Source organism: Streptosporangium sp. CA-135522 (genome assembly GCF_050949235.1).
Taxonomy (GTDB): Bacteria; Actinomycetota; Actinomycetes; order Streptosporangiales; family Streptosporangiaceae; genus Streptosporangium.
The window spans coordinates 1,460,634-1,518,304 of record NZ_CP192026.1 but is presented as its reverse complement, the minus strand read 5'-3'; the positions used below and the strand labels follow the sequence as shown (position 1 = coordinate 1,518,304).

Sequence of the window (57,671 nt, the reverse complement as noted above, 5' to 3'; positions counted from 1 at the left end):
GCGTTGGCGGCGAGCAGGACCGGGACGCGGCCGGCGGCGCGGGTGCGGCCGATCAGGCGCTCGACGTCGGACCGGGCGGGGAGGTCGGCGCCCCTGTGGAAGGCGACCCGGGCGGTGGGAGCGCCGCAGGTGCCCCGGACGAGCTGGGTGAACCGGTCGCCGGTGACCCGTTCCACGATCAGCACCGAGGCTCGGGCCGGCAGGGCCGCGCACAGCGCCTCGACCGCCGCGCGCTCGCCGCGTTCGATGGGGGTGAAGGCCGTCCCGGCGGAGGTGATCGCCGGGGGGAGGAGCAGGAGCACCGCGCCGACGGCGGCCAGGCCGTTCTGGACGGCCGGGCCGTAGCCCATCCTGCGCGCCTTGTCCCGCACCCAGCGCAGCCCCCAGACGGCGAGCAGGACGAGACCGGGGATGATGACGGGCACCAACCGCCGGGCGGCCCACGGGTGGTCGGGGGTGATGCCCGGACGGTAGAGGGTGGTGACCGTGGTCCAGCCGACGACGGCCAGCGGCAGCAGCCAGCCGAAGCCCCGCCCGCGGACCATCCTGCGCGTGAGCACCGCCCCGGCCAGCGTGGCCAGCACCACCACGGGGACGCCGACGTACCAGATCACCCAGTACAGCGACTCCTCGTAGTAGAGGCGGGTGCCGTTGAGAGGCAGCCCGTTCGCCTGCTGGGTCCGCTCGATGAACTCGTAGTTCAGCCGGTCGTCCGGCGTGCCCGGCCACCGGATCACGGTCTCCAGCCACGGCCGGACCGCGAAGGCCACCATGACCAGCGCCACCAGGCCGCCGGCGACCTCGGGCAGCCATCGCGTTCGCACGACCCGCCGCGTGGGGGGCGCGAGCCGGGGGGCCAGGAGCGCGACGACCAGGGCGAGGGCCAGGACCGCGCCGCTGATGGCCAGCAGCGGCTGGAGGGAGTCGGCGAGATAGTTCAGGTAGGGCCTGGACAGGATGTATCCGGCCGCGACCCCCGTCCCGGCTCCGGCCGCCAGCCCCAGGAGCAGCGGGACGCCGAGCCGCCCCTCGTCGCGGGTGCCGGCCCGGCGCAGCGCGATCAGCAGCCCGGCGTAGACGAGCGCCGGAAGCACGTCGCGCAGGCCGTCGATCCTGACCAGGACGGCCAGCCCGAGCACCAGGCCGGCCAGCTCCGCCCCGATCACGGCGCCGTCCGACTGGGCCCGGCGGATCCGTCCAGGCTGCTCGGCGGAGGGAAGGGACGGCAGGTAGCCCAGGCCCGTGGTGCCGGAGCGGAGCCTGACCCGGGCGTCGTGGAGCAGGGCGAGGCCGCCGAAGACCAGGATCAGGGAGGGGATCTCGCTGAAGGTGGTACGCGAGGTGTAGAGGATCGGCAGGCTGACCGCGAACACCAGCGCGGCGAGCGGAGCCCAGCGGGCGCCGACCAGCCGGGCGACGACCCCGGACAGAACGAGCACCGCCGCGGCCCCCAGCAGCGGCGGCACCAGCAGCAGCCCGGACAGGCCGCCCACCCAGTGGCCCGACGCGTCGATCAGCGGCGCCCCCGGCATGAACTGGGGAACGACCGCGCCACCGGAGCTGTAGAAGCCCGCGCTGTCGAAGCGCAGCGCCGGATCGGCTCCGCCGAAGGCCGCCTGCTGGTACGGGATCGGCAGGGAGCCGTGACCGGCCAGCCAGACGGCGTACTGCGCGTAGGTGGCGGGGTCGCGGCGCACGACGAGCTGCTCGCTGTGGAGCAGGCCGTTGAAGATCCCCGAGGCCAGGGCCGCGGCGACGACCCCGGTCGTCTGCCAGGCGGTCGCCTCGACGGTCTCCGGCAGGCGGCGCAGGCCGTAGCGGCACAGGACCGCGGCGAGCGCCAGGCCCAGCGGCACCGCGGCGAGCGGCCGGAACCAGCCGAGCAACAGCAGCGACAGCCCGGCCAGCAACCAGCCCGCCAGCACGAGCGCGGGCGCGGCCGACAGCACGGCGAGCACCCTGCCCGCCGACGGCCTTCGTATCCGGTCCGACCACATGATCCTCATAGTTCGTCCCGAGCGTAGTGGCAGCCTCCGGCGACGGCGATGAGCTCGCGCGCCGGCGTCGCGAAAACCGGTAGCGTACGCGCAGCGCGCGAAGGGGGCGGGAAGTGGTCGGCTGGGCTCGGGGGCACCGGTGGTTCCTGGTGGTGCTGGGTCTGGGGGTCGTCCTGCGGGCGGTCACCATGCTCGGCTACCGGCCCGCGATCTGGTTCCCCGACTCCTACACCTATGTCGTCACCGCGCTCAAGCTCCGCCCCGACCTGGTCCGGCCGGCCGGATATTCGGTGTTCCTGCGCCTGCTCGAACCGTTTCACGGCTTCGCCCTCGTCGCGGCGGTCCAGCACCTGCTGGGCCTGCTGGTCGGCGTGCTCGTCTACCTCACCGCCAGACGGCTGCGCGCCCCCGGCTGGGCCGCGGTGCTCGCCTCCGTCCCCTCCCTTCTGGACGCCTACCAGATCGAGCTGGAGCACCTGCTCGTCTCCGACACCCTGTTCGGCGCGCTGGTGATGTCGGCGGTCTGCCTCGCCCTGTCCCGGAGCGTCGGATGGCGTACGGCGAGCGGGATCGGGCTGCTGCTCGCCGCGGCGACGCTGACCAGGACCGTGGGGCTGCCGCTGGTGGTGGTCTTCGCGGGCTGGCTGATCTACCGGGCGCGGGGCCGGGTGCTCGCCGCCGGGGTGATGCTGGCCGCGGCGGCGCTGCCGATCCTGGGATACGGGATCTGGTTCCACGCGACCTCCGGCCGGATCGGCATCGTGGGCGCCAACGGCGTCTTCCTCTACGCCAAGACGATGACCTTCGCCGACTGCGCGGTGATGAGGCCGCCCGCCGACCTGGCCGTGCTCTGCGACCCCCGCCCGCCCGGGTTGCGGCCCCCCGCGCAGGAGTACGTCTGGAGCCCGGACTCACCGCTGGTCAAGCTGCCCGGCATCACCTTCACCGAGGAGAACGACACGCTGGCCGGGCGGTTCGCGTCGCTGGCCGTCCGCAGCCAGCCCCTCGGCTATCTGGGGTCGGTGCTGTCGGAGCTGGCCCGCTCGTTCACCCTGGGCCGCCCGGTCTATCCGGACCGGGAGGTCTACGGCTACTACGAGTTCCCCGCGACGCCGCCGGCGCCGCCGGGCCGCTATCCGGCGATGGCGGGCGCCGAGCGCGCCGAGCGCGACTACGAGCAGGGGCCGATCGTCACCCGGATCGTCGAACCCTACGCGGGCTGGATGCGGGCCTACCAGCGCGTCGCACGGCTTCCCGGCGCCGCGGTGCTGGTGATCTTGCTCACTCCCCTCGGAGCGGTGGCCGTCCGGCGCCTGCGCCCGGACTCGGCGATGTGGGTGCTGCCCTGGACGACCGCGGTGATTTTGCTGGTCATGCCCCCGGCGGTGGCGGAGTTCGACTACCGCTACGTCCTGCCCGTGGTACCGGCCGCCTGCCTTGCAGCGGCGTTTGCGGTAAGTAAACCTTCTCTCCATAACATTCCAAGAAATGTCCGTATTTGAGTATGCTGGGCGACCGGATCATCACGGGAGCTGCAAGGGACGGTCATGACCAAGTTCACGTCATCATGGCTTCCCGCACTCACTTCGTGACTTACTCTTTGGGCGCAATGAGCGAGCTGAAGCAGCACCGGACGTTGCCGCCAGGCGAGGAGATCGCATGAGCGACCATCGGCAAGTCGCCGTGAAGGACCGCCGAGCCGAACCGGCCAGTCCCGGCCGCCGGGCCTCCCGGCGCGCGGGCAAGGACGGCGCGCCGCCCCCCGTCGACCCCGGCGAGTACGGCACGCCGCCCCGCGAGCCGCGGCGCAAGACCGGGCGGTTGGGCGTGGGCGGCTGGATCAGCGTCGCGTTGACCGGCGTCCTGGTGGCCGGCACCCTCGGGGCCTACAAGGTCTACTACGACCTCACCGGCAACATCAAGCGCGAGGACGTCGAGAACCAGCTCGGCGCCAACCGCCCCCCGGAGACCGGGGCGCTCAACGTGCTCGTCGTGGGCTCCGACAGCCGCGAGGGCGCCGCGAACAAGAAGTACGGCCAGCACCTGCAGGGCACGGGCGAGCGGACCGACACGATCATGCTGCTGCACGTCTCTCCCAACCGCGACAGGGCGACTCTGCTGAGCTTCCCCCGCGACTCGATGATCCAGGCGCCCACCTGCCGCAACCCCAAGACGAAGGCGGTCGTCCCGAGCGGCCCCAAGATGATCAACGCGACCTTCAACGACGGAGGCATCGCCTGTACCTGGGCGACGATCGAGTCGCTGACCCAGATCCACATCAACCACTTCATCAAGGTCGACTTCGCCGGATTCAAGGGCATCATCGACGCGCTGGGCGGCATCGAGATCTGCCTGCCCAAGGACGTGGCGGACAAAGACGCCAAGCTCACCCTGAGCAAGGGCAAGCATCTCGTGAAGGGCGAGACCGCCCTGGCCTACGTCCGCGCCCGCCACTCGCTCGGTGACGGCAGCGACATCGACCGGATCAAGCGCCAGCAGGTCTTCCTCCAGCAGGTGATGAAGAAGGCCACCAGCTCCGAGCTGCTGACCGACTTCGGCAAGCTGACCGCCTTCCTCAAGGCCGCCACCTCCTCGATGACGATGGACAGCAAGCTCGACACCACGCGCATGCTGGAGATCGCCAAGAGCGCGCCGTCCCTCACCGCCAAGGGCCTGCAGGCCGTCACCGTGCCGTGGATGCCGGACCCCGCCGACAAGAACCGGGTCGTCTGGCGGGAGCCCGCCGCCGGCGAGCTGTTCGAGTCGATCCGCAGCGACATCGAGGTGACCAAGAGCCCGGCCCCCAACGCCTCCGCCGCGCCGGCGATCAAGCACGAGCAGGTCCAGGTCCAGGTCTTCAACGGCACCGGCACGCCCGGAAGGGCCAAGGAGGTGGCCGACAAGCTGGTCGCCCAGGGCTTCCGGGTGACCCAGGTCGGCAACGCCAAGCCGGCGATCGGCGACGTGCCCGTCACCGCGCTGCGCTACGGCAAGAAGGACGCCGAGGGCGCCGCCTACGCCGACGCGGTGGCCGCCAGGCTCTCCGGCGACAAGCTCGCCCCCGTCGCGGGCAAGATACGGCCCGCCAGCACCGAGAACTACGCGTCGTCCATCCCGGTCACCCCGCTTCCCACCGGACCGGTCGTGCAGCTGGTCATCGGCGCCGACTGGAAGGGCGTCCGGGTGCCCACCAAGATCCCCGACGCCCTCAAGGACTCCATCATCGACAGCAAGACCAACCCTTGCCAGTAGCCCGCGCCGCCGGTCACGGCCGGCGGCGGTCGAGGGGCGAAGGACGTCACGGGCCGTCGCGGGTTTCCAATGATCACGATTCGCCGCGAACCCTCCCCCGCCCCCGGCGCTCGTGCGACAGAGGCCGAGTGATCGGTCTAGTGTGGTCGGGTCGGCGAGGCGAACCCACTCGGCCGCACTCCCCCGGCGGTCCCTGGGCGTCTTCACTAGCGTGTCCGACCACCTCCCCGTCTCCGACAGATAGCTGAGCGTTCTCCCCGTGAGCGACACCCGATCCCCCTTCCACGTACCGACTCCCCGGGACGACGGCGCCCCCGACGCCGGATCCGGCGGGTCCGTCGACGGACAGGGCCGGACACCCGCCCCGTGGCCGATGCCCGAGCACGCACAACCGTCCCGGTCCTCCTGGCCGGAGCCGCCGGACTACGGCGCCGCCTCCGCCCGGGGCGACCACCGCGACGGGCGGGGCGCCGAGGAGGATCCCGGCGAGGTCACCGCCTGGGGCTACCCGGCCTACCAGGAGCCGGCGCCCGCGACCGGCCGGGCGGAGGACGACGCCTGGGCGCACTGGGACACCCAGACGCCTCCCGGACAGCAGGAGGGGACACCGTACCGGGACTCCCAGCCGCCCGCGGGGCGCCGGGAACGGACCTCGCACCGGGACACCCGGCCGCCCGCCGAGCCGCAGCCGTGGAGCTCCGGGGACGTCCCGCCGCCCGCCGCGCCACAGACCTGGGGAAGTCCCGCCGACGTCCCACCCACCGCGCCACAGACCTGGGGAAGCTCCGCCGACGTCCCACCCACCGCGCCACAGACCTGGGGAAGCTCCGCCGACGTCCCGCCCGGCACCTCGCAGGGCCGGGGAGCCCACGCGCCCTTCCCCCGGGGTCCCCTGGACATGACGCCCTCCCGGCCGCCCGCCGGAAACCTCCTGGACCCGCTGGACCCCGCGTGGGCGTCGGAGCCCGGCGTCGCGCAGGCCGGGAACGCGGCGTGGGCGCCCGCGGCTCCCCAGAGCGCGCCGCGGCAGCAGGCCCCGGCCACCGCCGAACGGCCGTTCTCCTACTGGGAGAACTCCAGCCGGCAGCCCGCCCCCTCCCCCCAGGAGCACTTCCCGCAACCGGAGCGAGGAGCGCGGCCGGAGCAGGAGCCGCGCCCGGAGGAGGAGCCCGCGGCCCCGCCCGTCAGGAAGAAGCGCGACCCCTATCTCGACAACGTCAAGTTCGTCCTGATCGCCCTGGTCGTGACCGGGCACTCGCTGGTGCCCACGCTGGCCGCGCACTCGGCCAAGGCGGCCTACCTGTTCATCTACACCTTCCACATGCCGGCGTTCGTACTGATCAGCGGTTATCTCGGCCGGAACTTCTGGAACTCCAACGCCAAGATCAACAAGCTGGTCGACACCATGCTGGTGCCGTACGCGGTCGTGGAGATCGGCTACGCGCTGCTCCGCTTCGGGCTGGGCCAGAAGTGGACTCTGACCATCATCGACCCGGCCTGGCTGAACTGGTACCTGCTCGCCCTGGTGCTCTGGCGGATCTCCACGCCCATCTGGACCCGGATGCGGCAGCCGCTGCTGGTCGCGGTGGTCATCTACATGGTCGCGGGATTCTCCGAGATCTCCGGCGACTTCAGCATCGACCGCTTCTTCGGGCTGCTCCCCTTCTACGTCCTCGGCCTGATACTCAAGCCAGAGCACTTCGACCTGCTCAAGCCGCTCTGGGTCAGGATCGCGGGCGGGATCATCATCCTGGCGGGCGCCGGGGCGGCCGTCTTCATCGCCCCCCGCGTCGGGCTCGACCCGGTCTACTTCCGCTACAGCTTCAAGTCCATGGACATGACCTGGCTGCTGGGGTTCGGCGTGCGCGGCGCGATGCTGGTCGCGGCACTGGTCATGTCGGTCGCGCTGCTGGCGGTGGTGCCCCGGCGCGAGACCTGGTTCTCCGACCTCGGCACCCGCACGCTCTACGCCTACCTGCTGCACGGCGTCATCGTCCTCATCGCCAAGGACCAGGGATGGCTGAACTTCCCCTGGCTGTACGGCCCGCTGGGCGTGCTGGCGATCGCGTCGAGCGGGCTGGTGCTGGCCATCGTCCTGTGCCTGCCGGTGACCCGCACCCTCTTCAAGTGGCTGCTGGAGCCCCGTCTGGTCTGGCTCTACCGCCGTCCCTCGACCGACCCGTCCGGCACGCCGGCCGCCGCCACCGGAGGACCGGCGGCCTCCGCCGGCAGGGAGAGTTCAGCGGCAGTTACCCGGTAATTAACTCAACACATCCGGTGATGACGGAAGCGGCACTCAGCATCGGGATATGCGGGTATGTGTCGGGACGATTGTCCATCACCCCGAAGACGCCCGGATCATGCATCGGCAGATCCGGGCGCTCCTCGACGCCGGGCACGAGATCACCTATGTCGCGCCCTTCACCGACTGCAACGTCACGCCCGATCCACGGATCCGCGCGATCGACGTGCCCCGCGCGCTGGGCCGTCGCCGCAGACGCGCCCTGAAGGCCGCCCGCGGAGCCCTGAAACGCGGGGTCGAGGGCGCCGACCTGCTGATCGTCCATGACATCGAGCTGCTGTTCCGGCTGCCCCGGCGGCGCCCCGCCACCGTCTGGGACGTCCACGAGGACACGGCCGCCGCCCTGGAGGACAAGCCCTACCTCCCGGAACAGCTGCGCCGGACCCTGCCCTCGCTGATCCGCCGGGTCGAGGCGCGGGCGGAGAACCGCCTGCACCTGATCCTGGCAGAGGAGGCCTACCAGGAGAGGTTCTCCCGCCCCCATCCGGTCGTGCCCAACACCACCTACGTGCCCTCTCGCCCACCCGCGCCGCCCGGCCACAACCGGGTGGTCTACGTGGGTCACCTGTCCCGGGCCAGGGGCGCGGCCGAGCTGATCGAGCTGGCCCGGCGGCTGCTGCCGCACGGCGTCAGGATGGACCTGGTGGGCGCCGCCGACGCCGAGATCAGGCCCCTGCTGCGGGACGCGCAACGGGAGGGCCTGCTCGACTGGTACGGCTACGTGCCCAACCAGCACGCGCTGCGCATGGCCGAGGGGGCGATCGCCGGGCTGTCGCTCCTGCACGACGTGCCCAACTACCGGCAGTCGATGCCGACCAAGGTCGTCGAGTACATGTCCCGCGGGCTCCCGGTGATCACCACGCCGCTTCCCTCCGCCGCCTCGCTGGTCGAGCGGGCCGGCTGCGGCGTCGTCACCCCCTTCGGGGACGTGGACGCGGCGCTGCAGGCCGTACTGGCGCTGCGGGAGGACGCCCAAGGGTCGGCGGCGATGGGCGCGCGCGGCCACGCGGAGGCGCTGCACCACTACCACTGGCCCGACCACGCGCAGGAGTTCGTCGGACGGCTGGAGGAGTGGGCGACGGCGAGCGCCGCCCCCGCGCGCGCCCACCGCCGTCCCCTCGTGGTCTGACCCTTCGCACGGTCACCTGGGCCGCTCCAGGTCGAAGGCGATGTCGGCCATCCGCACCGTCGCGACCTGGGGGTCCTCGATCAGCTTGCGCAGCGACGAGATCGTGGCCAGGGAGTCCACGTAGGCGTAAGCCCTGCCCTCACCGGCCGCCTTCCGCAGCCGGGCCAGGTCGAGCCCGAACCGCCGGAGATTGGGCTCGTCGTGCTCGCGCAGCACGCCCACCCAGCCCCGCAGGCCCTCCAGCGTCTCCGGCGGCGAGTCACTGCACGTCACGCTCTGGGGCAGGTCCATGCGGCTGGGCCCCATGGTCAGCTCCCACGTGATCGGGGTGGCCCTCGGCCGTTCCTCGTAGACCACTCTCTCCGGACACCCGTTGTGCCGCCGGGCGAAGGAGACGAGCATCGAAGTAGACGAGAGTGAGCAGCCTGCGTTGCCGCTCGGGCAACCGGCCGAGCACGTCGCGGACCGCGACGGCGTCGGTGACCGCCTCACCCAGGCCCAGTTCGTCCGGATCGGGCAGGGGCAGTTCGGTACGGCTGCGCCGCAGATGGTCGACGAGCACGTTGCGGGCGATGCTGAGCAGCCACGCGACGGGCGACTCCCCACGCCAGCCGAGCAGCGCCCTGGTGGCCTTGACGAAGGTCTCCTGGGCGAGGTCCTCGGCGAGATGGGGGTCGCGTGTGCGTCGCAGGAGGTAACCGCAGACCAGTGGCCAGTGCTCCCGGTAGAGCTGCTCAATGCGGGTGCCGATGGCCGCCTCCGCGTCGGGGGTTGATTCATCACGAACTAGAAGACGGGTTCCAAGGAGGATTGGTCACATACCGGTGACGTGAGAGCCGGAGATTGGTGTACTGGAGACATGGCACGCCATCTGATCCAGGGACGCGAGATCGCCATGCCGGTGCGGATCCGGGACGCCACCGTCTGCGGCGCCTCCTACCTCGTCCGCGCCGACGCGGCGCGGGCCGTGATCGCCTACTCGGGCCTGGACGTGGCCGAGGTGCTGCCCGGCAAAGCCCTGTGCACGCTGGTGTTCGTCGACTACGCCGACGGCGACCTCGACGCCTACCGGGAGTTCGGCGTGACCTTTCTGGTCCGGCCCCCCGGCGGGAGCCCGCCGCCCCGCCGAGGCGTGCGCGCGGGCCTGACCGAGCTGCGCAGGGCCGGAGCCGGGGCGTTCGTCCACTGGCTCCCCGTCGACCAGGGCTTCACCATGGAGGCGGGCCGTTCGATCTGGGGCTTCCCCAAGGAGTTGGCCGACATCGATCTGCGCCTGGCCTCCCCCTACAAGCGGTGCATCCTGCGCAAGGACGGCCGCATGGTGCTGGACCTGCTGGTCAAGTCCGGCGCGCCGGTGCCCGCGGGCGGCACGATGGCCCCCGTCGACGCCTACAGCCACCTGGACGGCGTCACCCGCCGCATTCCCTGGTCGATGTCCCCCCGCGGGGTCAGGGTGCGCCCCGGCGGCGCACTGATCCGTCTGGGCAACCACCCCGTCGCCAAGGAGTTGAGCGAGCTCGGCCTGCCCAAGCGCGCCCTGATGACCAGCACGGTCTCCCACATCGCCATGACCTTCGAAGAGGCGAAGGAGCTCTAGCGACACCGCTCGGGGCCCGGCCTCTCCAGGGTCCGGTCCGGCGCCGGATTCTCAGGCACCGGATTTTCGGGCACCGGGCGTTCGGGTGCCGGGCGTTCGGGTGCCGGGCGTTCGGGTGCCGGGCGTTCGGACGTTCGGGCGTTCGGGCGCCGGATGTTCAGGCGTCGGACGCCAGCAGGGGAAGCTCGGCCCTGGTGGGCAGGCCCTGCCACTCGCTGGTGCTGGACACCGCGAAGGCCGTCAGCAGGGCGCCGCGGCGCAGCCGGTCGGCCGGATGCAACCGGTCCAGCAGCGCGCTGAGATAACCGGCGACGAAGGCGTCCGCCGAGCCGGTGGGATCGACCACGGGCGAGGCGAGACTCGGGGCGTCGTGGCGGACGCCGTCCACCCGGACGCTCGCGCCCCGGGTGCCCCGGATCACGATGACCTCGCGGTCCCCGGTGAGCGCCGGCTTGACCAGGTCCAGCTCGCTCTGCCGGACGAACAGCACGTCGGCCGAGCAGGCCAGCGCGCCGAGGGTCTCCTCGGCCTCCTTCAGGTCCGGCCAGAGCTGGTCGCGGTAGTTGACGGCCACCGAGACGGTGACCCCCGCCATCCGCGCGGCCCGCACCGCGGCGTGCACGGCGTCGCGGGCGTTCAACGCGGCGGCGATCCCGCTGACGTGCAGGATGCGTGAGGCCGCGATCCGGTCGATGGGAACGTTGCCCTGCGTGAGCCGGGTGCCCGTGCGGTAGTAGGTGACCCTGGCCGCCTGTCCGAGCCTGGACTCCTTCAACAGCATCGCGGTCGGGGACGCGTCGTCCACCCGCGCGTCCGAGACGTCCACGCCCTCCCCGCGCAGCGCCGTCAGGATGCGCGCCCCCAGCTCGTCGCCCCCCACCTTGCCCAGCCAGGCGGCCGTGTGCCCGAGCCTGGCCAGCCCGACCGCGACGGTGAACTCGGCCCCGGCCACGTCCAGCCTGGCCTCGTGCTCGTGACGGATCCGGCCGCTGGTGACGAGGGCGAAGGCCTCGCCGAGGGTGTAGACGTCCACGGGGGAATCAGACGATCGGCGGACGGCCCAGGCGGAGCATGCGCCAGGCCGTCTTCCAGCCCATGGGGCGGCGTTCTCCCGCGGGCTCGCGCAGTCCCTCGGTGAACCCCTTGAACCAGGCGCGCAGGGCGGTGCCGGAGCGCTCGCGGATCAGGGTGAGGGCGACCCAGTTGAGGAGGTAGAGCGCGGCCAGGGGCCAGGGGAGGTTGCGGCGGGCCAGCCAGACGCGGTTGCGGGCGTTGAGGCGGTAGAAGTCCGCGTGGCGGGTCGGCGGGACCTGCGGGTGGTACATGACGGTCTGGGCGTCGTATTCGATGCGGTAACCCTCGCCGAGCAGCCGCCAGGCCAGGTCGGTCTCCTCGTGGGCGTAGAAGAAACGCTCGGGGAGGCCGCCGACCTGGAGGAAGGCCGAGCGGCGGATGGCACAGGCACCGCCCAGGAAGGTGGTGACCGGAGAGGACCGCTCGGGGTCGCCCGCACGCAGACGGGGGACGTGGCGGCGCTGGCCGGTGCCGCCGTCGGGGTCCATCACCCGGAAGGAGACGACGGCGAGGTCGTGCTCGGTGGAGAAGCGCTCACGCAGGTGGGAGACGACGTCCACCGCGCCGTACCAGCCGTCGTCGTCCAGGAAGAGCACCACGTCGCCCGAGCACTCCTCGACGCCGCGGTTGCGGCCCGCCGGAATGCCCGTGTTGTGACTGAGGCGCACGACCTTGATCGAGGCGGACGAGCCGGATGGCACGCTGACCGGCAGCTCGGGAACGTCCGCGCCGTTGCCGACGATGACCACCTCGACGTCGCCGTCGGTCTGGTTCAGCGCGGACTCGACGGCCCGGCCCAGCTCGGGGACACGGTTCCCCATGGTGAGGATGACGCACGAGATCTTCAACGGGTCATCGTCCTGACGCGTCGAGAGCACGTGCGGAGCATACTTTCATGATCACCGAGTCTGCTGTGTCGGGCGCTTTTGGCGTGGCTGAGCATTTTTGATTTACCGGAGAGCAAGCGTATCGGAACCGCCGGCGAACACCCACCAAACAGCGGGGTGTTCGCACCTACGACGCACCGCGACGCCATCCGGTTCCTCATGAAAGCCGCCGGGAGGCCAGGATGCTGATCAGGTGCAGAGCCATCTGCAGCACCGCGACCACGACACAGGCGACCATGAGCACCCGCGTGGCGGCCAGGCCGCCGCTGACCAGGTCCCACACCGCGGCGATCACCACGATGATCGACAGCTCGACGGCCTGGACGAGCCGGTGGAACTTCAGGGCGGCGGCGGCCTTGCGCGCCATGCCCAGGCCACGGGAGCTGAAGTGCTCGGCCGAGCTCTCGGTGGCCGCGACCAGACCCGACCGGGCGCGCGCCACATCGACCAGGTCGGTCTCCGCCTTGATCAGGATGGCGCCGAGCGCGGCGGCGAACCCCATCACGGTGTACCAGTCCGGAAGGACCGCCGACGCCCGGAAGCCCAGCCCGATGAGCAGGGCGGCCTCGGCGAAGTAGTGGCCGACCCGATCCAGGTAGACGCCGGTGATGGAGGTCCGCTTGGTCCAGCGCGCCAGCTCCCCGTCGGAGCAGTCGAGCAGCAGGTAGAGCTGGATCAGCAGGGCGGCGCCGACGGCGGCCCAGAGGCCGGGCAGCGCGAGGACCACGCCCGCCAGCAATCCGGACAGGATCATCAGCCAGGTGGTCTGGTTGGGCGTGATCGGCGTCTTGGCGAGGAACCAGGTGACGTAGATCGACAGTTTCCGCATGTAGAGCGCGCCGGCCCAGTGTTCGCCGCTGTTGCGGTCCATGGTCGAGTGCGGCTGGGCCACCGCACGGAACTCAGCGACCGACGGCCCGGACATAGTCCTCCACTCGATCGCGAATCTCCGGCTCCGACAGGCGCAGGTGCTCCAGGATGGTGTAACGCCCCGGGCGGGTCGACGGCGCCAGCATGACCGCCTCGGTGAACTGGTCGGCGGTCAGCCCCACGTCGCCAGGGGTGACCGGTAGCTCGTGCGCGCGCAGGCACTCGACGACCTGGTCGAGCCTTCGCGCGTCCTCGCGGAGGAAGAAACAGAAGGCGGCACCGATCCCGGCGAGCTCGCCGTGGTTGGAGGTGCCGGGAAAAAGCTGATCCACGGCATGCAGGATCTCATGATCTCCGCCGCTGGATGGACGGGAGGACCCGGCGATCACCATCGACATCCCCGAAAGGATGAGCGCCTCGGCCAGCACGGTCAGGAACGCGTCGGACTCGATCGAGTCGCCCCTGCCGATCACCGCCTCCGCCGCGGTGCGGGCCATCGCGCAGGCCACGCCGTCGATCGGCTCGCCCCGCTCGGCGTTGCCGAGCTGCCAGTCCTCGATCGCCGACAGGTTGCTCACCACGTCGCCGACCCCGGAGCGGACCAGCGACGGCGGCGCGTCGTGGACGAAGTCGAGATCCACCATGATGGCCAGCGGCATGGGCACGCCGAAGGAGCCCTTGCCGCCGTCGTGCGTCAGCGACGCCACCGGCGAGCAGATCCCGTCGTGCGACAGGTTGGTGGCCACCGCCACCATCGGGATCCCGGCCAGCGACGCGGCGTACTTGGTCGCGTCGATGGTCTTGCCGCCGCCGATCCCGACGAGCGCCTCGTAGGCGCCTTTACGCAGATCCGCGCCGAGCGAGACCGCCGCGTCCACCGAGCCGTCGGGCACCCGGAAGACCTGTGCCTCGCCGAGCGAGGGGGCGATCACCGAGGCGATCCTGTCGCCCTGGCCCGCCCCCACCGCCACCGCCACCCGCCCGGAGGTCGCCACCCGGCTGTCGGCCAGCAGCGAGCCGAGCTGCGCGATGGCGCCCCGCCGTACCTCCATGGTCAGCGGGGCGGGCAGCATCCTGGCTAGTATCGGCACGCGATCTCCCGCGCCTTCGCCAGGTCGTCGTGGTTGTCGACCTCGACCCACGAGACCTCGCCGATCGGGGCGACCGCGATCTTCTCGCCGCGGGCGACCAGCTCCTGGTAGCCGTCCTCGTAGTAGAGCTGCGGGTCGCGCTCGAAGGTGGCCTGAAGGGCGTCGGCGAGGCGCCCGCCGATACCGGGGCGGATCAGCGTCGCGCCGATGTACTCACCCGCGGCGTCGGCCGGGTCCATCAGCTTGGTGATCAGCGCCAGGTGGCCGTCGCCGTCGAGGGTGACCTTCATCTCCTCGTCGGCGAGCTTCTTGACGTCGTCCACCGCCAGCAGGATGTCGCTGGTCGCCGGGGCCGACAGCAGCGTGTGCTCGACGGAGACCGGGTGCACGGTGTCGCCGTTGACCAGCAGCACACCCTGGTCGAAGTAGTCGCGCGCGCACCACAGGGAGTAGGCGTTGTTCCACTCCTCGGCCTTGTCGTTGTGCACGAGGGTGAGCTTCACACCGTGCCGCCGCTCCAGCTCGGCCTTCCGCTCGTGTACGGCCTGCGCCTGGTAGCCGACGATGACCACGACGTCACGAAGGTCCGCCGCCGCGAGATTCCGCAGCGAGATGTCCATGATCGTGGTCTCGCCATCGACCGGCACCAGCGCCTTGGGCAGCGTGTCCGTGTACGGCCGCAGGCGTCGTCCGGCCCCGGCGGCCAGCACCATTCCCAGCAACGTGCGCTCCTCATCCAAGTGAGCCCCTCGGCGGGCACTCTGGCCCCAAAGGTTAGTTGGCTTTAAGCCCTGATGGTGTAATCCAGGGTTTGCCAGGCGTTCTCAATCGTGAGCGCCCAGGTCGGCCGCGTCCACCCCCGAACGCGGCGCGGCCAGCCAGCAGGTGACGCTCTCCCACCCGAAAAGGCCCCACAGGTAGAGCGAGAGCAGCGCGAAGACCAGCGTGACCTGCCCGGCGAGGCCGCCCAGGGCGACCAGCAGCATGCGGCCGTCCCAGCCCAGACCGGACGTGGCCAGCCAGTGCGGCGGGTAGACGCGCTGGCGCAGCCGGTAGACGACGTCGTAGTGGTGGAAGGCCATCGCGCCGAGCAGCAGGAAGATCAGCCAGGGGGGCACGTCGTGCGCGAACCCGACCGAGGCCACGAACCCGTATTCGGTCAGGCGCAGGATGGGCGGGACCAGCCAGTCGAACCGGCCGTCGTGCGGGTGGGAGCTGCCGGGGCCGGCCAGCAACAGCGCCACCGCCGGGGCGAACACCGCCAGCCCGTCGGTGCCGGCCACGCCCACCATCAGCAGCACCCCGGTCACGAACGTGCCGACGATCGCGGGCGGCAGCGGCGGGAGCTGCCCGGCCACCAGCGCGCCCATCGCCCGGGACAGGGCCCCGTCGTCCCGATAGGCCGTCACGGTGCTGTGCGGCACCGGAGCCATGTGCACGGATACCATGATCGCGGTCGTCTCCTCACTCGCTTCGCGGAACGCCGGCCGGGTCTCGCCTCTCGCTCCGCCGGCCGCGGAGCCGACGTCTCCGGTCACCGGCCGGGTGGCCTGTGGATTCTCATCGGCCCAGGGACCTGCCCATCCGGCCGGCGACCGTGTAGAGGGCGGCGACGCCGCCCCAGACCAGCAGCGCGACGAAGGTGACCCGCGCGTTGAACACCGCGGCGGTCAGGGCGATCAGGGCCATCCGCTCCCCGATGGGGAGCACGATGATCTTCTTGAGCCAGCGGGTGAACGAGCTCCGCTCCAGGCGGCGCGACAGCTTCACGACCGCGTTGCCCGACCCGTCCGCCGGCCCCCGCCGTTCCCGCAGGTAACGCTCGGCGGCGGCGATCCCGTCCGCGACCTCGGCCTGCCGTTCCAGCGGTGCCCGCGGGGACACCGCCCACGTGGCCGCCTCGGCCGGGACGGTCAGCGAGGCGGCCGTCCCGGCGCGGGCCGCCTTCAGCCGGCCGGCGTCGGCGCGGGCCCCCGTGTAGGAGAAATCGATCATGTGGCGGAGCATCTGCAGGACCATCGCCGAGACCGCCAGCACCCAGATGCCGTACGGACCGCCGTGGGAGTCGTCCAGCCCGGCGGTGTAGCCGATGGCCAGGCCCACGTAGACGGCGTACTCCTTGACCCGGTCGAAGGTGGCGTCCAACCAGGCGCCGAGCGGGGAGAACGCCCGGGTGTAGCGGGCCAGCTGACCGTCCACGCAGTCGAGCACGAACGACAGGTAGAGGAAGATCGCCCCGGCGATCTGCCCCTCGCGGGTGCCCGTGGTGAACCAGACCGCGGCGAGCACGGCCATGCCGACGGAGATCCCGGTGACCGCGTTCGGCGTCAGGCGCAGATCGGCCGCCAGCTTGACCAGGTGAGGGGACCAGGAGCTCACGAAATGGGTGGCGAAGAAGCCGTCGTCGGACTTGACCGTGGCCTCCAGCCGGGCGAACTCCTCGTCCACCTCCCCCAACCGCAGCACCGCCGAGTCGGCGCCCGCCTGTCCGGCCACCCGGTCGCAGCACAGCCGCCCGATCCGGCAGGCGCGCACGCAGACGCCGGAGCGGACCAGGCCGACCAGCAGCAGGTCGCCGACCTCGGCGGCCGCCATCGGGCCGAACCCCCCGGTCTCGGCCAGCCCGGCCAGCGTCTCGGCGACCTCGGCGAGGCCCTCCAGATCGGCCGCGCCGACCTGGAAGGCGCCCCGGAAGACGCCGTTGGCATCGGCGACGCCGTGGAAGGAGGTGCCCGCGGCGACCATCCGGTCCCCCTCGACCCGGACCGGCGGGCGCAACGGCCCGCGATCCCCACCGCCCATGGTCACCAGCGCGCTCGTACCGCGCGAGGGATGCTCCAGGAGCATGGCCAGCGCCTCGGTGTGAGCCACCAGGTCTCCGGCGACCACGGCCACCGGGCCGGCGGCCGAGCGGGCCACCCCGGCGACCCTGCGCAGATCGTCGGCGAGCCCCCGCGACCCCTCCGCGCCGATCATGTAGGCGCCGCCGGTGGCGTGGATGATGTCGCTGGAACGGGCGACCACGTGCACGTCTCCGACGGGGAGCCCGGCGAGCTGGCCGGTCAGCCGGTCGAGCAGCGTGCCGTCGGCGCAGCGCAGGCTCGCCGCCTCGGTGGTGGCGAGCACGACGGCGACCGTCTGGGAGGTGCCAGACGACGCGGGAGCGTGAGAATCATGCAAACCGGGCTCCTTCCGGGCTCCTTCGTATCCGACGGGATCACCGTACGAATCGGGGAGTGCGCACTTAGCGTAGCGAGATCTTGACTGGATAGCACGGGAGCGCGACCCGCGATCGGGTACGCACCCATTACGCTCGCCGTATCCGGACCGTTGAAGGAAGCAGATCTTGGCCGCTCTCGAACCACGCCTTCGCACCGTCGGGGTCGTCCTTGCCGGCGGGGTCGGCCAGCGTGTCGGCCTGAACACCCCCAAGCAGCTCGTCAAGATCGCCGGGAAGACGATCCTCGAACACACCCTCGCCCTGTTCAACGGCGCGCCGGAGATCGACGAGATCATCGTGATGATGACCCCGGGTTTCACCGACGAGGTGGAGCGGATCGTCGCCCGCAACGGCTTCAGGAAGGTCGGCAAGATCCTGGAGGGGGGCGCGAGCCGTACCGACACGACCTGGCGGGCGCTGAAGGCGCTGGGCGCGCAGGAGTGCGACGTGCTCCTGCACGACGCCGTACGGCCGCTGCTGGAGCCCCGGATCCTCACCGAGTGCGTGGAGGCCCTGAAGGTCTATTCGGCCGTCGACGTGGCGATTCCGAGCTCCGACACGGTCGTGGTGGCCGCTCCCGGCCCGCGCGGAGAGATCATCCGCGACATCCCCGAACGGTCCAGGTTGCGGCGCGGCCAGACGCCGCAGTGCTTCCGGCTCTCGGTGATCCGCGAGGCCTACGAACGGGCCTTCGCCGATCCCGACTTCGACAAGCAGCCGCCCACCGACGACTGCGGCGTGGTGTTGCGCTACCTGCCCGACGTGCCGATCTACATCGTTCCGGGCAGCGAGCACAACATGAAGGTCACCCATCCGGTGGACGTGTTCATCGCCGACAAGCTCTTCCAGCTCGCCGCGAGCAGCGCGCCGGAGCACTCCCCCTTCGCCTATCGGGAGGCGATGGAGGGCAGGACCATGGTGGTGTTCGGGGGCAGTTACGGCATCGGCGCCGACATCGTCGACCTGGCCGAACGCCACGGCGCCGAGGTGTTCTCCTTCTCCCGTTCGCTGAACGGGGTGCGCGTCGAGGACGCCCAGGCGGTGAGCGACGCGCTCGCCCACGCGGCCAAGGAGACCGGCAGGATCGACTACGTGGTCAACACCGCCGGCGTGCTGCACATGGGCAAGCTCGGCGAGGTGGACGACGCCACGATCGCCGAGACCGTGGGCGTGAACTACCTCGGTCCCGTCAACATCGCCAGAGCCGCCATCGGCCACCTCCGCGAGACCCAGGGCCACCTGCTGCTCTACACCTCCTCCTCCTACACGCGGGGCCGGGCCGACTACAGCCTCTACTCCTCGACCAAGGCCGCCGTGGTGAACCTGACCCAGGCCCTCGCCGACGAGTGGGCCGAGTACGGCGTGCGGGTCAACTGCGTCAACCCGGAGCGGACCAGCACCCCGATGCGGACCCGCGCCTTCGGGGAGGAACCGGCGCACACCCTGCTCTCACCGCGCGCCGTAGCCCAGACCTCCATGGACGTTCTCATCTCCGATCTGACCGGACATGTGATCGACGTCCGCCTCGGCGGAACCTGACACAGCGCGCCTACCAGGGCAAACACCGCACTCGGGTTAGCGTCGGAGGATGAAGCGTGACCCTCGTGCCCTGATGGCGTGCGCGGCGGCGCTCGGCTCCTATCCGCCGCTCGTCATCGCCGCCCTGTGGCCCCAGCCGTGGTCGTTCCTGGTGCTGTGCGTGCTGTCCTACGCGGCGGAGATCGTCGCCAGGCGGCACGCCCGCCGGCTGGTCGACACGCTGAGCAAGGTGCACCTGGGCGTCACGCTGCGGTTCACGATCCGCGAGACGGCCGCGATCATCCTGGTCGCGCGTACGGCGGGCACCGACTCACCCTGGTTCATGATCATGGTCCTGGGGATGCTCGCGCTTCACGGCGTGCGGGCCCTGCAGACGGGGCTGGCGATCGCCTACGCCGGCGTCCTCAAGCAGCTTCCGGTGCTGGCCCGCAACGTCGACGGCGTGGTGAGGCTCCCCGCGCCTCCCCCGGACATCCTGATCAACCACCGGAGCATGCGGGCGCTCTACCTCGACGTGTTCCCGATCGGCGGCGCGGCTCTGGGCGCGGTGCTCGGCACCGGTTACCAGGGGGCGGTCGGGGCGCTGATCGCGCTCGGCGCCGGAGCCGCGGGTGTGGTCGCCCTGCTGCCCCATCTGCGCCGGATCCGGCCACTCAGGAACCGTGACCGCGTGCTGAAGACGGCCGGAAAACGCCTGGCCAAGTACAGGCCGGAGGTGATCCTCTATTTCTCCGGGCCGGACGACTCGGCCTACCAGGCCACCATGTGGCTGCGCCCGCTGGAGCGGATCGACCGGCGGGTCGTGGTCGTCCTGCGGGAGCGGAGCATGCTCCGCCTGCTGGGGGAGACCTCACTGCCGGTGGTCTGCATCCCGGCGGCGGCCGACCTGATGAGCTTCGAGGCACTGGGGTCCGCCCGGGTGTGCCTGTACCCGTCCAACGTCGGCAAGAACATCCACATGCTCCGCATCCGGGGGCTGCGCAGCGTCTTCGTGGGTCACGGGGACAGCGACAAAGAAGCGTCGTTCAACCCGTTCACCAAGGTCTACGACGAGGTCTGGGTGGCCGGGCAGGCCGGTCGCGACCGCTACCTCCGCGCCCGGGTGGGCGTGGGCGACGAGGACGTCCACGAGGTCGGCCGCCCACAGCTCACCGGTGTCCGCACCACCGGGCCCGGCCTGCCCTTCCTCACCGTGCTCTACGCCCCCACCTGGGAGGGATGGACCGACGACCTGTTCCACACCTCGATCATCACGATGGGGCCCGCGATCGTCCGCACCCTGCTCGCCCGCTCCCCCGCACTCCGGGTGATCTACAAGCCGCATCCGTTGACCGGCTACCGTAACCCGGCCGCGCGCCGGGCCCACCAGGAGATCCTCGCGATGCTGGAGCGGGCCGAACTGTCCCGGTCGATCGCCCGCCACCCCGCCGGCACGGCCCGCGCCGAGCCGATCAGGCACCTTGCGGTCATCGGGCCCGAGCCGCCCCTCTACGAGTGCTTCAACCAGGCCGACCTGATGATCACCGACATCTCCAGCCTGGTGGCGGACTTCATCGCCAGCGGCAAGCCGTACGTGGTGACCAACGTGGCGGGGCTGCCCGAGCGGGCCTTCCGCGAGAGGTATCCGAGCACCGAGGCCGGTTACCTGCTCACCGAGGACCTGGACGAGCTGCCCGTCGTCCTGGCGGCCCTGGAGAGCGGCGGGGAGGACGTCCTGGCGGCGGCCAGACGCAAGCTGAGGTCCTACCTGCTCGGCCCCGACCATCCGGACGCCATGACCCGCTTCAACGACGCGGTGAACGGCGCCTGGCGCCGCGCCGCCGGTGAGGGCGTGGGCACCGGCGGAAGCGGGAGCGGAGGCGCCGGCGGCTGAGGCCGTACCGCCCCCGCGCACGCATGCCGCCCGCGCACGCATGCCGCCCGTGTGCACGTGCCGCCTGTGTGCACGTGCCGCCGAGGCCGCGACACGCGCGGGTCAACCCCGCGTCTTGACGGGCTTTCCGAGACTCTTCGGACTGGTGAGGAAGCCCCAGCCCCATGACATGTGCATGGTGACGTAGACCAGCGGCAGCCGGACGAGCGAGGCCGTGGGCAGGCCGCTGCCGGTCACCGCCGAGCCGGCCAGGATCGCCGCCAGGTAGCCGCCGGGAATCAGCAGGCCCGGCCAGAAGAACGGGGAGACGACCAGGCCGGCGAGGATGGCCAGCACGGCCGCCGGGGGTGCCAGGTAGCGCAGGTTGATCGTGCCCTCGTGGGTGCGGGCGACCACCCTCCGCCATCGGCCGTAGTGGAAGTACTGCTTGGCGAGGGCCTTGACGGTGGGCCTGGGCCGGTAGGAGACGCGCATCCGGGGCTGGAACCAGACCTGGCCGCCCGTCTCGCGGATGCGGTGGTTCATCTCCCAGTCCTGCGCCCGCTGGAAGTGCTCGTCGTAACCGCCGACCCGTTCCAGCGCCTCGCGGCGGAACACGCCGAGGTAGACGGTGTCGGCCGGGCCCGCGGTGCCACCGGTGTGGAAGCGGGCGCCGCCGACGCCGATCTTGGAGGTCATGGCGCGTGCCACGGCCTTCTCGAACGGCGTGACACCCTCGGCGGCCATCACGCCGCCGACGTTGTCGGCGCCGGTCTCCTCAAGTGTCTCCACAGCGACCCGGAGGTAGTCCTCCGGGAGCATGGCATGGCCGTCCACGCGAGCGATGATCTTGTTGCGGGCCGCGCGGATGGCGGCGTTGAGGGCGTTGGGAGTGCGGCCGGTCGGGTTCGGAACCACGGTGACCCGGGGGTCCTCGGCCGCGATCGCGTCCGCGACCTCCTGGGTCCGGTCCAGGGACGGGCCGATCGCGAGCACGACCTCGATCGGTCCCGCGTACTGCTGCGACAGGACCTGGCGCACCGCCTCCCGCAGATGGCGCTCCTCGTTCAGCACCGGGATGACGATGGAGATGGGGGGCCAGACACGTGTCTCGGGAGACGACGCCGGCGCGGGCGAGTCGGGGAACTGCTTCATGGCGTCGCTCACGCTACTGTACGAACGGGTACCTCATCGACCCAGCCGAGCCTAGGGGGCCACGCATGCGCGACCCGCAAGAGGACGACTCGGGGGTGCAGGTGGGCGGTGACGCCTACGGCACCGTTCGGGTGAATCCCCGACGTGACCGCAGGTCCGTCAGGGGAGCTCGTTCCCGGCGGCGCGGCCTGTTGATCGCCGCCGCGCTGTCCTGCGTGGTACTGGGCGGTTCCGGGGTCTCGTGGTCGCTGACGACCTACGCGGAGAAGAAGATCGAGGGGGTCGACGCGGGCGTGCCCGGGTCGCAGTCCACGGGCGCGATGAACATCCTGGTCGTCGGCGTGGACCGGCGCGACAACCTCTCCCGTCGGCAGCAGAACCAGCTCAAGCTGGGCCGCGAGAGCGGTCAGCGCACCGACACGATGATGGTGCTCCACCTGTCGGAGGACCACACCAGGGCCACCGTGGTCAGCCTCCCCCGCGACACCTGGACGACGATCCCCGGCCAGGGCCAGCACAAGATCAACGCGGCCTACCAGCTCGGCGGCCCGAAGCTGGCCGTACGAACCGTACAGAACATCACCGGCCTGACGATTCACCACTACGTCGAGGTCAACGTGCTCGGCTTCATCCAGGTGGTCGACGCGCTGGGAGGTGTCTCGGTGTGCACCCCGGTCGCGATCAACGACCCGAAGACCGCACTGACACTCCAGCCCGGCACCTACTCCCTCGACGGCGCCAAGGCTCTCGCCTACGCCCGCACCCGGGCCACCGCCCGCTCCGACCTGGACCGCATCGACCGCCAGCAGCAGGTCATCTCGGCCCTGCTGCACCAGGCCCTGAGCGGCGGCACGCTGACCAATCCGGTCAAGCTCGCCGCGTTCGTCGACAGCAGCCTCAGCACGCTCCGGGTGGACGACGCGCTCCGCAAGGACCTGCTCGGCCTGGCGAACCAGCTCAAGGACGTCTCCACCGACGACGTGTCCTTCGCCACGGTCCCGCTCGCCGACGTCGACTACCGGACGCCGACCAACGAGTCGGCCGTGCTCTGGGACAAGGACGCGGCCAAGGAGCTGTTCCGCCGGATCGCCGCCGACGAGCCGCTCACCAAGCCGGCCAAGACCGCCACGGCCGCCCCGAGCGCGACTCCGGCGGCGACGCCCTCGCCGTCGGCCACCCCGCCGACCGTGCCGCCCGCGCGGATCTCGGTCAAGGTGCTCAACGGCACCCTGATCACCGGCCTCGGCGGGCGGGCGCGGGCCGACCTGCTGAAGGCCGGGTTCCTGGTGCCGGAGGCCGCCGGCGACACCCGGGAGAGGGACCACGACAAGACGGTCATCCGGTACGGCACGGGCCGCGAGGACTCCGCGCGGACCCTGGCGGCAGCGCTGCCCGACGCGGACGTTCGCCTGGTGGAGGATCTCGGCGACCGGGTCGAGGTGATCGTCGGGCGGAAATACTCGGGGACCAAGAAGGTCACCGTCAAGGAGACCGCCAAGCCCACCGCGGCCCCGACCACGACCGTCACCCCCATGGCCAGGACCGCGACCGAGAACATCTGCAAAAAGTGAGCCGAGCGCATAAAGGTCACCTCTCAGGGCAGGTAAGCCCGCACGGAGGTGATGATCGTGATTCCGGTTTTCGATGTTCAGAGGTGGACCGACGGTTCCTGCGTGGTGGTGCGGGCGTCAGGCGAGCTGGACATGGCGGTCGCGCCCCGGCTCCGGGCCGAGGTGGACCGCGCCCTGGAGACGCCGGGTCATCGGTGTCTGGTGATGGATCTGACCGAGGTGCCGTTCTGCGACTCCGTGGGCCTGGGCATCCTGGTGGGCGCGCTCACCCGGGTCAAGGACGCCCACGGCCGCCTCATCCTGGTGGTGACCCCTGGAATGATCACTCACCTGCTGACGATCACCAATCTGAACCGGCACTTCGAGACGAGCGGCAGCCTGCGCGAGGCCCTCGACGCCGCCGCCTGAACCCCGCCTCTTGACCGCGAGGCCGATGAACGAGGCCGGCGAGATTCGGAAGGAACTCACCGCCTCCGGCGGACAGGTCGGCGAGGAGGCCGTGGCCGTCCCGTCGGCCGGCAGGATCGTCCGGATGCGAAACGGGGTGTCGGCCGTGACGGACGGGCCGGGTCATCGAGGAACAGGACTCGGCGGGCGCCGACGAGATGGACGAGCCCACCGCCGCACGGTTCGCGCAGGATTACCCCACCATCGCCCGCGCTCTCGCGAACGGCCGCCGCACCGGGCTCACCCGTGACCACATGTACGAGGCCGGACTGTCGTTGATCATCGGCGGGAAGTGAAGTCGACAGCTCCACCTTCCGCCGGCGGCCTATGCTGGGGCAAAGGTGAGGGAGTTTGATGATCCGAGTACTCGTGGCGGAGGACATGCGCATCCTCCGGGAGGCGCTGGTCGGGCTGCTTGAGCTTGAGGACGACATCGAGGTGGTCGCCGAACTCGAGACGGGTGACGCCATCGTGGAGACCGCTCTGCGACACCGGCCGGACGTGGCCATCCTGGACATCGAGCTACCCGGCCTCGACGGGCTGACCGCCGCCGCCCGGTTGCGTGAGCTGCTTCCTTCCTGCCGGACGCTGATCCTGACCGGGGTGGGCCGCCCCGGTCATCTGCGCCGGGCGGGCGGCGCGAACGTCGCGGGGTTCATGCTCAAGGACTCCCCGCTGCGGCAGCTGATCGAGGCGTTGCACAAGGTGGCCGCGGGCGAGCGGGTCATCGACCCGCAACTGGCGTACGCGGCGCTGGACATGCCGGCCAGCCCGCTGAGCGAGCGGGAGGCGGACGTGCTGCGGCTGACCGCCTCCGGGTCCGAGCCGCGTGAGATCGCCGCCGAGCTGAGCCTGTCGTACGGCACGGTCCGCAACTACCTGGCCTCGGCCGTCACCAAGCTGGACGCGCGCAACCGGGTGGACGCGATCCGCATGGCCACCGAAGCGGGCTGGTTGTAGCGGCTCAGGCGGCCGCCGTGACAGCCGACGGCAGCGGAATCTCGGCGGTCATGGAGAACCGGCCTTCGTCCGCCCGCACGGTCAGCCGCCCTCCCGCCTCGCGGGCCCGGGCCGTCAGGTTGGCGAGGCCGGAGCCGCCGGCCGGCCCTGGCAGGTCACGCGGAGCCGTACCGCACCGCCCACCTCGATCTGGCAGGTGCGCGGCCCACCGTTCCGCAACAGCGTGATGGTGGTACCGCGTAGTGCCCGGCCCAGCGCCACATCCGCCTCGGCCGGTAACGGCAGGTCGGAGTGGACGGCGATCCGGGTCTCGACGCCCGCCGTGGTGAGGACGGAGCGCGCGGCTTCGACCTCCGCCGCCAGCGTCCGCTCCCGGAAGCCGTCGGCCACCCGCCGCGCGTCGGCCAGCGCATCCCGCGCGATGTCCACGATCTCAGCCGAAGCCGCCGCCGACTCCAGTGTCCGGCGGCTCCGGTAGATGATCGCCGACAGGCTTCCGCCCAGCACCGAGCGCAGGTTCCGGGCAATGCGCAACCGCTCCCCGGCCACCTCCAGCGGAGCGAGTTCATCGCGGACGGCGTGCGCCTGCCGGACCAGATCCCGCAACCGGGTCAGCGCGAACAGCGCCACTCCGACGTTGAGATCGACGAACAGGGTGGTCAGTATCGCATCGACCATGTTGGCCGGGACGGTCACCGGACCCGCGATCAGCGTGTCGCCACTCACGACGAGCGCGAACAGCACCCAGGCCGCCCGGCCGCGCGGCACCCGACCCAGCGCGACCAGGAGCGACGTCCCGACGAGGGCCCCGATCACCACCACCCCGGCCGCGATCTCCCCGGCGGACGCCGGAGTCGCCGAGGCTCTGTCGAGTAAGGCGCTGACCCTGATCGGGAACATGAAGGTCAGGTGGATGAAGAGAAACACCCCTGCGATCCGGGGCGGCAGGCCGTCGTGCCACATGCCGGGGGACGCCGTACGGGGGAACGGGCGCACCCGCACCTCCTTCGGAACCGCGATGTGCAAAATGCATCCGGATCCTATGTAGACCGCAAACGACACAGTCGCATCGGGACATCCCCCGCCATGGCCGAGGCCGTCAACAGCGGGACCCCGGAGGTCTCGCGGCTGCGTTCCCGTCCGTCTCTGCGACGTGCAAAACGCATGGGCACCCCATGCAAAGCCCAGGTGAGCTGGTGCAAGGAGCACTATCTAGGCTTTCGCTCCATTTGAGAAGATTTTTTCAGGGCCGAAGTGCCCGGACGAAACCATCCCAAAACCCAGAACGGAATGATTTATTCCGGTATGATTGGAATAGAAGATTCCGTTCAATGGAGACTTCATGACCATCCTTGTCACCGCCGCCACCGCCCCCGCGGGCCGGTCCATCGTCGAACAGCTCATCGCCGCGGGCCGGAACGTCCGCGCCCTCACCCGTGACCCCAAAGAGGCGAATCTGCCGGAGTCCGCCGAGATCGTGGCCGGAGATCTGTCGGACGCCGACAGTCTCAAGGCCGCCTTCCAGGGCGTCTCGGCCGTGTTCCTGCTGGCCGTCGTCCCCGGTTTCGCCCCCGCCTTCCTGGCCGCCGCGCGTGAGGCCGGGGTCCGCAGGATCGTCTTCCAGTCCTCGGGGGCGATCGTCGACGGCGTCGAGGAACAGCCGAACCCCATCGCCGCCTTCCACGCGGAGCTGGAGCGGCAGATCCGCGAGTCCGGTCTGGAGTGGACGTTCCTGCGTCTTGAGATCGCCTCGGCCGACCCGCTGCAATGGGCGTTCGACGTACCGGGCCAGCTCGGCGCGGGGAACGTGGTGCGCGGCCCGTACGGCCAGGCGGGCTGCTCTCCCATTCACCCCGCGGACTTCGCCGCCGTTGCGATCTCCTGCTTCACCGGGGACGAGCACGCCGGGCAGGTCTACCACCTGACCGGGCCCGTCTCGCTCACCCACGTCGAACAGATCGAGCTGCTCGGCGAGGCCCTGGGTCGCCCGCTGCGCTATGAGGAACTGGAGCCGACGGTCGCGCGCAAGGCGATCAGCCCATACGCCCCGGCGGACGTCCTGTTCGAGACCTGGGAGAAGCACCTCGGCACGCCCGCCCCGGTCACCGACACGGTGGAGAGGATCACCGGCCGGCCGCCGCGGACCGTCACCGCCTGGGCCGCCGACCTCGCCTCCACCCTCCGCTAGCCCTCACCCCTACCAGATACCAGAAAGGCATCACCATGACCGAGATCAAGCCCTTCCGCGTCGAGATCCCCCAGGCCGACCTCGACGACCTGCAGGCCCGGCTGGCGCTGACCCGCTTCACCGACGAACTACCCGGCGCGGACGGCGCCTACGGCGTCGGCCTCGACTACGTCAAGCGGATGGTCGACTACTGGCGCACCGGCTTCGACTGGCGCGCGCAGGAGGCCAGGCTCAACGCCCACCCGCAGTTCACCACCGAGATCGACGGGCAGAACATTCATTTTCTGCACGTCCGCTCGGCCGACCCCGGCGCCCTCCCGCTGATCCTCACCCACGGCTGGCCCGGCACGGTCGTGGAATACCTCGACGTCATCGAGCCGCTCTCCCGGGACTTCCACCTCGTCATCCCGTCGATCCCCGGTTTCGGGTTCTCCGGGCCGACCAAGGACAAGGGCTGGGACCGTAACCGGGTCGCCAGGGCGTGGGCCGAGCTGATGAGCCGGCTCGGCTACGACCGCTACGGCGCGGTCGGCAACGACGGCGGCTCGCTCATCTCCCCCGAGGTCGGCAGGTTCGACGCCGAGCATGTGGTCGGCGTGCACGTCACGCAGATCTTCTCCTTCCCCTCCGGCGACCCGGCCGAGTTCGAGGGCCTGACCGAGCAGGAGCAGGCCGCCGTCCAGCACCTGCAGTGGTTCTGGGAGAACATGGGCGCTTTCAATGTGCTCCAGGCCCAGTCGCCGCAGACGCTGGCGCATGCCATCACCGACTCCCCCGCCGGGCTCCTCGGTTGGATGGGACAGCTCCTGACCGGTCTCGACGACGACTTCGCGCTGACCAACATCGCCATCCACTGGTTCTGCGGCACCGCGGGCTCCTCGATCCGCTTCTACTACGAGGACAAGCGGGCCGAACAGCCCACCGAGCCGACCACCGTGCCGATCGCGCTGGCGGGGTTCGCCAACGACTTCCAGTCCATCCGCCGCTTCGCCGAGCGCGACCACAAGAACATCGCATCCTGGAACACCTACGACACCGGCGGCCACTACGCCGCCCATGAGGCACCCGGCGTACTCGTCGCCGACGTGCGCGAGTTCTTCACCGGTCTTCGCTGACCACTCTCGGGAAGGGCCCCTCGCCGGAGCCCTTCCCGGTGGCGTTTCCGAAATAAATGGAACGGATCATTTAATTCCACTAATTGATGGAACAGATCGATCTGTTCCAGTCATGGAGAATCCGATGACTTCGACACTCGAAGCCCCCGCGAAGGTCACCACCCCGCCGATCCCCGGCCGCTGGCTCGGACTCTTCGCGATCCTCACCGCGACCCTGATGAACCTGCTCGATGCGAGCATCGTCAACGTGGCGCTGCCGGTGATCCAGCGGGAACTGGGTGGCTCCTACGCGACGATGCAGTGGATCGCGGCCGGCTACACGCTCGTCCTGGCGGTCGGCTTGCTGACCGGCGGGCGCCTCGGCGACATGTACGGCAGGCGGCGGATGCTGCTCGGCGGTGCGGCCGGATTCGTGATCGCCTCCCTGGCCTGCGCGGCGGCCTGGTCCCCCGAGACCCTGATCGCCGGGCGGATGCTGCAGGCGGCGTTCGGCGCGGTGATGGTGCCGCAGTGCTTCGGGCTGATCCGTGACCTGTTCCCCGGTCCGGAGCAGGCCAAGGCGTGGGGCCTGTTCGGCCCGAGCATCGGCTTGGCGACCATTCTCGGCCCGATCGTCGCCGGCCTGCTCATCAAGGCCGACCCGGCGGGCACCGGATGGCGCAGCATCTTCCTGATCAACCTGCCGCTGGGCCTGTTCGCTCTCCTCGCCGGCGCCCGGGCGCTCCCTCGCACCGCGGGCAACCGGTCAGCGAAGCTGGACCTGGTCGGGGTAGTGATCGCGGGGACCGGCATGGGCCTGCTGGTCTACCCGCTGGTCCAGGGCCGCGAGCTGGGCTGGCCCGCCTGGATCTGGGCCGTGCTCGGCGCATCCGTGATCGTCCTGGCCGGTTTCGTCTTCCACCAACGCCGCCGCTCGGCCTCCGGCAGGACGCCGCTGGTGGAGCTGAGTGTCTTCGCCCGCCGCTCCTACGCCTCCGGCGTGGTGTTCGTCATAGCCTTCTCCATCGCCATCATCGGCTTCTCCCTGGCGCTGGGCTTCCTGCTCCAGCTCGGCCTGCGCCACACCCCGATCGGCGCCAGCCTGGCGATGGCCCCCTGGGCCGTCGGCGCCTTCGTCGGCTCGGCCGCCGGGGCGATGGCGCCCAAGCTGGGCCGCAAGACCCTGCACATCGGCCTGGCCGTGATGGCGGCCGGCATCGCCGGAGCGTATGCGGTTTTCCAGATCTCGGGCGTCGAGCTGGGCGCCTGGCACCTCGCCCTGCCGCTGCTGGTCTCCGGAGCGGGCATGGGCATGATCTTCGTGCCGTTGTTCGACATCATCATGGGCGAGATCCAGGACCACGAGGTCGGCTCCGCCTCCGGCGCGCTGGAGTCCGTCCAGCAGCTCTCCGCGGCTCTGGGAGTCGCGATCCTGGGCACCGTCTTCTTCGACCGCTTCACCGCGCCCGGCGCTCCGGATGCCAACGCCCTGGCCGCCACCGGGCAGGTCACCCTGATCGCCCTGGTCCTGACCGTCGCAGCCTTCGCGATCGGCTTCCTGCTCCCGAAAAACGCCCGGCAGACGCACTGACCCGTCGGGTGTCGAGACCGCCCCGCCCCCTGCGACCGGCGCCTGTCCCGAGGCTCGCAACCTTAAGAACCTTAAAGAACAACCGGCCGGATGTCGCATCATCGACTGCGCAACCCAGGAACCCACGATCGGCGGCGAACCGAGCTCACCTGCTCGATGCCGAATACGCTCTGCGCGCGCTGGAAGAGGAGGGGGCCGGACTGTCATTGATCATCGACGGAAGTCGACCCGCGGAAGGCGACGGAAGGGGTCCGGAAACGGAAGGGGTCCGGAAGTCGAAAGGGGTCCGGGGGGAGTTAGGTACACCCCCGCTCGGTTGTCAGGTGCAATGGCGGCGGCCTCCCGACCCGGCATCGTCGAGGGCGAACCCGTTCGACCCGACAGGAGCCGAGTGTCATGTGGAAAGCCGACGACGAGATCACGGTGGTACCGGACGGCGGAGGCCGGGCGCCGGACGTCCCGCCCGGCCGGATGCTGACGAAGGCAGGCGCGTTCCTCGCGGTCGCCTTCGTGGCGGCCGGCGCGCTGGGGGCGGCGCAGTCGGCGACCCCGATTCCCACCGAGGTCGTCCAGCTGACCCAGTTCGGGCCGGCCCTCGGGGTGGGAGTGGTCGCGCTGTTGTGGCCCGCGCGGGTGCGGTCGACGCTCGCCGGAGCCTTCGGAAGGGTCCGCCTCGGCGTCCGCGGCCTGCTGCTGCTCGCCACGGCACCGCTGATCATCGCGCTCTGCGTCACCGCGTACGGCCTCATCACCGGAGATGTCCGGTTCACCCGTCCGAGCGCGCCGCACAACCCGTTCGCGCTGATCGTGGTGGCACAACTGATCGGCGCGTGCGGCGAGGAGATCGGCTGGCGCTGTTTCCTGCAACCGCTGCTGCGCGACCGTTTCGGGACGCTCACGTCGTCGGTCACGGTGGGGGTGCTGTGGGGCGTCTGGCACGTTCAGGTCTTCGCCCAGGCACCGGCCTACGCGGGCGCGTTCCTGCTGGCGACCGTGTCCCTGTCGGTCGTGATGGGGCTGGCCCTGGACCGGGTTCGTTCGTCCCGGCTGCTACTCGCCGGCGGCTTCCACGCTTTGATCAACCTCGGCCTGCTGCTGTTCATGGACGAGGAGGCCGGCGCGGTTCTCCCGATGGCGTTGTTCGGGGCTGCGTGCCTGGCGGCAGCGCTGCTGTGGGCCTGGAGGGCACCGGCTAGGATCCACGGGATCTCGGACCGCATTCGATGAGGTGACACAGCAGCGATGGCACCGGCCGTTTTCCGCCCCTGGGTCGCTGTCGGACGGTGCCAGCTGGCGGCTCTGTTCGCCCTGGCGGTGTTCACCGTCGGAGGGTTCGTGGTGTCCGCCCTGCTGTTGCTGCCGATCGGCATCGGCTTCTGGCTGCTCCCGCCCGCCGCGACGGCTCTGCGCGCGCTGTCGAACCGGTATCGCTCATGGGCCGCCCAATGGACGGGGGTGCGCGTCGACCAGCCGGACCCCTTGGTCGTCGACCGCGCCCTGAGCCGGCGCGAAAGGGCGAGGGCGATCCTCGCCGACGAGGGGTTCTGGCGTGACCTCGCATGGGCCTGGCTGGAACCGGGGGTCGGCGCGCTGCTGGTCGCCGTTCCCCTCGCCCTCATCGAGTACGGGGCGTTCGGCGCGCTGGTGCAGCCGTTCCTGTGGCGGCTCATCGACGACGGCAACTGGTATGCGTTCATTCCGGTGCACAGCACGGCGATGATGCTCGCCGCGCTGGTGCTGGGCCTGGCTTTCATGGTCACCGGCGTGCTCGTCGCGCCTGCCGTGCTCCGGCTGCATTCCCGGTGGAGCCGGCTGCTGCTGTCCGCGCCGCGCCGTGCGGAACTCGCCCGCCGGGTCGAGCGGCTCACCGACATCCGTGCCGAGACGCTGGACACCCAGGCAGCCGAGCTGAGACGCATCGAGCGGGACCTGCACGACGGCGCGCAAGCTCGGCTCGTCGCCCTGGGCATGACGCTGGACAGTGCCATCCGGCTGCTGGAGACCGACCCGGCCGCCGCCCACGAACTGCTGCTGGACGTGCGCGAGACGTCCGCACGGGCGCTTGAGGATCTACGTGACCTGGTCCGTGGCATCCACCCCCCGATACTCGCCGACCGCGGCCTCGGTGACGCCGTCCGGTCACTGGCGCTCGACAGTTTCCTCGACGTCCATGTCGAAGTCGGGTTGCCCGGCCGGCTTCCGCCCCCGGTCGAATCCGCCGCCTACTTCGCGGTCAGCGAGATACTGGCCAACGCGGCGAAGCACTCCGGCGCCCGCGACGTCCGGATAGTCCTGGAACACGAGGGCACGGTGCTGCGGATCACGATCACCGACGACGGCCAGGGCGGTGCGGACGCCTCCCGGGGCACCGGGCTGCGCGGCCTCCAGCGCCGATTGGATACCTTCGACGGCGTTCTCGTCCTGCACAGCCCGCGGGGCGGTCCGACCACCGTGACGATGGAGATCCCGTGCGCGTTGTCCTCGCCGAAGACCTCTTCCTTCTGAGGGAAGGGCTGATCCGCACACTCCAGGAGCACGGCTGCGACGTCGTCGCCGCGGTGGACAACGGCCCGTCCCTGCTGCGTGCGCTGCTCGACGAGAAGCCGGACGTCGCGGTGGTCGACGTACGGCTGCCGCCGACCTTCACCGACGAGGGCCTGCAGGCCTCCCTGGAGGCCCGCCGCCGACGGCCCGGCCTGCCCATCCTCGTGCTCTCCCAGTACGTCGAGCAGCTCTACGCCAACGAGCTGCTGGCCGGCGGCGACGGCGCCATCGGCTACCTGCTCAAGGACCGGGTCACCAACACCGACCAGTTCGTCGACGCGGTCCGCCGGGTCGCCGCCGGCGGTACGGTGATGGACCCGCAGGTCATCATGAAGCTGCTGTCGCGCAGCGACGCCCGAGGCATGATCGGCGGCCTGACCCCGCGCGAACGCGATGTGCTCGAGCTGATGGCCGAAGGCAGATCGAACGCCGCCATCGCGAGTGGCCTGCACATCAGCGAGAGCGCCGTGGCCAAACACATCGCGAGCATCTTCGCCAAGCTCCGGATCGCCCCCTCCACCGATGACAACCGGCGGGTCCTCGCCGTACTGGCCTATCTCAAACGCTAGAACAGGACGCCTCGTCCAACGCCCGCGCGGGGCCGGGTGCGAGGCGGACGACCTGTACAGGACCGGACACCAGGCATTTCGGTGGACATGCGCGGCTCGGTGGCCGAAATGGCCGGAGGCGGCGGAGTGTGACCATTGACGCCAGGTCATTCCCGGATGGACCACGGCCAGCGTCCCATGCCATCCCCCACGGTCTGGTCGTGCGGCGCGCGCCGCCGTACTGGACGCCATGAAGCTCCGGCCCGGCCGACCGGGCATGACCTGCTGACGCCGAAGAGGCGTTGTCCTGACCTGTTTGATCATCATGGCGCCGCCGAGTTCCAGCGGCGACTTCCGATCTCGCAGAGCCGGCCTTTCCCGGACGCATCGGCGCAATCGATCTTGACGCTTAGATAGCCGATATGTATAACAAGCATGCACTGTTCATCCAGCACCCCCGATGAGGAGGAATCAGTGCGCACCTTCCACGCCTTGACCTCAAGTCAACAGGTCATTGTGCCGACTGGACAGCACGATCTCATCACCGACTTTACGGAGCAAAAACATCGAAACATCACATCGCCGAGGCATGTACAACCGCCTCCGCTTTCCGCTCGTCCGTGCGCTCGCCCGGAGTTGCGTCGCCGTCGCCGCTCTCGCGTTCCTCGCATCCGCCCTGCCGTCAAGTGCCTCCGCCGGCAGCGAATCCAGCAAGCCCCGGCCGAAAAAAGCCGTTGCGGCCGTCAGTGCCCGACCCAACGACGGTTCCGGATATTGGCCGGACTTCTCGAACACCGGCTATGCCAATACGCCGGCCAATGCCGGAGGCCTGGGCTTGAGGGCGTATCCGGGCAAGCTCACCGACTATGCGCCGAACATGAGCGACAGTAAACCGTTGACGCTCGATTTCCCCGATAACAGCGTCATCTCCTTCAAGCGTTTCCGGGCTTTGAAGGTTATTATCTACGGCGACAATCTCACGTTCGTCGGCTGTTTGTTCGAGGGCACCATTCCCAATGACAACCTCGTCCAGGTCTATTCGGACAACAATATCAAATTCCTTTACTCGACGTTCAAGCCGAGTTCCTACTCGAGGCCTCCCGGCAACGACGGCACCGTCTCGTCATCTCATTCCAAGCCCGGCACGCCGTTCAACAAGTCCTGGCAGCTTGCCACGACGATGAAGGAAGCCGTTGCCGTCATGGATCACAATGACATCTGGGGCAACGCGGGTATGGAGATGGTGACAGGTTTCCCGGGCCGCCCGTCGACCTGGACGAACAACTACATCCATGACATGGCCGATACGTCACATGACGTCTATCACCACGACGGCATAGGCCCGCAGAGCGAAGGCAACGGCGGTCCCATGGTCGTCCACCACAACACCCTGGCCTCGTTGGGCAACACCAACGCCCTGGCCCTGCAGGGCGACGGTGTCTACAACAACATCAAGTTCACGAACAACTACGTCTCCGGCTGGGGTTACGCGATTTCCATAGGCGTCGTCAACAACGCCAAGAACATCACCGTCACCGACAACGTCTTCTCGGCGGAACTCGAGCAGTTGTACGGTTTCCTGTACGGCAACCTCTGGGGCGGGTCGGCCCGCGGCTCCACCTGGCGTCGCAATCTCATCCAAGCCCGTGCGGGGGACGGCAACCGCGCCTATTCGACCACCGACAACGGCAAATATCTATGGCCGACCGACCCTAAGACCCACACCACCGACTACACGGGCTGAATCCCTTAACATGTGACGGCCGCCGCACTACGCGCTGCTCTTCGTGAACCATGTCGACGCGAAGAGCAGCGCGCCGATCCTCAGCCGCAACTGACGCACGATTGAATCGGCGCCTCCGAAGGACGGCACCTCGCAAGGACGCGAGCTCGATGGCAGGACCCGACGAAGAACCGATCGCCCCGGCCACGTGCCGTGATCAGCCGTAATCCGCAATCGTCCCGGTCCACCGCCGTCACGCCGGTTTCATCGGCCGGATCCCTCGAACTCGCCGACGCTGCCCGCTCGGGCCGGTAGGAGCAAGGCGGTGACGACCACGACCACGGACAGCACCGCGCCGATGATGAAGGCCAGCCGCATGCCGTCGAGGTTGGCGAGTGCCTCCGTGGCTCCCGCGGATCTCAGAGCATCGGCTCGCGCGCTCATCACGGTGATCACGAGCGCGGTGCCGATGGCCGCGGAGACCTGTTGCAGCGTGCTCAGGATCGAGCTCGCGTGAGAGTAGAGCTGCGGCGGAACCGCTCCGAGCCCGAGGGTGAACACCGGGGTGAAGGTCGCGGCCAGACTCACCATCAGCAGCGCGTGCAGACCGAGGAGCTGCCAGAACGGCATGGTCATCGTGACCTGGGTGAAGCCGGCGAGCGCGAGCATGATCCCGATCGCGCCGGGGATGACCAGAACCCGGCCGCCGAACCGGTCGAACAGGCGGCCGACGGTCGGACCGAGCAGTCCCATCGCGAGGCCGCCCGGCATCACGAGGAGTCCGGTCTGCAGGGCGCTGAGCTCGCGGATGTTCTGCAGATACAGCGGCAGCAAGATCATTGAGCCGAGCATCGCCATGAAGGACACCGACATCAGGATCAGCGCGACCGTGTAGGTGCGGTAGCGCAGGGTACGCAGGTCCAACAGCGGCACGCCGCGCTTCTGCAACGACAGCTGGCGGAAGACGAAGACGGCGATGGCGATCAGGCCGGCCGCCACGATTCCGACGGCAACGCGGACGTCGCCGCCCTCGAACCGGCTGAGCCCGTAGACCAGGCTGCCGAAGCCGGCGGCGGCGGTCACCACGCTCAACCAGTCGACGGTGCTGACCTGGGGCTCTCCGACGTTCTTGAGCTGCTTCAGGCCGCTCCATGTGATCACCGCGGCGATGGGGAGCACCACGGCGAACAGCAGCCGCCAGGACCCGAATTGGAGGATCACCCCCGAGACCGCGGGGCCCATCGCGGGCGCGACCGAGATGGCCAGCGTGACGTTGCCCATCACCCGGCCCCGGTCCGTCTCGGGCACCACCTGCATCAGCGTGGTCATCAGCAGCGGCATCATCACGGCCGTTCCGGACGCCTGGATGATTCGGGCGCCCAGCAACACCCCGAACGACGGCGCGATGATGGCCAGCGCCGTGCCGAGCAGGAACAAACCCATCGCGGTGGTGTACGCGCGGCGGGTGGACACCCTCTGCAGGAACCATCCGGTGATCGGGATGACAGCGGCCATGGTCAGCATGAAGGCGGTCGAGAGCCACTGCGCGGTCTGCTCGGTGATGTGCAGCGCGCCCATCAGCCGCGGGATCGCATTGAGCAACAACGTCTCGTTGAGGATGACCACGAATGTGGCGAGCACCAGCAGCCGGATCACGGCCGGGGTGCGACCTGAACCTGAAACGGGGGTCGCGGGTTTGGCAGGTGAGTCGAGCTGTGGGCTGGACACGGTACCTCGATCGGGGTTGTCGGACATGACGTGGTCATGGCTGGTGTCCCAGCCCTGGGTCTCACAGGAAGTTGCGGTCATGCAAAGACTGACCTACACCACCGACAAAACTCATCGACCGCGCCCAACATTCCGGCAAGTGATGCGAAATGTCACCCGATTTTTCCCGGCGGTGGACGACGAGCTCCAGATCGCGCGAAGGAGCACTCGTATCGCTCCACGGCCCGGTGAACACCTCGCACACCACACGCCCCGAGGGCCGGGCCACCGCTGTGGCCACTCTTTGACGGAGCAGTGACGACGGAGCAGTGGCACGGTCAGCCTCCTGCTGACACGTCCTACGAGGACTGCCCCTGTCGCTCACGTCCCGTGTCGAAGAAGGCGTTGAGATACTCCTCCGGTTCGAGATCACTGTCCCGGAGGAGGGAGAAGACCTCCGTGCCCGACTCGATCGCGTCGTCCGCCAGTCGGTACGCCTGCGCCAGTTCCAGATACTCGAACGGGCTCTCGGCCACGTATTCGGCAGCCTCGCGCTCTGCCATGGCAATGGCCTCGTCGAACGAACCCGCCCTCCACAGGGTGACCCGCTCCTCGTAGGTGCCGTGTGACGGACCCCAGCGGAAGACACAGCGGACCGCGTACCAGCCGGTGTCAGAGGTCTCGATCATGAGGCAATGATGCCGGACGGCAACCCTTGTTCCTTCCGTCCCTGACGGAACAGCGACGGAACAGAGCGGTCTTCAAGCACACCATCCGGCTACGGAAGCCGGGCGGTGCTCCATTACAGAACAGCGCTTCCCCAGCTCAAGCCCTACTTCAGGAGCTGGCGGGCCATCACCATGCGCTGGACCTGGTTGGTGCCCTCGTAGATCTGGGTGATCTTGGCGTCGCGCATCATGCGCTCGACCGGGTAGTCGCTGGTGTAGCCGTACCCGCCGAGGAGCTGGACGGCGTCGGTGGTGATCTCCATGGCCGCGTCGGAGGCGGCGCACTTGGCGGCGCTGGAGAAGAACGTCAGATCCTTCTGCCGCTCGCCGTGCATGGCCAGCTCGGACTTGGCGGCGGCGGCATAGGTGAGCTGCCGGGCGGCCTCCAGCTTCATCGCCATGTCGGCGACCATGAACTGGACACCCTGGAACTCGGCCACGGCCTTGCCGAACTGCTTGCGCTCCTTGATATAGCCGATCGCGTAGTCCAGCGCGCCCTGGGCGATGCCGAGCGCCTGCGCGGCGATCGTGATGCGGGTGTGGTCCAGGGTGGCCAGGGCGGTCTTGAAGCCGGTGCCCGGCTCGCCGATCATCCGGGAGGCGGGGATGCGGACGTTCTCGAAGATGACCTGGCGGGTCGGGGAGCCCTTGATGCCGAGCTTCTTCTCCTTGGCCCCGAAACTGACGCCCTCGTCGTCCTTCTCCACGACGAAGGCGGAGATGCCCCGGGCGCCGACGCCGGGCTCGGTCACGGCCATCACCGTGTAGTACTCCGAGACGCCGGCGTTGGTGATCCACATCTTGGCGCCGTCGAGCACGTAGTGGTCGCCGTCGGCCACGGCACGGGTCTTCATCGCGGCGGCGTCACTGCCCGCCTCGGCCTCGGACAGGGCGTAGGAGAACATCGCCTCGCCCCGCGCGACGGGCGCGAGGTAGCGCTGTTTGACCTCCTCGGACGCCGACAGCAGCAGCGGGACGGTGCCCAGCTTGTTGACCGCGGGGATCAGTGAGGACGACGCGCAGGCCCGCGCCACCTCCTCGATGACGATGACGGTCGCGAGCGCGTCGGCCCCCGCCCCGCCGTACTCCTCGGGAACGTGTACGGCGTGCAGGTCGGCGGCGACGAGCGCCTTGTAGACGTCCCAGGGAAACTCCCCCGTCTCGTCGGCCTCGGCGGCACGAGGGGCGATCTTCTCATCGGCAAGCGCGCGGACGGTCTCCCGGAGCATCTCGTGCTCTTCGGGCAGTGCGTAGAGAGGGAAGCTCATGGGCAAATAGTAGGACGTCCAACAAAGTGTGGACCGGTCCACCCTGTGTGATATGCGTCCCTAGCTGTTTACGCAGGTGGCGAGTGCGAGGAGGGATACCGATACTCTGACGGCACATAATCGGGCAGAACCGAAAGGAACGCCAGTGGCCTACCGCCTGACGATGGTGGGAACCGGATACCTGGGTGCGACGACGTCCGCGTGCATGGCCGACCTGGGATTCGAAGTCCTCGGCCTCGACGTGGATCCAGAGAAGGTCGCCCGGCTCCAGGCCGGGGACCTGCCCATCTATGAACCCGGTCTACAGGAGGTCCTCCGGCGCAACCTCGCCAACGGGCGGCTGCGTTTCACCACCTCCTACGAGGAGGCCGCCGCCTTCGGCGACGTGCACTTCCTGTGCCTGGGCACCCCGCAGAAACCCGGCGAGTACGGAGCGGACGTCTCCTACCTGGACGCCGCGATCGAGTCGCTGGCCCCGTACCTGAAACGCGAGTGCCTGGTGGTCGGCAAGTCGACGGTCCCGGTGGGCACGGCCCAGCGCCTGGCCGACAAGCTGGCCCGGCTGGCCCCCATCGGCGCGGGAGCCGAGCTGGCGTGGAACCCCGAGTTCCTGCGCGAGGGCTTCGCGGTGAAGGACACCCTCCAGCCCGACCGGATCGTGCTGGGCGTGTCCTCGGACCGGGCCGAGAAGATCATGCGCGAGGTGTACGCCCCCATGCTGGAGGCGGGTACCCCGATAGTGATCACCGACTACCCGACCGCCGAGCTGGTCAAGGTCGCCGCCAACGCCTTCCTGGCCACCAAGATCTCGTTCATCAACGCGATGGCCGAGGTCTGCGAGGCCTCCCACGCCGACGTCAAGCAGCTGTCGCTGGCGCTCTCCTTCGACGACCGCATCGGCGGCAAGTTCCTCAACCCGGGCCTGGGCTTCGGCGGCGGCTGCCTGCCCAAGGACATCCGCGCCTTCATGGCCCGCGCCGGGGAGCTGGGCGCCGACCAGGCGCTGACCTTCCTGCGCGAGGTCGACGCGATCAACATGCGCCGCCGGGCTCGTATGGTCGACCTGGCTCGCGAGCTGGCCGGCGGGTCCTTCCACGGCTGCACGGTCGCCGTGCTCGGAGCGGCGTTCAAGCCCAACTCCGACGACATCCGCGACTCGCCCGCTCTCGACGTCGCGGTCAAGATCAGCCAGCAGGGCGGCACGGTCACCCTCTACGACCCCGTCGCCCAGGAGAACGCCCGCCGGGCTCACCCCGAGCTCTCCTACGGTGACTCCGCACTGGATGCCGCCCGCGACGCCCACGTGGTGCTGCTGCTGACCGAGTGGCAGGAATTCGTCGATCTGGATCCCGAGGCACTCGGCGCCGTCGTCGGCTCCCGCAAGATCGTCGACGGGCGCAACGCCCTCGACGCCGAGACCTGGCGGGCCTCCGGCTGGCACTACCGCGCCCTCGGCCGCCCCTGATCGGCGGGCCTCGGCCCGTTTCCCTGCCCGTCGCGGATCCCGCGCGCCGTGCGGGCCCATGCCGCACGCGCTTCGCATGCCGTACGGCCCGGCCACCCGGCGCCACTCGCCGACCAAGGCGCACCCCCGTCGGCCCGCTCCTCCAGCGTGTGGAGCGGGCCGCCGCGACGCCCCCACCTAAGACGCCCCCACCTAATGGGAACTGCCGGGTCTACTGTTGAGGCAGACTCGGCTCCTGGTAGCCGCCGGTGAGTGAGCACCTTCCTCACCTGGACCGATCTTGAGTCCTAGGGTCAGACCGCGCCCTCGCCGGTGGCGGAACCGAGTCCCTTCCGGATCTCCGTCAGCGGCCTTGGTCATCGGTCGCCGATCGCCGGTCATCGGTCGCCGGTCGCCGGCCGTCGGCCGTCGGCCGTCGGCCGTCGGCCAGTAGATCATCGACTCCGCGGGCGCATTGAGCGGGTGCGCCGGTAGAGGCGACTCTTCCCCTCGCCTCGGGAACCTCACCCGGACGGCCGGACAGTGCGGTCACCAGGGCTTCCACCGGGCCGGATCATCCCAGGCTCCCTCCTTCAGAGACCATAACGGTTCTCCAGTTCCATTAGCCCCATCACTTCTGCTACTGTCGTCTTGTCTTAAGGGAACCACAGGCCCGTTAGATGGCCGGCTCTCTCAGGCCGCCCGTCGACTCGCAGAAGGAAGCCCCATGTCCACGCTTGATCAGATTCCACCGGTCACCACTTCTCCCTCACCCGACGCCCCGGCACACGCCACCCCGCAGCAAGGCACACCGGCGACCGGCGGACCCCGGCCGCCTGCCCGCATGACCGGGCGGCAGAAACTGGTGCTCACCCTGCTGCTCGGCGCCCAGTTCACGGTCGCGGTCGACTTCTCCATCCTGAACGTGGCCCTGCCCGCGGTCGGTGCCGGTCTGGGCTTCTCCCTGGCCGATCTGCAATGGATCGCCACCGCCTTCGCCCTGGCCGCGGCCGGCTTCACCCTGCTGTTCGGCCGCATCGCCGACCTGTTCGGCCGCAAACGCCTGTTCATCGGCGGCATGACCCTGCTCGGCCTGTCCTCCATCCTGGGCGGCATCGCCACCTCCCCCGCCATGCTGCTGGTCGCCCGTGTCCTCCAGGGCCTGGCCACCGCGGCCGTCACCCCGGCCGGGCTGTCCCTGCTGACCACCTCCTTCAAAGAAGGACCCCTGCGCGACAAGGCCCTCGGCCTCAACGGCGCCCTGATGTCGGCCGGCTTCACCGCCGGCGCCATCCTCGGCGGCCTGCTGACCGACCTGCTGTCATGGCGCTGGGCCTTCCTGATCAACGCTCCCGTCGCCGCCGCCGTCGTCATGCTGGCCCCCTCCACCATCGCCGACTCACGCCCCGCCGAGCGCGCCCGCCTCGACCTGCCCGGCGCCGTCACTGTCACCGGCGGCCTGCTCACCCTGGTCTACGGCCTGACCCGCGCCGGCGAACACGGCTGGAGCGACCTGCTGACCCTGGCCTCGCTGGCCGCCGGCGCCGTCCTGCTCGGCAGCTTCTGGCTGATCGAAAAGCGCGCGTCCGCCCCGCTGGTGCCCGTGCAGATCATGAAGCGCCCCAGCGTCATCTGGGGCAACGTCACCGGCCTGCTCGCCTTCGTCACCGAAACCTCACTGGTCTTCCTGCTCACCCTCTACCTGCAGAACGTCCTGGGCTACTCCCCCCTGGCCACCGGCGCCGCCTTCGGCGTGCTGGGTCTGGGCACCGTGATCGGCGGCACCCTCGGCGGCCGGGCCGTCAGCCGCCTGGGCAACCGCGCCACCATCGTCACCGGCGGCCTCGTCCAGACCATCGCCACCATCGCCCTGGTCGCGCTCGGCAGCAGCGGCGGCTGGATCTGGCTGCTGCTGGTCGCCACCTTCATCGGCGGCATCGGCAACATGCTCATGATCGTCGGATTCATGGTCACCGCCACCTCCGGTCTGCCCGACCACGAGCAGGGCCTGGCCACCGGCCTGGCCACGATGACCCAGCAGGTCGGCATCACCATGGGCATCCCGATCATGAGCGCCATCGCCACCGCCCGCATGAACGCCCTGCACACCGGCGCGGCCCCGGCCGTACTGTCCGGCGTCCACACCGCCATCATCGTCAACTCCGTCCTCGTCCTGGCCGCCACCCTGCTCGCCGCGGCCTTCCTGCGAAGCCGCCGCTCCACCGCCGCCTGAACGCCCCGGCCACGATCCGTCTCCTCGGCCAAGCGCCGTGACGACGAAGCGCCGAAGCACCGAAGCGCCATGACGACGAAGCGCCGAAGCCGCCCCGACCACAAAGCGCCGTAATCGCGAAAGGACACCGACGATGCCCCTGCGGCTCTCGATCCTCGACCAGTCCCCCCTCCCCGAGGGGGGCACCCCGGCCGACGCCCTCACCGCCACGCTCCAGCTCGCCCGCAGTGCCGACGACCTCGGATTCCACCGCTACTGGGCGGCCGAGCACCACGGCTCCCCGAGCTTCGCCGGAACCAGCCCCGAGATCATGGTCACCGCCCTGCTGGGCCACACCCGGCGACTGCGAATCGGCTCCGGCGGGGTGCTGCTCCCCCGCTACAGGGCGCAGAAGGTGGCCGAGGTCTTCCGGGTGATCGCCGCCCTGCATCCCGGCCGGGTCGACCTCGGCATCGGGCGCGCCGGCGGACCCGCCGACCGGTTCGACCAGCAGGTCGCCGAACTCCTCATGCTTCTCGCCGTGCCGTACGAGGGATACGTGCCACCACCGGTCTGGCTGCTCGGCGCGGGCACTCGCTCCGCCGTACTGGCCGCCGAGCTGGGCACCTGCTTCACCTTCGCCCATTTCCTCAACCCCGGCCCGGGACGCATGGCCCTGGAGGCCTTCCAGCGGGACGGCGGCGACGCCCGTGCGCGCGGCTCGCTCGCCGTACGGGCGATAGCGGCCGACACCGACGAGAAGGCACGGGAACTGGCGGCGGCCTATCTGCTCTGGCGCAGCCGTAAAGATCTGGGCGACGACGAGGCGTTCCCGTCTCCCGCCGCCGCCCGCCGCCATCGCTGGAGCGGCGCCGAACACGAACGAGCCGCCGACAACGGCCGGGCCCTCGTCGCGGGCACGCCGGAGCAGGTCCGCGACCGGCTCGTCCGCCTCGCGGCCGACCATCAGGTCGACGAGATCGTCGTCAACACTCTCACACATGACCCGGCCGACCGGCTGCGCTCGTACGAACTGCTGGCCGAGACGTTCGAGCTGGCCGCCGCCGTCCCACCCGGCCCGGATGCCCCGGGTCGGCGGTATCGGGGAGAGACCACCGTGCCGGGCGGGATCGCGGCGAGACACGGCGACGGGAGCATATTCACCCAGGTGTCCCGGACGGCGTGACCACGTCCGGCCGGGTCGGCGGGAGCATCTCCGGCCGAGACGGCGGGAGCGCCCCCGGCCGGGGTGGTCGAAGGGCCTGACGGAGATTACCTATTAGGTGACTGATTCCTCGCACCGTGATTCTCAATAGCGTTCTTATCGGCGGCAACGAGCACGCCTTCCGAAACCACAGCCGAGGAGCCGACGCCATGCCGTACTTCGAGACCGCCGACGGCACCCGCCTTTCCTACGAGGACTACGGCACCGGCACGCCGATCGTGTTCGTCGCCAGCTGGGCGCTGAGCGCCGACATGTGGGAGTACCAGGTGCGGTTCTTCGTCGAGCAGGGATACCGCTGCGTGCTCATGGACAGGCGCGGGCACGGCCGGTCGGACCGTCCTTCGACCGGTTACGACATCGACACCCGGGCCGACGATCTCGCCACCCTGATCGAGCACCTCGACCTGCGGGAGATCACCTTGGTCGGCCACTCGGCCGGCGGCGGCGAGGTGGCCCGTTACCTCGCCCGCCACGGTGAGGACCGCGTCGCCCGCGTCGCGTTCGTGGCCGCGGTGCTGCCGTTCCTGAAGAGGACAGACGACAACCCCGAAGGCGTCCCCGAGTTCCTCTGCGAGGCCACGGTCTCGCAGTTCCAGACGGACCGGCCCAAGTGGTTCGACCAGCGGGCGCAGGGCTTCTTCGCCACGCACCTGGGCAACGACGTCTCACCCGGTCTGGTCGACCTCACCACCCGGCAGTGCCTGGAGACCTCGCCCTGGGCAACGATCGAGGTGTGGCGCTCGACCTTCCACGCCGACCACCGGGCCACCCTGCGCGCCATCACCGTCCCGACGCTGATCGTCCACGGCGCCGCGGACCAGTCCGCGAACATCGACCTGACCGGACGGCGCACCGCGAAGCTCGTGCCCGGCAACGTCTACAAGGAGTATCCGACCGCCGGCCACGGGCTGTTCGCCACCCACAAGGACCAGCTGAACGCCGACATCCTCGAACTCATCAGGGGCTGACCTCCGAGGTGGAATCGACCGGTCCGCCGACCCTCGGCGTTGGACAGGGCAGCATGTGCCCCTTGCTCAGATCAGATCGGTTCCGTTGCTTCCAGGCAAGAGACGACCGGCTTGAAATCCCAAGCCGGGGTCGACTCCGACTCCGCAGCCTCCAGGCCGGCGAACTCGGCTCGCACACGTCGTGGCATGAACCCGGCTCGCACACGTCGTGGCATGAACCCGGCTCGCACACGTCGTGGCATGACGGCAGAATGGCCCGAAGGGCCGGCCGGCGCCCTCAGCCGACCTCCCTGCGGCGCATTACGGCGCCGCAGCCCCGGGTCGCTTAAAGCGCTCGCAGGCGAGCGAGGAGGACGGTCCGCAAGGCCGCCGAACAGCACGAGAGAATCCACACCGGTGCCAGGCGGCCCGCCCGTCGAGCAGAAGACCTAGTGAGACGGCCCCGAGTTCACGCCCATATCGGCGGGCCGGTGGTCGTCACCCGCTCCCATGCTCCCGAAGACGGCCAGCACTGCCACGGTGAGCCCGAGGACGGCGCGTATCGCATTCCTCATGATTCTCAACCTCCAAAACCTTGGAGGTCGCTCTCTTCCCCAAGAGCCGTCACCTATCCCTGAGACCGTCCAGCACTTCCCTGGTACCGTCCAGCACTCGCTCCGGCTCCTCGCCGACACCGTCCTGTACCGGGTATCGGGTACCGGGTCGGGGCCGGCTCCCGGAAGAGGCGGGTGAGGGGCCCCGCCTGTGGCGATCGCACGGACCGGGCCGACCTCTGGCGATCGCACCGGCCGGACAGGCCTCTGGCGATCGCACGGACCGGGCAGGCAAGCCCGCGTCTGCAACGGCGGGGACGGAACGAACCGGGCCGATGCGGCGCCGAATCCAACAGCGCTCATATAATGCCGCCGTGGATGTGTCACCGAGGGAGACCGTGGATGTGTCTCCGAAGGAGAAGGGGCTGGGCACCCAGCTGCGGCATCTCCTGGACCTGATGGAGGGCGATGTCGCCAAGGCCTGCGCCGACCTCGGGCTGGGCGACTATCGGCCGCGGTTCTCCCCGATCGTACGAGCGCTCCTCGAGCTGGGCCCATCTCCCATACGCGACCTGGCGCGCGCCGTATCGGTCACCCATTCCGCGGCGAGCCAGACGGTGGCGCAGATGAGCCGGCAGGGCCTGGTCGTGCTCAAGCCCGGTGACGACGCCCGCCAGCACATCGTGCACCTGACCGCGAAGACGCACTCGCTGCTCCCCGCGATCCAGGCCGAATGGGCGGCCACGAGCGCCGCCGCCACCACTCTGGACAGCGAGCTGCCTGTCCCGCTCGGCGAGATGCTCGCGGCGCTGTCCGACGCGCTGCAGCGGCGCTCCTTCCGCCGGCGCATCGCCGACGCCGCGCTGGCGCTCGGCGAGGACTCGGCGGAAGGAGCCGGTCTCGAATCTCAGAAGGGATCGGCAACATTCTGAAAAATTCCGGCATCACATGATGCGTGGGATTTCGTGTAGCTCTCGCGACACTTCTCCTGGGCGCCGTAACACTGATCGGACAGCCGGCGGCGGCGGCTGCCACGCCGGTCACGATCGCGTACGCGCAGCGAACACAGACCTGGCAGCTGGTGCTGTCCAACGGAGATGTGGTGGAGGTGCCGGAGGCGCTCGCCAAGGCGCCAGATGGCGCGATCAACTCGGGTGTGCGGGCGCCGTTCCTGATCAGCGGGGATGGGCGGCATTTCTTTTATTTCCGGAAGTCGGATGTGCTGTTCGTCGAGCGGACGCTGAACGGCAAGGAAAAAGTGGTGTCACGGCAGCTCAAGGCGTACTCGATCGACGAGGAGTGGCCGCTGGTGTCGAACGACGGCAGTTATGTGGGGGGAGGCCGCCGATCCCGATGGTCAGCTCCCGGTGGTCAGCCGCCGAGGCCGGCGGCCTCCGCACGGAGCCTGGCGCCCTTGGCGTGCGCCTGCTCCTTGAGCGCCGACTGGAACTCCTCCATCTTGGTCCGCAGGTCCTTGTCGGCGGCGGCGAGGATGCGCACGGCCAGCAGGCCGGCATTACGGGCGCCGCCGATGGCGACGGTCGCCACCGGGACCCCGGCGGGCATCTGGACGATCGACAGCAGGGAGTCCATGCCGTCGAGATATTTCAGCGGGACGGGGACGCCGATCACCGGCAGCGGGGTCACCGATGCGAGCATCCCGGGCAGATGCGCGGCTCCCCCGGCTCCCGCGATGATCACCTTCAGGCCACGCTCGGCCGCGTGCACGCCGTAGGCGATCATCTCTTCGGGCATGCGGTGCGCGGAGACCACGTCGGCCTCGAACGCCACTCCGAACTCGGCCAGCGCCTCGGCGGCGAGCTTCATCACCGGCCAGTCGGAGTCGCTGCCCATGACGATGCCGACGGTGGTCATGCCTTCTCCTCGCCTCGCGGTCGGTGAACCGCATTCGCAGTGGTGTCGTGCCGGTGAACGATCCCGCTCACGTGTAGACGCCCTCGGTGAGGTAGACGGCGGCATGCCGGGCGCGGGCGCGGACCTCGTCCAGATCGGTGCCGAGGGCGGTGACGTGTCCGATCTTGCGGCCCGGCCGTACTTCCTTGCCGTAGAAGTGAATCTTGATTCCCGGGTCGTGCGCCATCACATGCTCATAGCGGGAGAAGATGTCGGGGTCGTCGCCGCCCAGCAGGTTGGCCATCACCACGACCGGGGCGGCCGGTGACGGCGAGCCGAGCGGGAGGTCCAGTACGGCGCGCAGGTGCTGCTCGAACTGGGAGGTGCGGGCGCCGTCGATGGTCCAGTGACCGCTGTTGTGCGGGCGCATGGCCAGCTCGTTCACCACCAGCCCGGAGGCGGTGGCGAACATCTCCACGGCCAGCAGCCCGGTCACGCCCAGCTCGTGGGCGATCTTCAGGGCGATCTGCTGGGCCACCGCGGCTCGCTCGGGGTCGAGTCCGGGTGCGGGAGCGAGCACCTCGACGCAGATGCCGTCGCGCTGGACGGTCTCCACGACCGGATAGCTGACGCCCTGCCCGTGCGGCGAGCGGGCGACCAGGACGGCCAACTCGCGTTCGAACGGCACGAACGCCTCGGCCATCAGCGGCACCCCGGCGGCCAGGACCTCCGTCGCGTCCTCGGCGGACCGGCAGACCCAGACGCCGCGCCCGTCGTAGCCGCCGCGCACGGCCTTGAGGACCACCGGCCAGCCGTTCTCCTCGGCGAACTCCTCGACGTCGGCGGCCGTGGCGATCCGCCGCCAGGGCGGGCACGGGACCCCGATCGCGGTCAGCCGCTCACGCATCACGGCCTTGTCCTGTGCGTGCACGAGCGCGTCGGCACCGGGATGTACGGCGAAGCCGTCGCCGGCCAACGCGCGGATGTGCTCGGTGGGCACGTGCTCGTGATCGAAGGTGAGCGCGTGGCATCCCTTGGCGAAGTCACGCAGGTCCGCCAGGTCGCGGTAGTCGCCCAGGCGCACATCGGCGATCACTCGGGCGGCGCTCTCGTCCGGCGAGTTGGCCAGCACCCGAAGCTCCACTCCGAGGGCGATGGCCGCCTGCTGGGTCATCCGGGCCAGCTGGCCCGCTCCGATCACGCCGACGACGGGTCCGATGGGACTGGCCAAAGAAGGGCTGCTCACGACGGTTGAGTTTACCGGCCTCCGGCCAAGCCCCGAGCGGGAGGAGTACGGGCCGGTGCGCGTCCTGTCGGGAACCGGCCGGTGCGCGCCTCGCCCGGGGGCTGGGCGGCCGTTCCGGGTTGCCTCGCGGGCACGGCCGCCCAGCGTACCGCCCGCCCGAGCAATGAGCCCGCCCAGGCGGTGATCCTGCCCGAGCGATGATCCCACCCAGGTGGTCATCCTGCCCACCGCCGGGCGGCCCGCCGGGAGTGGTCGATCGGGAGCGGTCGAGCGGGCTCGGCGGCGGTTCGTCTGATCCATCGGGCGGGATTCGCCAGGGACGGAGTCCCCGAAAATCCCCTGCGACCTACCGGATCAGAGTAACGTCAGATGACTGTATTTATCCGACAACACATGACATTTACCGAATAGCCCTGGTCGGCCACAGCGGGCGGCCGACGGCGGGCGGCCCCGAAGCCGTCCCGGTAATCTGGCAGAAGAGTGTCCGAGGTCCTCCCGAGCGGCGGATCCGCAGCCAACTTGGAAAGGACCGTGCAGGAGACGTGCAGTTTCTGCGACGCGCCTACGAGCGGCTCGCCGGCCTGGTCCGCGAGCTGTCGAAGTTCGGGATCATCGGGGCGATCGCCTTCGTCATCGACACCGGCGGTTTGAACCTGCTCCAGTACGGCCTGCACTGGGGTCCGCTGACCTCCAAGGTCGTCGCCACGGTGGTCGCGGCCACCTTCGCCTACCTGGGCAACCGCCACTGGACCTTCAAGGACCGTGAGCAGAGCGGCCTCGCCCGGGAGTATTTCCTGTTCTTCCTGCTCAACGGGATCGGGCTGCTGATCGGGCTGCTCTGCATCGGCTTCGCCCGCTACACCCTCGAACTGGCCGACCCGGTGAGCATCAACGTCGCCAACCTGGTCGGCGTGGGCCTGGGGACGCTGTTCCGCTACTGGTCCTACAGGAAGTGGGTCTTCCTGGCCGCCACCGAAGACGTGCCGAAGGAACTACCCGCCGAGAACACCCGGACCCTCTGACCGCCCATAGTCCGGCCCCGCTGACCGTCCGCGTCCCGGCCCCGCTGACCACCGCGTCCTGGGCCTGGACCCGCTGACCGTCCGCGTCCCGGGCCTGGACCCGCTGAGACCACCCGCGTCCGGAGTCGTCCCGGGCGCCCCGGGGAGCCGGGCTCCCAGCACGCCGTACTCCCGGTGTGCCATTGCTTCGCACCGGACGCCGGTCGGCCGCGAGGTGGGTCAGCGCCTCCCAGGAGCCGCGATCGGCGAGGGTGCGGAACGGGAACCCCGGCCCGTACTCGCAACGTTGATCTTTCGAGATCCCCGTCTCCTCTGCTTTCGGCCCGTTTCCGGCATCGATGAGAATTCCATCAGGAAGCTCCCCACCGGAAGATCAGGGCCTACCGCTCCCCCTGGCTCGTGAACTGGATAAGCCCGTGACCTTCTTTGACCTTTCCACCGCGGTCGACCACCCCTACCCACTGATCCGCGGAGGCGGTCTCTTCCTGCTCTGCCTCGGCATCTGCTTCCTGTTGAGCTGGGTCTTCCGTCGTCACTGGCTGCCGTTCGTGATCGCGGGTTTTGCCACCGGCTTCGTCGCCAGCGGCCTGAGCGCCCTGCTGCCCTCGCTCGGCACGCCCTCGATCCCGCAGATCGCCGGATTGGTCGGCGCGTTCGTCCTGGAGATGGGGCTGATCTACCTGGTGCTGACGAGGTTCAAGGACGCCGAGCAGGACCGGCTTGTCATGATCATTTTTTTCGTGGTCGGCGTGCACTTCCTGCCCATGGGACTGGCCCACGGCCCGCTCATCGCGGTGCTGGGCCTGGCACTCATGGCCAACGCGGCCGCGGGGCTGAAGTGGTCGTCCGTGGTGCCGGTGCGGGTGTTCGGCGTCCTCGACGCCGTGCTGAAGATCGGATTCGGCGCCGTGATGTTGTTCGCCCACCCCGCCCTGACCTTCACCTGACACCGGAGACGAGGCCTGGGTCCGCCTCGCCGCCGGCCGGCCGCCGGGACCACGCAGGCAGGATCACGCAGGCCCGCTGACCACCCGGTTCCTACCGGTGTCGCCGACCTGCCTCAGGAACAGCGCGAACGCCGCGGGGCGCGGCCGTACCAGCTCCAGACGGCCGCCGTCGGCGGCGGCCAGCGCCCGCGCGAGGGTCAGTCCCAGCCCGGTGCCGCCCGCCCCGCTGACATTGCGTTCGAAGACGCGGGGGGCGAGATCCCCGGAGATGCCCTCCCCCTCGTCGGCGACCTCGATCACGATGGACCTGTCCTTGTCGCTGGTGGTCACCGTCACCGTGCCGCCGCCGTGCTCCAGCGAGTTCTCCAGGAGCGTGGAGATCACCTGGCTGATGCCGCCGCTGGTGCCCAGCGCTTGAAGCCCGCGCGTACCGGACAGCTTGAGCTGCCGCCCCACCCTGCGGAACGCCGGACCCCACTCGATGAACTGCTGGTCCAGCAGGTCGTCGAGCTCGACCGCTTCGGCCTGGGCGTGCCGCTGCCGCCTGGCGGCGGCCAGCAGCTCGTCGATCACCGCGGTGAGCCGCTCGGCCTGCACGATGGCGGCCTCGCCCTCCTCCTTGACGGTGCCGGGCTCGTGCGCGGCCGCCACGATCTCCTCCAGCCGCATTGTCAGCCCGGTGAGCGGGGTGCGGAGCTGGTGCGAGGCGTCGGTGGCGAACTCCCGCTCCCTGGCCAGCAGGTCGGAGATGCGGGTCGCGCTGCGGTCCAGCACCTCGGCCACCCGGTCGAGCTCCTGGATGCCGTAACGGTGTTTGCTCGGCCGGGCGTCACCGGAGCCGAGCCGCTCAGCGATCATCGCCAGGTCGCTGAGCGGAAGCGTCAGACGGCGCGACTGCACGATGGCGAGCCCGACCGCGACCGCGAGGGCCGCCGCCGCGAGCGCCAGGATGAGCAGGAGCCAGGCCCGGACCTCTCGTTCCACCTCCGACTTGTCCCGGCTGACCGCGACGTACACCCCGTTCTCCGACTGGGCGTCCTGGGTCATCTTGTGATCCTCGGGGGGCTCGTTGCCCACCGTCGTCACCTGAGGAGGCGTCCCCTTCGCATAGATCTGGACGTAGCGCTCGGGATATTTACGTTTCAGCTGCTCCGGATCGATGGGCTGATCCTGGATTCGGGCGTACTCCACCTCCCCCAGCAGGCTCTTGGCCTGGGAGGAGAGCTCCTGGGTCGCCTCTTCCTCGATCAGCCGGTTGACCGCCACGCCCAAGGGAATGCCGAGCAGGAGCACCCCGATGACCGCGACGAGCAGAGTGGAGGAGAGCAGTCGACGACGCATCCCCTACTCGCGTTCGAACCGGAAGCCGACCCCTCGAACCGTCGTGATGTAACGGGGCTTGGCGGCGTCGTCGCCCAGCTTGCGGCGCAGCCACGAGATGTGCATGTCGAGCGTCTTGGTGGAGCCCCACCAGTTGGTGTCCCACACCTCGCGCATGATCTGCTCGCGGGTGACCACCTTGCCGGCGTCGCGAACCAGGACGCGCAGCAGGTCGAACTCCTTGGTCGTCAGGTGCAGCTCCTTGTCGCCCATCCACGCGCGACGGGAGTCGGCGTCGATGCGCACGCCCTGCACCACGGGCGTCTCGGACGTGCCGCGCCGCAGCAGGGCGCGGACCCGCGCCAGGAGCTCCGCCAGGCGGAACGGTTTGGTGACATAGTCGTCGGCCCCGGCGTCGAGGCCCACCACGGTGTCCACCTCGTCTACACGGGCTGTGAGGATGAGCACGGGCGTTCCGTGCCCTTCCGCGCGTATCCGCCTGGCCACCTCGAGACCGTCCATCTCGGGTAGGCCCAGGTCAAGAACTATCAAGTCGATGCCACCCGACAGAGCCCGCTCCAGGGCCTGCGGGCCGTCGGGGCTCACCTCGACTTGGTAGCCCTCACGGCGCAGGGCACGCGCCAGTGGCTCGGAGATCGAGGTGTCGTCCTCGGCGAGAAGTACACAGGTCATGTTGCGATCGTAGGACCTTAGGCGATCGTTTCCCGGCTGCAGCGCGCGGTTTGACTCGTCATTGACCTATCCATTGACCTGGGCAAACACTGATAAATCCCGGATAGTCGTCCCGCAACGGTTCAGGGGCGCGGGGTACGGCTCCCGCATCGGAAGGGCCTTGAAAGGACAGGCTCCCCAATGACCTCACCGACAAAACGGAACACGCCCAGCCGTAAGGGAAACGGTGGGCGTGTTCCGACAATCGGCTCAGGACGCCGAGGGCGGCTCGGCGTAGCGGGCCAGATAGAGCTGCTCCCCGAGGCTCTCGATGAGCCCCAGCTCGGTCTCCAGGTAGTCGATGTGGTGCTCCTCGTCTTCGAGGATCTCCTCGAAGAGGCGGGCCGAGGTGTGGTCGCCCTTCTCCCTCATCAGGACGATGGCCGGCCGCAGACGCGTCACCACCTCCAGCTCGACGTCCAAGTCGGCGCGGAGCTGCTCCCGGACGGTCTGGCCGATGTGCAGGATGCCCAGCTTCTGATAGTTCGGCAGGCCCTCAAGGAAAAGGATGCGATCCGTTAGCTTCTCCGCATGGCGCATCTCGTCGATGGACTCTTCGCGGGTGTACTTCGCAAGCTTGGTGTATCCCCAGTTCTCCTGCATCTTGGCGTGCAGGAAGTACTGGTTGATGGCGGTCAGCTCAGCGGTGAGCTGCTCGTTGAGTAGTTCGATGATCTTCTTGTCGCCCTGCATGGCGGGCTCCTCGTGCTACGCGGTCGGCGTCAACTCTTCAGACCGCTTCAGGATTGCACAGATCTTGCGCACGCAAGAAGCGCAGTCGCCCCCGGCGCCGGTCATGTCGCGGACCTGACGCGCGCTCCTCGCACCGCCCGTGATGCAGTCATGCACCTCGTTCTCGGTGACGGCGCGGCAGACACATACATACATGGCAGGGGAGAAGCCTCTCTCATGGAGCGTAAACCTAGGTAAGGCACACCTAATCTAGCTCATTCGGTAAGGCTTGCCTATGTGAACCGGGACACATAAGGCCTGCTCCCCCGCCACGTCATCGCGGACGGACCGCCACGTCATCACGGACGGAACGGCGTGGCGCCCGGGAGGCCGGGGGGGTTCAGTGCCCCCTGGCCAGCCACTCCTGCAGGTGTGGGGCTTCGGTGCCGATCGTGGTGGACTCGCCGTGACCGGTGTGCACGACCGTGTCCCCCGGCAGGGTCAGCAGCCGTCCCCGAATCGAGTCGATGATCGTCTCGAAGGAGGAGAAGGACCTGCCGGTCGCGCCGGGGCCGCCGTTGAACAGCGTGTCGCCGGTGAAGACCGCGCCGAGCCCCGGGGCGTGCAGGCAGACCGCGCCCGGCGCGTGTCCGGGCGTGTGCAGCACGGTGAGATCGACCCCGCCCGCCGAGAGCACCTGACCGTCCCGCAGCGGCGTGTACGGCGCGTCGCCGTAGACCATCTCCCACAGGACCTGGTCAGCGGGGTGGAGCAGGATCGGCGCGCCCACCCGCGCGGCGAGGTCCGCGGCGGCGTTGATGTGGTCGTTGTGCCCGTGGGTGCAGACGATCGCCCTGACCTCACGGCCGCCGATCACCTCGGCGATGGCGTCGGCGTCGTGCGCCGCGTCGATGACGACGACCTCGCTGTCGGAGCCGACCAGCCACACGTTGTTGTCCACCTCCCACGTCCCGCCGTCCAGCGAGAACGTGCCCGAGGTGACGACCTTGCCGATCACAGGACCACCACCGAGCGCAGGACCTCGCCGCGGTGCATCTTGGCGAAGGCCTCCTCGACGTCGCCCAGGCCGATCGTCTCGGAGACGAAGCCGTCCAGCTTCAGCCGCCCCTGCCGGTACAGGTCGATGAGCATGGGGAAGTCACGGCTGGGCAGGCAGTCGCCGTACCAGGACGATTTCAGCGCCCCACCACGGCCGAAGACGTCCAGCAACGGCAGCTCCACCGTCATCTCGGGGGTGGGCACGCCCACCAGGACCACGGTCCCTGCCAGGTCACGGGCGTAGAAGGCCTGCTTGTAGGTCTCCGGGCGGCCGACGGCCTCGATCACCACGTCCGCGCCGTTACCGCCGGTGATCTCCCTGATCGCCTCGACCGGGTCGGTCTCGCGGGAGTTGACCGTGTGGGTGGCGCCGAAGTCCTTGGCCCAGGCGAGCTTGCGGTCGTCCACGTCCACCGCGATGATGCTGGTCGCGCCGGCCAACCAGGAGCCGTGCACGGCCGCGCCGCCCACGCCGCCGCAGCCGATGACGGCCACGCTGTCGCCGCGGGTCACGCCACCGGTGTTGATGGCCGCGCCGATGCCCGCCATCACGCCGCAGCCGAGCAGGCCCGCCGCCGTCGGAGGCGCCGCCGGGTCCACCTTGGTGCACTGCCCCGCCGCGACCAGGGTCTTCTCGATGAAGGCGCCGATACCCAGGGCCGGGCTGAGCTCGGTGCCGTCCGCCAGGGTCATCTTCTGGGTCGCGTTGTGGGTGTTGAAGCAGTACCACGGACGGCCGCGCCGGCAGGCGCGGCAGTCGCCGCAGACCGCCCGCCAGTTCAGGATCACGTAGTCGCCCGGGGCGACGTCGCTCACGCCCTCGCCGACGGCCTCGACCACGCCGGCGGCCTCGTGGCCGAGCAGGAACGGGAAGTCGTCGTTGATCCCGCCCTCGCGGTAGTGCAGGTCGGTGTGGCAGACGCCGCAGGCCTGGACGTTCACCACCGCCTCTCCGGGACCGGGGTCCGGCACGTGGACCGTCTCCAGGGAGACGGGTTCGCCCTTGCCACGCGCGACCACGCCTTGCACGGTGTACGGCATGTCCTGCACCTCATCTTCGAGCTCGGTTACCGGTGAAACAGCATCCTCACGGACGCGCCCCCGCGTCCATGCCTATCAGGCCCGGCGCAGCACGTACGGCTGGACCACCCCGAGGCCGCGAGCCGGCCGTCGCCGGATACGGGTCACCGCCATGCCGGGCGTCTGCGCGACGGCCTCGGCGAGCTCGCCGTCGACGATGATCGCACCGGGCCGGGCGATGGCCGTCAGGCGGGCCGCCAGGTTCACGGTGGTCCCGAAGACGTCGCCCATCATCGGCAGGACCGGGCCGTAGGCCAGCCCGATGCGCACCTGGGGCCCGTACCGCCGGATCACCTCGACGAGCTCCAGCGCGATCGCGGCGGCCGTGCGCGGGTCGGCCGCGGTGAACAGCACCTCGTCGCCGAGCGTCTTGACCAGCCGTCCCCCGTGCGAGGCGACCACGTCGGAGGCCCGCGATTCGAACCCCTCGACGAGTTCGGCCAGGGCGCGTTCGTCCAGCTCGCGGGAGACCTGGGTGAAGGAGACCAGGTCGGCGAAGCCCACCGCGAGGGTCAGCCGGTTGGGCACGACCTCCTCGGTGAGGTCGGTGATGGCCAGCAGCCGGGTGCCGGCGGCGGCGAGCTGGGCACGCCAGACGTGGACCAGCACCCGCTCGAAGTCCGGCAGCAGCCGGCTCGAGGTCTCCAGGATCGCCGCCAGATCGGCGTCGGTGGGCGGCTGGTCCGGATCGAGCATGGCGCCGATCATGATCTCGGCCTGCCACTGCGCGAGCCTGGCGGTCGTCTGCCCCAGCGCCCTGGCCATCCGGACGACCGTCTGGTCGTCCAGCAGGCCGCCGTCCATCATCGCCCGGACCCGTCTGAGCGCGGTCACGTCGGCGTCGGTGAAGGCCACCGCGTCGTCGGCCAGCGTGGCGAAGCCGAGGGCCCGCCAGATCCGCTCGGTGAGGTCCTGCGGCACGGCCGAGAGCTCGGCCACCTGGACCCGGGTGTAGCGGGGCGACGTGCCGACGAACAGGCTCTCGATCTGCTCGGCCGTCGGACGCCCCGTCACTTCCCCTCCGCCCATCTTCCTCCCCAATCCAGGAGGTTACGCCACATGGCTCACCGTCCTCACGGATCCCCGTCGGCGGCGTCGTCGAGCGCCCGGAACAGCTCGGCCCGCACCTCCTGGATCTGAGGGATGTCACGCAGCGTGATGTGCCCCTGTTCGCCGGCCGACTCGACGTTGAGCGTGCCGGAGCCGAGTATCCGCTCCATCAGCGTCTGGTCGGCGCTGACCGTGTTGACCTTGCTCATCGGGATGTCGTCGTTGGACTTGTTCAGCACGCCCGTGCTGATCGTGAGCCGGTGCGAGGTGAGCACGTACGAGGTGTTCTTCCACTGCAGATACGGCACGAACGACCACACGGTCAGCAGCCCGACCGCGAGCACGGCGACCGCGATGCGCGCGTAGGCCTCGTACTCGAAGGCCGGCATGAAGAACATCGCGGCACCGGACCCCAGGGCGATGAGGACCAGCGCGAGGAGCGGCACGACGAGGCGTTTCCAGTGGGGGTGGAACGCGCGGATGCGCTGCTCCCCCTCCGTCAGGTGGTGATCAGGCAGACCCATGGGGCAAATCGTGGCATGCCAGGATGCCCCGCGTCATGAACTGCGCGGCCGGCGTCATGAACTGTGCGGCCGAACGTGCACGACGTCGCCGACGCTCAGCGAGTGCTCCTCGCCCTTGGACCGGACGAGCAGGTGGCCGGACTCGTCGATGCCGGTGGCCAGTCCGGTGAGCACCCGCTCCCCCGGCAGCTCCACCCGGACCTCCCTGCCGACCGTCGCGCTCATCGCGAGATAGGCGGCCCGCAGCCCGCACGCGTCGGCGTCGCCGTCCGCCTGCGACCATTCGCGGTAGTGGGTCTCGATCTCCCGCAGCACCGCCCGGACGAGCGGATCGCGGTCGACGCAGGAGGCCTCCTCGATGGCGAGCGAGGTGGCGGTCTCCACGGGCAACTCGTCGGCCCGGACGCTCACGTTGAGCCCCACGCCCACGATCACCGCGCTGTCCACCCGCTCGGCGAGCACCCCGGCGAGCTTGCGCTCCCCGATCAACAGGTCGTTGGGCCATTTCAGGCGGACGTCCACCTCGGCGACCTTGCGCACGGCCGAGGCGACGGCCAGACCGACGAGCAGCGGCAGCCAGCCCTGCTTGACGGGCGGCGGGTCGGGCCGCAGGAGCACCGAGAACGTCAGGCCGGAGCGCGGCGGCGCGCTCCAGACACGGCCGAGCCGGCCGCGGCCGGCGAACTGCGCCTCGGCGATGACCACGGCACCCTGCCGGGCGCCGTCGCGGACGGCCTGCGCGAGGTCGGCGTTGGTCGATCCGGTCCTGCCGACGACGGCGATGTCGGACCACAGGCCGCCGGGGCGGACCAGGGCGCGGGTGAGCGCCGCCTGGGAGAGCGGCGGGCGGTCGAGATCGGTGAAGGGCGAGTCGAGCACTTAGCCATCTTCCCTCCCCTAGCGACCGCCTGTTACCGAATTACGGCAATGACCAGGGAATACTGCGAGTGTAGGGGGGCCGTGCGCGGGGAAGCGGCTGTCCGCACAGGTCAGGGAGCGAGAAGATGGCGGTATGAGCAGACGTCCCACCCCGCGCGACCCGGCCGGTCAGGAGACTCGCGGGAGCGGCGGACGCGAGCCGGACGTCCCCCCGGAGTCGCGACGGCCCCCACGGACGGCGTCACGAGGCCGGGACCGATCGCGGAGGCCGGCGGAGCGGGACGGAGCGCGCATGGATAGCGTCACGAGGCCGGGACCGACCACGGAGACCGGCGGAGCGGGACGGAGCGCGCATGGATAGCGTCACGAGGCCGGGACCGACCACGCGGACGCGGATCCGGCAGGTGACGGCCGGAACCGCCAGGGAGCGCCGTGACGATCTGGCCACCGAGGAGCCGTTGGAGATCAGGATTCAGGCGGGCGAGACGCGCCGCACGGTCGCGATCACCATGCGGACCCCGGGCCACGACTTCGAGCTCGCCGCCGGGTTCCTCCACGGCGAGGGCGTCA

At 69.9% G+C, this 57,671-nt stretch carries 52 protein-coding genes (2 of these 52 cut by a window edge); 26 read left to right on the top strand and 26 right to left on the bottom strand.

The annotated features are described in order from the left end of the window. Positions 1-2,006, bottom strand: the 5' portion of a protein-coding gene (locus tag ACQPYK_RS07460; protein ID WP_433252251.1) for a hypothetical protein. It extends 142 nt beyond the left edge of the window; the window shows 2,006 of its 2,148 coding nt (coding positions 1-2,006); the start codon lies at positions 2,004-2,006; the stop codon falls past the left edge of the window. Positions 2,007-2,110: 104 nt separating this feature from the next. Here ACQPYK_RS07460 and ACQPYK_RS07455 point away from each other — a divergent pair, with 104 nt between their 5' ends. The 4 genes from ACQPYK_RS07455 (at position 2,111) to ACQPYK_RS07440 (ending at position 8,680) form a co-directional block, all read left to right on the top strand. Further along, on the top strand, positions 2,111-3,499 hold the full coding sequence (locus ACQPYK_RS07455; protein WP_433252248.1) for a hypothetical protein: 1,389 nt from the start codon (positions 2,111-2,113) through the stop codon (positions 3,497-3,499). A gap of 157 nt (positions 3,500-3,656) precedes the next feature. Continuing rightward, the gene (locus ACQPYK_RS07450) at positions 3,657-5,249 is read left to right on the top strand and encodes an LCP family protein (protein ID WP_433252245.1); all 1,593 of its coding nucleotides are present in this window, start codon (positions 3,657-3,659) and stop codon (positions 5,247-5,249) included. A gap of 259 nt (positions 5,250-5,508) precedes the next feature. Beyond that, a complete protein-coding gene (locus ACQPYK_RS07445; protein ID WP_433252242.1) occupies positions 5,509-7,509 on the top strand; it encodes an acyltransferase family protein in 2,001 nt (666 codons plus the stop codon). A gap of 49 nt (positions 7,510-7,558) precedes the next feature. Then, a complete protein-coding gene (locus tag ACQPYK_RS07440; protein ID WP_433252239.1) occupies positions 7,559-8,680 on the top strand; it encodes a glycosyltransferase family 4 protein in 1,122 nt (373 codons plus the stop codon). A gap of 12 nt (positions 8,681-8,692) precedes the next feature. On the opposite strand, the gene ACQPYK_RS07435 is transcribed toward ACQPYK_RS07440, so the two are convergent. Together ACQPYK_RS07435 and ACQPYK_RS07430 are read right to left on the bottom strand one after the other, a co-directional pair. Further along, on the bottom strand, positions 8,693-8,971 hold the full coding sequence (locus tag ACQPYK_RS07435; RefSeq protein WP_433252236.1) for a hypothetical protein: 279 nt from the start codon (positions 8,969-8,971) through the stop codon (positions 8,693-8,695). Then, positions 8,940-9,419 (bottom strand): RNA polymerase sigma factor, encoded by a 480-nt coding sequence (locus ACQPYK_RS07430; protein WP_433258720.1) that lies wholly within the window; start codon positions 9,417-9,419, stop codon positions 8,940-8,942. Before ACQPYK_RS07430 ends, ACQPYK_RS07435 begins: the two co-directional genes overlap by 32 nt. Before the next feature lie 120 nt (positions 9,420-9,539). On the opposite strand from ACQPYK_RS07430, the gene ACQPYK_RS07425 reads away from it, so the two are divergent. Further along, positions 9,540-10,277 carry an acetoacetate decarboxylase family protein gene (locus ACQPYK_RS07425; protein ID WP_433252233.1) on the top strand — a complete coding sequence of 246 codons (738 nt, stop codon included), beginning with the start codon at positions 9,540-9,542 and terminating at the stop codon, positions 10,275-10,277. Positions 10,278-10,434: 157 nt separating this feature from the next. Here ACQPYK_RS07425 and ACQPYK_RS07420 read toward each other — a convergent pair whose 3' ends face one another. The 7 genes from ACQPYK_RS07420 to ACQPYK_RS07390 form a co-directional block, all read right to left on the bottom strand. Next, positions 10,435-11,310, bottom strand: coding sequence for a sugar kinase (locus ACQPYK_RS07420; protein WP_433252230.1), 876 nt, complete (start codon positions 11,308-11,310; stop codon positions 10,435-10,437). A gap of 7 nt (positions 11,311-11,317) precedes the next feature. After that, the gene (locus ACQPYK_RS07415; RefSeq protein WP_433258718.1) at positions 11,318-12,199 is read right to left on the bottom strand and encodes a glycosyltransferase family 2 protein; all 882 of its coding nucleotides are present in this window, start codon (positions 12,197-12,199) and stop codon (positions 11,318-11,320) included. 196 nt (positions 12,200-12,395) lie between these two features. Beyond that, positions 12,396-13,163 (bottom strand): CDP-alcohol phosphatidyltransferase family protein, encoded by a 768-nt coding sequence (locus tag ACQPYK_RS07410; RefSeq protein ID WP_433252227.1) that lies wholly within the window; start codon positions 13,161-13,163, stop codon positions 12,396-12,398. Next, positions 13,141-14,181, bottom strand: coding sequence for an iron-containing alcohol dehydrogenase family protein (locus tag ACQPYK_RS07405; protein WP_433258716.1), 1,041 nt, complete (start codon positions 14,179-14,181; stop codon positions 13,141-13,143). Before ACQPYK_RS07405 ends, ACQPYK_RS07410 begins: the two co-directional genes overlap by 23 nt. A gap of 5 nt (positions 14,182-14,186) precedes the next feature. Further along, complete coding sequence (locus ACQPYK_RS07400) at positions 14,187-14,921, bottom strand: sugar phosphate nucleotidyltransferase (RefSeq protein ID WP_433258714.1); 735 nt, start codon at positions 14,919-14,921, stop codon at positions 14,187-14,189. Between the two features lie 102 nt (positions 14,922-15,023). After that, positions 15,024-15,647, bottom strand: coding sequence for a DUF5941 domain-containing protein (locus tag ACQPYK_RS07395; protein ID WP_433252224.1), 624 nt, complete (start codon positions 15,645-15,647; stop codon positions 15,024-15,026). A 112-nt stretch (positions 15,648-15,759) separates the two neighbouring features. Continuing rightward, positions 15,760-17,379: a CDP-alcohol phosphatidyltransferase family protein gene (locus ACQPYK_RS07390; protein WP_433252221.1), complete on the bottom strand. Its 1,620-nt coding sequence runs from the start codon at positions 17,377-17,379 to the stop codon at positions 15,760-15,762. A 166-nt stretch (positions 17,380-17,545) separates the two neighbouring features. Between ACQPYK_RS07390 and ACQPYK_RS07385 the strand changes: the two genes are divergently transcribed. Both ACQPYK_RS07385 and ACQPYK_RS07380 read left to right on the top strand, forming a co-directional pair. Continuing rightward, positions 17,546-18,958, top strand: a complete 1,413-nt coding sequence (locus ACQPYK_RS07385; protein ID WP_433252218.1) for an SDR family NAD(P)-dependent oxidoreductase — start codon at positions 17,546-17,548, stop codon at positions 18,956-18,958. A 49-nt stretch (positions 18,959-19,007) separates the two neighbouring features. Continuing rightward, positions 19,008-20,831: a CDP-glycerol glycerophosphotransferase family protein gene (locus ACQPYK_RS07380; protein WP_433252215.1), complete on the top strand. Its 1,824-nt coding sequence runs from the start codon at positions 19,008-19,010 to the stop codon at positions 20,829-20,831. A gap of 102 nt (positions 20,832-20,933) precedes the next feature. On the opposite strand, the gene ACQPYK_RS07375 is transcribed toward ACQPYK_RS07380, so the two are convergent. Further along, positions 20,934-21,965 (bottom strand): ExoA family glycosyltransferase, encoded by a 1,032-nt coding sequence (locus ACQPYK_RS07375; protein ID WP_433258713.1) that lies wholly within the window; start codon positions 21,963-21,965, stop codon positions 20,934-20,936. Between the two features lie 65 nt (positions 21,966-22,030). Here ACQPYK_RS07375 and ACQPYK_RS07370 point away from each other — a divergent pair, with 65 nt between their 5' ends. From ACQPYK_RS07370 to ACQPYK_RS07355, 4 genes are all read left to right on the top strand, one after another. Continuing rightward, on the top strand, positions 22,031-23,536 hold the full coding sequence (locus ACQPYK_RS07370; RefSeq protein WP_433252212.1) for an LCP family protein: 1,506 nt from the start codon (positions 22,031-22,033) through the stop codon (positions 23,534-23,536). Positions 23,537-23,593: 57 nt separating this feature from the next. Then, positions 23,594-23,944, top strand: a complete 351-nt coding sequence (locus ACQPYK_RS07365; protein WP_433252209.1) for an STAS domain-containing protein — start codon at positions 23,594-23,596, stop codon at positions 23,942-23,944. A 197-nt stretch (positions 23,945-24,141) separates the two neighbouring features. After that, a complete protein-coding gene (locus ACQPYK_RS07360) occupies positions 24,142-24,279 on the top strand; it encodes a hypothetical protein (protein ID WP_433252206.1) in 138 nt (45 codons plus the stop codon). Between the two features lie 58 nt (positions 24,280-24,337). Further along, positions 24,338-24,943, top strand: coding sequence for a response regulator transcription factor (locus ACQPYK_RS07355; protein WP_433252203.1), 606 nt, complete (start codon positions 24,338-24,340; stop codon positions 24,941-24,943). 114 nt (positions 24,944-25,057) lie between these two features. Here the strand turns inward: ACQPYK_RS07355 and ACQPYK_RS07350 are convergent, their stop codons facing one another. After that, positions 25,058-25,939: a hypothetical protein gene (locus tag ACQPYK_RS07350; RefSeq protein ID WP_433252200.1), complete on the bottom strand. Its 882-nt coding sequence runs from the start codon at positions 25,937-25,939 to the stop codon at positions 25,058-25,060. 346 nt (positions 25,940-26,285) lie between these two features. Between ACQPYK_RS07350 and ACQPYK_RS07345 the strand changes: the two genes are divergently transcribed. The 7 genes from ACQPYK_RS07345 to ACQPYK_RS07315 all read left to right on the top strand — a co-directional run bounded on the left by ACQPYK_RS07345 (position 26,286) and on the right by ACQPYK_RS07315 (position 34,652). Then, positions 26,286-27,131, top strand: coding sequence for an NAD(P)H-binding protein (locus tag ACQPYK_RS07345; RefSeq protein ID WP_433252197.1), 846 nt, complete (start codon positions 26,286-26,288; stop codon positions 27,129-27,131). A 35-nt stretch (positions 27,132-27,166) separates the two neighbouring features. Beyond that, the gene (locus ACQPYK_RS07340; RefSeq protein ID WP_433252194.1) at positions 27,167-28,246 is read left to right on the top strand and encodes an epoxide hydrolase family protein; all 1,080 of its coding nucleotides are present in this window, start codon (positions 27,167-27,169) and stop codon (positions 28,244-28,246) included. A gap of 124 nt (positions 28,247-28,370) precedes the next feature. Next, positions 28,371-29,816, top strand: a complete 1,446-nt coding sequence (locus tag ACQPYK_RS07335; RefSeq protein WP_433252191.1) for an MFS transporter — start codon at positions 28,371-28,373, stop codon at positions 29,814-29,816. A gap of 396 nt (positions 29,817-30,212) precedes the next feature. After that, positions 30,213-31,043, top strand: coding sequence for a lysostaphin resistance A-like protein (locus tag ACQPYK_RS07330; protein ID WP_433252188.1), 831 nt, complete (start codon positions 30,213-30,215; stop codon positions 31,041-31,043). Between the two features lie 15 nt (positions 31,044-31,058). Continuing rightward, complete coding sequence (locus ACQPYK_RS07325) at positions 31,059-32,321, top strand: sensor histidine kinase (RefSeq protein ID WP_433252185.1); 1,263 nt, start codon at positions 31,059-31,061, stop codon at positions 32,319-32,321. Continuing rightward, positions 32,285-32,929: a response regulator transcription factor gene (locus ACQPYK_RS07320; RefSeq protein WP_433252182.1), complete on the top strand. Its 645-nt coding sequence runs from the start codon at positions 32,285-32,287 to the stop codon at positions 32,927-32,929. Before ACQPYK_RS07325 ends, ACQPYK_RS07320 begins: the two co-directional genes overlap by 37 nt. 568 nt (positions 32,930-33,497) lie before the next feature. Beyond that, the gene (locus ACQPYK_RS07315) at positions 33,498-34,652 is read left to right on the top strand and encodes a hypothetical protein (RefSeq protein ID WP_433252179.1); all 1,155 of its coding nucleotides are present in this window, start codon (positions 33,498-33,500) and stop codon (positions 34,650-34,652) included. 243 nt (positions 34,653-34,895) lie between these two features. Here ACQPYK_RS07315 and ACQPYK_RS07310 read toward each other — a convergent pair whose 3' ends face one another. From ACQPYK_RS07310 to ACQPYK_RS07300, 3 genes are all read right to left on the bottom strand, one after another. Beyond that, positions 34,896-36,440 (bottom strand): MDR family MFS transporter, encoded by a 1,545-nt coding sequence (locus ACQPYK_RS07310; protein WP_433252176.1) that lies wholly within the window; start codon positions 36,438-36,440, stop codon positions 34,896-34,898. A gap of 257 nt (positions 36,441-36,697) precedes the next feature. Further along, the gene (locus ACQPYK_RS07305; protein ID WP_433252173.1) at positions 36,698-37,027 is read right to left on the bottom strand and encodes a hypothetical protein; all 330 of its coding nucleotides are present in this window, start codon (positions 37,025-37,027) and stop codon (positions 36,698-36,700) included. A gap of 143 nt (positions 37,028-37,170) precedes the next feature. Then, positions 37,171-38,334: an acyl-CoA dehydrogenase family protein gene (locus tag ACQPYK_RS07300; RefSeq protein ID WP_433252170.1), complete on the bottom strand. Its 1,164-nt coding sequence runs from the start codon at positions 38,332-38,334 to the stop codon at positions 37,171-37,173. 145 nt (positions 38,335-38,479) lie between these two features. Between ACQPYK_RS07300 and ACQPYK_RS07295 the strand changes: the two genes are divergently transcribed. The 5 genes from ACQPYK_RS07295 (at position 38,480) to ACQPYK_RS07275 (ending at position 45,648) form a co-directional block, all read left to right on the top strand. Beyond that, the gene (locus ACQPYK_RS07295; RefSeq protein WP_433252167.1) at positions 38,480-39,799 is read left to right on the top strand and encodes a UDP-glucose dehydrogenase family protein; all 1,320 of its coding nucleotides are present in this window, start codon (positions 38,480-38,482) and stop codon (positions 39,797-39,799) included. 706 nt (positions 39,800-40,505) lie between these two features. Further along, positions 40,506-42,011 carry an MFS transporter gene (locus ACQPYK_RS07290; protein WP_433252164.1) on the top strand — a complete coding sequence of 502 codons (1,506 nt, stop codon included), beginning with the start codon at positions 40,506-40,508 and terminating at the stop codon, positions 42,009-42,011. Positions 42,012-42,144: 133 nt separating this feature from the next. Then, positions 42,145-43,176: an MsnO8 family LLM class oxidoreductase gene (locus ACQPYK_RS07285; protein WP_433252161.1), complete on the top strand. Its 1,032-nt coding sequence runs from the start codon at positions 42,145-42,147 to the stop codon at positions 43,174-43,176. Between the two features lie 188 nt (positions 43,177-43,364). Continuing rightward, positions 43,365-44,183, top strand: coding sequence for an alpha/beta fold hydrolase (locus ACQPYK_RS07280; protein WP_433252158.1), 819 nt, complete (start codon positions 43,365-43,367; stop codon positions 44,181-44,183). Between the two features lie 907 nt (positions 44,184-45,090). Beyond that, positions 45,091-45,648, top strand: coding sequence for a MarR family winged helix-turn-helix transcriptional regulator (locus ACQPYK_RS07275; protein ID WP_433252155.1), 558 nt, complete (start codon positions 45,091-45,093; stop codon positions 45,646-45,648). A gap of 439 nt (positions 45,649-46,087) precedes the next feature. Here ACQPYK_RS07275 and purE read toward each other — a convergent pair whose 3' ends face one another. Together purE and ACQPYK_RS07265 are read right to left on the bottom strand one after the other, a co-directional pair. Continuing rightward, complete coding sequence (gene purE / locus ACQPYK_RS07270) at positions 46,088-46,591, bottom strand: 5-(carboxyamino)imidazole ribonucleotide mutase (protein WP_433252152.1); 504 nt, start codon at positions 46,589-46,591, stop codon at positions 46,088-46,090. Between the two features lie 67 nt (positions 46,592-46,658). Next, entirely contained in the window at positions 46,659-47,816 is a 1,158-nt protein-coding gene (locus ACQPYK_RS07265; protein ID WP_433252149.1) for a 5-(carboxyamino)imidazole ribonucleotide synthase, read from the bottom strand. Between the two features lie 542 nt (positions 47,817-48,358). Here ACQPYK_RS07265 and ACQPYK_RS07260 point away from each other — a divergent pair. Then, entirely contained in the window at positions 48,359-48,838 is a 480-nt protein-coding gene (locus ACQPYK_RS07260) for a GtrA family protein (protein WP_433252146.1), read from the top strand. 416 nt (positions 48,839-49,254) lie between these two features. Then, a complete protein-coding gene (locus ACQPYK_RS07255) occupies positions 49,255-49,785 on the top strand; it encodes a DUF6609 family protein (protein ID WP_433252143.1) in 531 nt (176 codons plus the stop codon). Between the two features lie 63 nt (positions 49,786-49,848). Here ACQPYK_RS07255 and ACQPYK_RS07250 read toward each other — a convergent pair whose 3' ends face one another. The 9 genes from ACQPYK_RS07250 to ACQPYK_RS07210 form a co-directional block, all read right to left on the bottom strand. Then, on the bottom strand, positions 49,849-51,126 hold the full coding sequence (locus ACQPYK_RS07250) for an ATP-binding protein (protein WP_433252140.1): 1,278 nt from the start codon (positions 51,124-51,126) through the stop codon (positions 49,849-49,851). Positions 51,127-51,129: 3 nt separating this feature from the next. Next, positions 51,130-51,798, bottom strand: coding sequence for a response regulator transcription factor (locus ACQPYK_RS07245; RefSeq protein ID WP_012888073.1), 669 nt, complete (start codon positions 51,796-51,798; stop codon positions 51,130-51,132). Positions 51,799-52,047: 249 nt separating this feature from the next. Beyond that, positions 52,048-52,530 (bottom strand): bacterioferritin, encoded by a 483-nt coding sequence (gene bfr, locus ACQPYK_RS07240; RefSeq protein WP_433252136.1) that lies wholly within the window; start codon positions 52,528-52,530, stop codon positions 52,048-52,050. Between the two features lie 15 nt (positions 52,531-52,545). Then, the gene (locus tag ACQPYK_RS07235) at positions 52,546-52,725 is read right to left on the bottom strand and encodes a (2Fe-2S)-binding protein (protein WP_433252133.1); all 180 of its coding nucleotides are present in this window, start codon (positions 52,723-52,725) and stop codon (positions 52,546-52,548) included. Positions 52,726-52,909: 184 nt separating this feature from the next. Then, positions 52,910-53,527 (bottom strand): MBL fold metallo-hydrolase, encoded by a 618-nt coding sequence (locus ACQPYK_RS07230; RefSeq protein ID WP_433252130.1) that lies wholly within the window; start codon positions 53,525-53,527, stop codon positions 52,910-52,912. After that, complete coding sequence (locus ACQPYK_RS07225; protein WP_433252127.1) at positions 53,524-54,609, bottom strand: S-(hydroxymethyl)mycothiol dehydrogenase; 1,086 nt, start codon at positions 54,607-54,609, stop codon at positions 53,524-53,526. Before ACQPYK_RS07225 ends, ACQPYK_RS07230 begins: the two co-directional genes overlap by 4 nt. Before the next feature lie 75 nt (positions 54,610-54,684). Then, a complete protein-coding gene (locus ACQPYK_RS07220) occupies positions 54,685-55,677 on the bottom strand; it encodes an adenylate/guanylate cyclase domain-containing protein (RefSeq protein WP_433252124.1) in 993 nt (330 codons plus the stop codon). Between the two features lie 44 nt (positions 55,678-55,721). Then, complete coding sequence (locus ACQPYK_RS07215) at positions 55,722-56,222, bottom strand: PH domain-containing protein (RefSeq protein ID WP_433252121.1); 501 nt, start codon at positions 56,220-56,222, stop codon at positions 55,722-55,724. A 54-nt stretch (positions 56,223-56,276) separates the two neighbouring features. Further along, positions 56,277-57,101, bottom strand: coding sequence for a biotin--[acetyl-CoA-carboxylase] ligase (locus tag ACQPYK_RS07210; RefSeq protein WP_433252118.1), 825 nt, complete (start codon positions 57,099-57,101; stop codon positions 56,277-56,279). A gap of 353 nt (positions 57,102-57,454) precedes the next feature. Here ACQPYK_RS07210 and fdhD point away from each other — a divergent pair, with 353 nt between their 5' ends. Next, positions 57,455-57,671, top strand: the beginning of a protein-coding gene (gene fdhD / locus ACQPYK_RS07205) for a formate dehydrogenase accessory sulfurtransferase FdhD (RefSeq protein ID WP_433252115.1). Its footprint extends 632 nt past the window's final position; only the first 217 of its 849 coding nucleotides appear in the window; the start codon lies at positions 57,455-57,457; its stop codon lies off the right edge, out of view.

Coding starts and splice junctions, on each gene's coding strand:
- ACQPYK_RS07450 (WP_433252245.1), top strand. CDS start 3,657: ATGAGCGACCATCGGCAAGTCGCCGTGAAGGACCGCCGAGCCGAACCG.
- ACQPYK_RS07440 (WP_433252239.1), top strand. CDS start 7,559: ATGCGGGTATGTGTCGGGACGATTGTCCATCACCCCGAAGACGCCCGG.
- ACQPYK_RS07435 (WP_433252236.1), bottom strand. CDS start 8,971: ATGGACCTGCCCCAGAGCGTGACGTGCAGTGACTCGCCGCCGGAGACG.
- ACQPYK_RS07425 (WP_433252233.1), top strand. CDS start 9,540: ATGGCACGCCATCTGATCCAGGGACGCGAGATCGCCATGCCGGTGCGG.
- ACQPYK_RS07410 (WP_433252227.1), bottom strand. CDS start 13,163: ATGTCCGGGCCGTCGGTCGCTGAGTTCCGTGCGGTGGCCCAGCCGCAC.
- ACQPYK_RS07405 (WP_433258716.1), bottom strand. CDS start 14,181: ATGCTGCCCGCCCCGCTGACCATGGAGGTACGGCGGGGCGCCATCGCG.
- ACQPYK_RS07395 (WP_433252224.1), bottom strand. CDS start 15,647: ATGGTATCCGTGCACATGGCTCCGGTGCCGCACAGCACCGTGACGGCC.
- ACQPYK_RS07380 (WP_433252215.1), top strand. CDS start 19,008: ATGAAGCGTGACCCTCGTGCCCTGATGGCGTGCGCGGCGGCGCTCGGC.
- ACQPYK_RS07375 (WP_433258713.1), bottom strand. CDS start 21,965: ATGAAGCAGTTCCCCGACTCGCCCGCGCCGGCGTCGTCTCCCGAGACA.
- ACQPYK_RS07370 (WP_433252212.1), top strand. CDS start 22,031: ATGCGCGACCCGCAAGAGGACGACTCGGGGGTGCAGGTGGGCGGTGAC.
- ACQPYK_RS07360 (WP_433252206.1), top strand. CDS start 24,142: ATGGACGAGCCCACCGCCGCACGGTTCGCGCAGGATTACCCCACCATC.
- ACQPYK_RS07355 (WP_433252203.1), top strand. CDS start 24,338: ATGATCCGAGTACTCGTGGCGGAGGACATGCGCATCCTCCGGGAGGCG.
- ACQPYK_RS07345 (WP_433252197.1), top strand. CDS start 26,286: ATGACCATCCTTGTCACCGCCGCCACCGCCCCCGCGGGCCGGTCCATC.
- ACQPYK_RS07340 (WP_433252194.1), top strand. CDS start 27,167: ATGACCGAGATCAAGCCCTTCCGCGTCGAGATCCCCCAGGCCGACCTC.
- ACQPYK_RS07335 (WP_433252191.1), top strand. CDS start 28,371: ATGACTTCGACACTCGAAGCCCCCGCGAAGGTCACCACCCCGCCGATC.
- ACQPYK_RS07330 (WP_433252188.1), top strand. CDS start 30,213: ATGTGGAAAGCCGACGACGAGATCACGGTGGTACCGGACGGCGGAGGC.
- ACQPYK_RS07325 (WP_433252185.1), top strand. CDS start 31,059: ATGGCACCGGCCGTTTTCCGCCCCTGGGTCGCTGTCGGACGGTGCCAG.
- ACQPYK_RS07315 (WP_433252179.1), top strand. CDS start 33,498: ATGTACAACCGCCTCCGCTTTCCGCTCGTCCGTGCGCTCGCCCGGAGT.
- ACQPYK_RS07310 (WP_433252176.1), bottom strand. CDS start 36,440: ATGACCGCAACTTCCTGTGAGACCCAGGGCTGGGACACCAGCCATGAC.
- ACQPYK_RS07305 (WP_433252173.1), bottom strand. CDS start 37,027: ATGATCGAGACCTCTGACACCGGCTGGTACGCGGTCCGCTGTGTCTTC.
- ACQPYK_RS07300 (WP_433252170.1), bottom strand. CDS start 38,334: ATGAGCTTCCCTCTCTACGCACTGCCCGAAGAGCACGAGATGCTCCGG.
- ACQPYK_RS07290 (WP_433252164.1), top strand. CDS start 40,506: ATGTCCACGCTTGATCAGATTCCACCGGTCACCACTTCTCCCTCACCC.
- ACQPYK_RS07285 (WP_433252161.1), top strand. CDS start 42,145: ATGCCCCTGCGGCTCTCGATCCTCGACCAGTCCCCCCTCCCCGAGGGG.
- ACQPYK_RS07280 (WP_433252158.1), top strand. CDS start 43,365: ATGCCGTACTTCGAGACCGCCGACGGCACCCGCCTTTCCTACGAGGAC.
- purE (WP_433252152.1), bottom strand. CDS start 46,591: ATGACCACCGTCGGCATCGTCATGGGCAGCGACTCCGACTGGCCGGTG.
- ACQPYK_RS07250 (WP_433252140.1), bottom strand. CDS start 51,126: ATGCGTCGTCGACTGCTCTCCTCCACTCTGCTCGTCGCGGTCATCGGG.
- ACQPYK_RS07245 (WP_012888073.1), bottom strand. CDS start 51,798: ATGACCTGTGTACTTCTCGCCGAGGACGACACCTCGATCTCCGAGCCA.
- bfr (WP_433252136.1), bottom strand. CDS start 52,530: ATGCAGGGCGACAAGAAGATCATCGAACTACTCAACGAGCAGCTCACC.
- ACQPYK_RS07235 (WP_433252133.1), bottom strand. CDS start 52,725: ATGTATGTATGTGTCTGCCGCGCCGTCACCGAGAACGAGGTGCATGAC.
- ACQPYK_RS07225 (WP_433252127.1), bottom strand. CDS start 54,609: ATGCCGTACACCGTGCAAGGCGTGGTCGCGCGTGGCAAGGGCGAACCC.
- ACQPYK_RS07220 (WP_433252124.1), bottom strand. CDS start 55,677: ATGGGCGGAGGGGAAGTGACGGGGCGTCCGACGGCCGAGCAGATCGAG.
- ACQPYK_RS07215 (WP_433252121.1), bottom strand. CDS start 56,222: ATGGGTCTGCCTGATCACCACCTGACGGAGGGGGAGCAGCGCATCCGC.